General features: G+C 46.1%; 57 protein-coding genes (1 of these 57 running past the window's edge). 23 read left to right on the top strand and 34 right to left on the bottom strand.

The window, feature by feature from the left end; translation table 11 throughout:
• From atpA to rpmH, 16 genes are all read right to left on the bottom strand, one after another.
• Positions 1-642: the beginning of a F0F1 ATP synthase subunit alpha gene (gene atpA / locus KV201_RS17680; RefSeq protein ID WP_006083843.1), read on the bottom strand. 900 nt of this gene lie to the left of the window's left edge; only the first 642 of its 1,542 coding nucleotides appear in the window; its start codon is at positions 640-642; its stop codon lies beyond the left edge, outside the window.
• Between the two features lie 14 nt (positions 643-656).
• Complete coding sequence (gene atpH / locus KV201_RS17675) at positions 657-1,190, bottom strand: F0F1 ATP synthase subunit delta (RefSeq protein WP_006083842.1); 534 nt, start codon at positions 1,188-1,190, stop codon at positions 657-659.
• 15 nt (positions 1,191-1,205) lie between these two features.
• Positions 1,206-1,676 (bottom strand): F0F1 ATP synthase subunit B, encoded by a 471-nt coding sequence (gene atpF, locus KV201_RS17670; RefSeq protein WP_006083841.1) that lies wholly within the window; start codon positions 1,674-1,676, stop codon positions 1,206-1,208.
• 37 nt (positions 1,677-1,713) lie between these two features.
• Entirely contained in the window at positions 1,714-1,965 is a 252-nt protein-coding gene (atpE, locus tag KV201_RS17665) for a F0F1 ATP synthase subunit C (RefSeq protein ID WP_006083840.1), read from the bottom strand.
• Positions 1,966-2,029: 64 nt separating this feature from the next.
• Entirely contained in the window at positions 2,030-2,824 is a 795-nt protein-coding gene (gene atpB, locus KV201_RS17660; RefSeq protein WP_006083839.1) for a F0F1 ATP synthase subunit A, read from the bottom strand.
• 12 nt (positions 2,825-2,836) lie between these two features.
• Positions 2,837-3,220, bottom strand: coding sequence for an ATP synthase subunit I (locus tag KV201_RS17655; protein ID WP_006084764.1), 384 nt, complete (start codon positions 3,218-3,220; stop codon positions 2,837-2,839).
• Positions 3,221-3,445: 225 nt separating this feature from the next.
• Positions 3,446-4,324 carry a ParB/RepB/Spo0J family partition protein gene (locus KV201_RS17650; RefSeq protein ID WP_006084765.1) on the bottom strand — a complete coding sequence of 293 codons (879 nt, stop codon included), beginning with the start codon at positions 4,322-4,324 and terminating at the stop codon, positions 3,446-3,448.
• Positions 4,325-4,333: 9 nt separating this feature from the next.
• The gene (locus tag KV201_RS17645) at positions 4,334-5,122 is read right to left on the bottom strand and encodes a ParA family protein (RefSeq protein ID WP_006083836.1); all 789 of its coding nucleotides are present in this window, start codon (positions 5,120-5,122) and stop codon (positions 4,334-4,336) included.
• Between the two features lie 73 nt (positions 5,123-5,195).
• Positions 5,196-5,816: a 16S rRNA (guanine(527)-N(7))-methyltransferase RsmG gene (gene rsmG, locus KV201_RS17640; RefSeq protein WP_006083835.1), complete on the bottom strand. Its 621-nt coding sequence runs from the start codon at positions 5,814-5,816 to the stop codon at positions 5,196-5,198.
• Between the two features lie 117 nt (positions 5,817-5,933).
• Positions 5,934-7,823 (bottom strand): tRNA uridine-5-carboxymethylaminomethyl(34) synthesis enzyme MnmG, encoded by a 1,890-nt coding sequence (mnmG, locus tag KV201_RS17635; RefSeq protein ID WP_226060071.1) that lies wholly within the window; start codon positions 7,821-7,823, stop codon positions 5,934-5,936.
• Between the two features lie 439 nt (positions 7,824-8,262).
• The gene (mioC, locus tag KV201_RS17630; RefSeq protein ID WP_006083832.1) at positions 8,263-8,703 is read right to left on the bottom strand and encodes an FMN-binding protein MioC; all 441 of its coding nucleotides are present in this window, start codon (positions 8,701-8,703) and stop codon (positions 8,263-8,265) included.
• A gap of 266 nt (positions 8,704-8,969) precedes the next feature.
• Positions 8,970-10,331: a tRNA uridine-5-carboxymethylaminomethyl(34) synthesis GTPase MnmE gene (mnmE, locus tag KV201_RS17625; RefSeq protein ID WP_012588973.1), complete on the bottom strand. Its 1,362-nt coding sequence runs from the start codon at positions 10,329-10,331 to the stop codon at positions 8,970-8,972.
• Positions 10,332-10,458: 127 nt separating this feature from the next.
• On the bottom strand, positions 10,459-12,084 hold the full coding sequence (yidC, locus tag KV201_RS17620; RefSeq protein ID WP_226060070.1) for a membrane protein insertase YidC: 1,626 nt from the start codon (positions 12,082-12,084) through the stop codon (positions 10,459-10,461).
• 3 nt (positions 12,085-12,087) lie between these two features.
• Positions 12,088-12,342 carry a membrane protein insertion efficiency factor YidD gene (yidD, locus tag KV201_RS17615; RefSeq protein ID WP_006083829.1) on the bottom strand — a complete coding sequence of 85 codons (255 nt, stop codon included), beginning with the start codon at positions 12,340-12,342 and terminating at the stop codon, positions 12,088-12,090.
• Positions 12,309-12,665 carry a ribonuclease P protein component gene (gene rnpA, locus KV201_RS17610; RefSeq protein ID WP_006083828.1) on the bottom strand — a complete coding sequence of 119 codons (357 nt, stop codon included), beginning with the start codon at positions 12,663-12,665 and terminating at the stop codon, positions 12,309-12,311. The genes yidD and rnpA overlap by 34 nt, the downstream gene beginning before the upstream one ends.
• Positions 12,666-12,680: 15 nt before the next feature.
• On the bottom strand, positions 12,681-12,818 hold the full coding sequence (gene rpmH, locus KV201_RS17605; protein ID WP_006083827.1) for a 50S ribosomal protein L34: 138 nt from the start codon (positions 12,816-12,818) through the stop codon (positions 12,681-12,683).
• 446 nt (positions 12,819-13,264) lie between these two features.
• On the opposite strand from rpmH, the gene dnaA reads away from it, so the two are divergent.
• The 4 genes from dnaA to gyrB all read left to right on the top strand — a co-directional run bounded on the left by dnaA (position 13,265) and on the right by gyrB (position 19,491).
• Positions 13,265-14,653 carry a chromosomal replication initiator protein DnaA gene (gene dnaA / locus KV201_RS17600; RefSeq protein WP_006083826.1) on the top strand — a complete coding sequence of 463 codons (1,389 nt, stop codon included), beginning with the start codon at positions 13,265-13,267 and terminating at the stop codon, positions 14,651-14,653.
• A gap of 19 nt (positions 14,654-14,672) precedes the next feature.
• Entirely contained in the window at positions 14,673-15,773 is a 1,101-nt protein-coding gene (dnaN, locus tag KV201_RS17595; RefSeq protein ID WP_006083825.1) for a DNA polymerase III subunit beta, read from the top strand.
• A 201-nt stretch (positions 15,774-15,974) separates the two neighbouring features.
• On the top strand, positions 15,975-17,057 hold the full coding sequence (gene recF / locus KV201_RS17590) for a DNA replication/repair protein RecF (protein WP_011845334.1): 1,083 nt from the start codon (positions 15,975-15,977) through the stop codon (positions 17,055-17,057).
• 16 nt (positions 17,058-17,073) lie between these two features.
• The gene (gene gyrB, locus KV201_RS17585; RefSeq protein ID WP_226060069.1) at positions 17,074-19,491 is read left to right on the top strand and encodes a DNA topoisomerase (ATP-hydrolyzing) subunit B; all 2,418 of its coding nucleotides are present in this window, start codon (positions 17,074-17,076) and stop codon (positions 19,489-19,491) included.
• Positions 19,492-19,576: 85 nt separating this feature from the next.
• Here gyrB and KV201_RS17580 read toward each other — a convergent pair whose 3' ends face one another.
• On the bottom strand, positions 19,577-20,239 hold the full coding sequence (locus KV201_RS17580) for a glutathione S-transferase family protein (protein WP_226060068.1): 663 nt from the start codon (positions 20,237-20,239) through the stop codon (positions 19,577-19,579).
• A 240-nt stretch (positions 20,240-20,479) separates the two neighbouring features.
• Between KV201_RS17580 and KV201_RS17575 the strand changes: the two genes are divergently transcribed.
• From KV201_RS17575 to KV201_RS17560, 4 genes are read left to right on the top strand one after another with little or no spacing between them, the layout of a single operon-like run.
• Entirely contained in the window at positions 20,480-20,782 is a 303-nt protein-coding gene (locus tag KV201_RS17575) for a cytochrome C (protein ID WP_226060067.1), read from the top strand.
• Between the two features lies 1 nt (position 20,783).
• Positions 20,784-22,010 carry a sulfite oxidase gene (locus tag KV201_RS17570; protein WP_226060066.1) on the top strand — a complete coding sequence of 409 codons (1,227 nt, stop codon included), beginning with the start codon at positions 20,784-20,786 and terminating at the stop codon, positions 22,008-22,010.
• Positions 22,010-22,393, top strand: coding sequence for a cytochrome C (locus KV201_RS17565; protein ID WP_226060065.1), 384 nt, complete (start codon positions 22,010-22,012; stop codon positions 22,391-22,393). Before KV201_RS17570 ends, KV201_RS17565 begins: the two co-directional genes overlap by 1 nt.
• A complete protein-coding gene (locus KV201_RS17560; protein ID WP_226060064.1) occupies positions 22,390-22,725 on the top strand; it encodes a c-type cytochrome in 336 nt (111 codons plus the stop codon). The genes KV201_RS17565 and KV201_RS17560 overlap by 4 nt, the downstream gene beginning before the upstream one ends.
• Positions 22,726-22,815: 90 nt before the next feature.
• Here KV201_RS17560 and KV201_RS17555 read toward each other — a convergent pair whose 3' ends face one another.
• Entirely contained in the window at positions 22,816-23,736 is a 921-nt protein-coding gene (locus KV201_RS17555; RefSeq protein WP_226060063.1) for a biotin-dependent carboxyltransferase family protein, read from the bottom strand.
• A gap of 332 nt (positions 23,737-24,068) precedes the next feature.
• On the opposite strand from KV201_RS17555, the gene KV201_RS17550 reads away from it, so the two are divergent.
• Positions 24,069-25,109, top strand: coding sequence for an HDOD domain-containing protein (locus tag KV201_RS17550; protein WP_006084779.1), 1,041 nt, complete (start codon positions 24,069-24,071; stop codon positions 25,107-25,109).
• Between the two features lie 87 nt (positions 25,110-25,196).
• On the opposite strand, the gene glyS is transcribed toward KV201_RS17550, so the two are convergent.
• Together glyS and glyQ are read right to left on the bottom strand one after the other, a co-directional pair.
• The gene (gene glyS, locus KV201_RS17545; RefSeq protein WP_226060062.1) at positions 25,197-27,266 is read right to left on the bottom strand and encodes a glycine--tRNA ligase subunit beta; all 2,070 of its coding nucleotides are present in this window, start codon (positions 27,264-27,266) and stop codon (positions 25,197-25,199) included.
• A 10-nt stretch (positions 27,267-27,276) separates the two neighbouring features.
• Positions 27,277-28,182: a glycine--tRNA ligase subunit alpha gene (gene glyQ / locus KV201_RS17540; RefSeq protein WP_006083814.1), complete on the bottom strand. Its 906-nt coding sequence runs from the start codon at positions 28,180-28,182 to the stop codon at positions 27,277-27,279.
• A gap of 117 nt (positions 28,183-28,299) precedes the next feature.
• Between glyQ and KV201_RS17535 the strand changes: the two genes are divergently transcribed.
• Positions 28,300-28,902 (top strand): DNA-3-methyladenine glycosylase I, encoded by a 603-nt coding sequence (locus KV201_RS17535; RefSeq protein WP_226060061.1) that lies wholly within the window; start codon positions 28,300-28,302, stop codon positions 28,900-28,902.
• A gap of 196 nt (positions 28,903-29,098) precedes the next feature.
• Here the strand turns inward: KV201_RS17535 and KV201_RS17530 are convergent, their stop codons facing one another.
• From KV201_RS17530 to fadB, 6 genes are all read right to left on the bottom strand, one after another.
• Positions 29,099-32,287, bottom strand: coding sequence for an amidohydrolase family protein (locus KV201_RS17530; protein WP_226060060.1), 3,189 nt, complete (start codon positions 32,285-32,287; stop codon positions 29,099-29,101).
• 261 nt (positions 32,288-32,548) lie between these two features.
• The gene (locus KV201_RS17525) at positions 32,549-32,995 is read right to left on the bottom strand and encodes an MOSC domain-containing protein (RefSeq protein WP_226060059.1); all 447 of its coding nucleotides are present in this window, start codon (positions 32,993-32,995) and stop codon (positions 32,549-32,551) included.
• A gap of 47 nt (positions 32,996-33,042) precedes the next feature.
• Complete coding sequence (gene tusA / locus KV201_RS17520; protein ID WP_006083810.1) at positions 33,043-33,288, bottom strand: sulfurtransferase TusA; 246 nt, start codon at positions 33,286-33,288, stop codon at positions 33,043-33,045.
• A 170-nt stretch (positions 33,289-33,458) separates the two neighbouring features.
• Positions 33,459-34,622, bottom strand: coding sequence for a diguanylate cyclase (locus tag KV201_RS17515; protein WP_006083809.1), 1,164 nt, complete (start codon positions 34,620-34,622; stop codon positions 33,459-33,461).
• Between the two features lie 242 nt (positions 34,623-34,864).
• On the bottom strand, positions 34,865-36,028 hold the full coding sequence (gene fadA / locus KV201_RS17510) for an acetyl-CoA C-acyltransferase FadA (protein ID WP_226060058.1): 1,164 nt from the start codon (positions 36,026-36,028) through the stop codon (positions 34,865-34,867).
• Between the two features lie 22 nt (positions 36,029-36,050).
• Positions 36,051-38,201 (bottom strand): fatty acid oxidation complex subunit alpha FadB, encoded by a 2,151-nt coding sequence (fadB, locus tag KV201_RS17505; protein WP_063883865.1) that lies wholly within the window; start codon positions 38,199-38,201, stop codon positions 36,051-36,053.
• A 490-nt stretch (positions 38,202-38,691) separates the two neighbouring features.
• Between fadB and pepQ the strand changes: the two genes are divergently transcribed.
• The 4 genes from pepQ (at position 38,692) to hemG (KV201_RS17485) (ending at position 42,718) form a co-directional block, all read left to right on the top strand.
• Positions 38,692-40,014 carry a Xaa-Pro dipeptidase gene (gene pepQ / locus KV201_RS17500; RefSeq protein WP_226060057.1) on the top strand — a complete coding sequence of 441 codons (1,323 nt, stop codon included), beginning with the start codon at positions 38,692-38,694 and terminating at the stop codon, positions 40,012-40,014.
• 27 nt (positions 40,015-40,041) lie between these two features.
• On the top strand, positions 40,042-40,656 hold the full coding sequence (locus KV201_RS17495) for a YigZ family protein (RefSeq protein ID WP_063883867.1): 615 nt from the start codon (positions 40,042-40,044) through the stop codon (positions 40,654-40,656).
• 77 nt (positions 40,657-40,733) lie between these two features.
• Complete coding sequence (locus KV201_RS17490; RefSeq protein WP_226060056.1) at positions 40,734-42,191, top strand: TrkH family potassium uptake protein; 1,458 nt, start codon at positions 40,734-40,736, stop codon at positions 42,189-42,191.
• Positions 42,192-42,193: 2 nt separating this feature from the next.
• Positions 42,194-42,718: a menaquinone-dependent protoporphyrinogen IX dehydrogenase gene (hemG, locus tag KV201_RS17485; RefSeq protein ID WP_226060055.1), complete on the top strand. Its 525-nt coding sequence runs from the start codon at positions 42,194-42,196 to the stop codon at positions 42,716-42,718.
• Positions 42,719-42,781: 63 nt separating this feature from the next.
• Here the strand turns inward: hemG (KV201_RS17485) and KV201_RS17480 are convergent, their stop codons facing one another.
• Positions 42,782-43,090, bottom strand: a complete 309-nt coding sequence (locus tag KV201_RS17480; protein WP_006083802.1) for a metalloregulator ArsR/SmtB family transcription factor — start codon at positions 43,088-43,090, stop codon at positions 42,782-42,784.
• A 200-nt stretch (positions 43,091-43,290) separates the two neighbouring features.
• Between KV201_RS17480 and hemG (KV201_RS17475) the strand changes: the two genes are divergently transcribed.
• Positions 43,291-43,842 carry a menaquinone-dependent protoporphyrinogen IX dehydrogenase gene (gene hemG, locus KV201_RS17475; protein WP_006083801.1) on the top strand — a complete coding sequence of 184 codons (552 nt, stop codon included), beginning with the start codon at positions 43,291-43,293 and terminating at the stop codon, positions 43,840-43,842.
• A 70-nt stretch (positions 43,843-43,912) separates the two neighbouring features.
• Here hemG (KV201_RS17475) and KV201_RS17470 read toward each other — a convergent pair whose 3' ends face one another.
• Genes KV201_RS17470 through def form a run of 5 tightly spaced genes read right to left on the bottom strand, consistent with a single transcriptional unit; the run spans position 43,913 to position 49,566 of the window.
• Positions 43,913-45,355 carry a TrkH family potassium uptake protein gene (locus tag KV201_RS17470; RefSeq protein ID WP_006084792.1) on the bottom strand — a complete coding sequence of 481 codons (1,443 nt, stop codon included), beginning with the start codon at positions 45,353-45,355 and terminating at the stop codon, positions 43,913-43,915.
• Between the two features lie 20 nt (positions 45,356-45,375).
• Positions 45,376-46,785, bottom strand: a complete 1,410-nt coding sequence (gene trkA / locus KV201_RS17465) for a Trk system potassium transporter TrkA (RefSeq protein ID WP_006083799.1) — start codon at positions 46,783-46,785, stop codon at positions 45,376-45,378.
• A gap of 15 nt (positions 46,786-46,800) precedes the next feature.
• Positions 46,801-48,087 carry a 16S rRNA (cytosine(967)-C(5))-methyltransferase RsmB gene (rsmB, locus tag KV201_RS17460; RefSeq protein ID WP_011845352.1) on the bottom strand — a complete coding sequence of 429 codons (1,287 nt, stop codon included), beginning with the start codon at positions 48,085-48,087 and terminating at the stop codon, positions 46,801-46,803.
• 1 nt (position 48,088) lies between these two features.
• Positions 48,089-49,045 (bottom strand): methionyl-tRNA formyltransferase, encoded by a 957-nt coding sequence (fmt, locus tag KV201_RS17455; RefSeq protein WP_107403103.1) that lies wholly within the window; start codon positions 49,043-49,045, stop codon positions 48,089-48,091.
• Between the two features lie 8 nt (positions 49,046-49,053).
• A complete protein-coding gene (gene def, locus KV201_RS17450; protein WP_006084795.1) occupies positions 49,054-49,566 on the bottom strand; it encodes a peptide deformylase in 513 nt (170 codons plus the stop codon).
• 125 nt (positions 49,567-49,691) lie between these two features.
• Here def and KV201_RS17445 point away from each other — a divergent pair, with 125 nt between their 5' ends.
• From KV201_RS17445 to hemF, 6 genes are all read left to right on the top strand, one after another.
• Positions 49,692-50,822 carry a LysM peptidoglycan-binding domain-containing protein gene (locus KV201_RS17445; RefSeq protein ID WP_006083795.1) on the top strand — a complete coding sequence of 377 codons (1,131 nt, stop codon included), beginning with the start codon at positions 49,692-49,694 and terminating at the stop codon, positions 50,820-50,822.
• Between the two features lie 83 nt (positions 50,823-50,905).
• The gene (gene dprA, locus KV201_RS17440; RefSeq protein ID WP_226060054.1) at positions 50,906-51,922 is read left to right on the top strand and encodes a DNA-processing protein DprA; all 1,017 of its coding nucleotides are present in this window, start codon (positions 50,906-50,908) and stop codon (positions 51,920-51,922) included.
• Between the two features lie 2 nt (positions 51,923-51,924).
• A complete protein-coding gene (locus KV201_RS17435) occupies positions 51,925-52,398 on the top strand; it encodes a DUF494 family protein (RefSeq protein ID WP_006083793.1) in 474 nt (157 codons plus the stop codon).
• Between the two features lie 119 nt (positions 52,399-52,517).
• Positions 52,518-53,081, top strand: a complete 564-nt coding sequence (locus KV201_RS17430; RefSeq protein ID WP_226060053.1) for a type I DNA topoisomerase — start codon at positions 52,518-52,520, stop codon at positions 53,079-53,081.
• Between the two features lie 126 nt (positions 53,082-53,207).
• Positions 53,208-53,774 (top strand): L-threonylcarbamoyladenylate synthase, encoded by a 567-nt coding sequence (locus tag KV201_RS17425; protein WP_226060052.1) that lies wholly within the window; start codon positions 53,208-53,210, stop codon positions 53,772-53,774.
• Positions 53,775-53,799: 25 nt separating this feature from the next.
• The gene (gene hemF / locus KV201_RS17420) at positions 53,800-54,708 is read left to right on the top strand and encodes an oxygen-dependent coproporphyrinogen oxidase (RefSeq protein WP_226060051.1); all 909 of its coding nucleotides are present in this window, start codon (positions 53,800-53,802) and stop codon (positions 54,706-54,708) included.
• 34 nt (positions 54,709-54,742) lie between these two features.
• Here hemF and KV201_RS17415 read toward each other — a convergent pair whose 3' ends face one another.
• Entirely contained in the window at positions 54,743-55,180 is a 438-nt protein-coding gene (locus KV201_RS17415; protein WP_006083789.1) for a group II truncated hemoglobin, read from the bottom strand.
• A gap of 153 nt (positions 55,181-55,333) precedes the next feature.
• Between KV201_RS17415 and aroE the strand changes: the two genes are divergently transcribed.
• Both aroE and KV201_RS17405 read left to right on the top strand, forming a co-directional pair.
• Entirely contained in the window at positions 55,334-56,182 is an 849-nt protein-coding gene (gene aroE / locus KV201_RS17410; protein WP_226060050.1) for a shikimate dehydrogenase, read from the top strand.
• Between the two features lie 5 nt (positions 56,183-56,187).
• A complete protein-coding gene (locus KV201_RS17405) occupies positions 56,188-56,463 on the top strand; it encodes a DUF1488 domain-containing protein (RefSeq protein WP_226060049.1) in 276 nt (91 codons plus the stop codon).
• A 133-nt stretch (positions 56,464-56,596) separates the two neighbouring features.
• Here the strand turns inward: KV201_RS17405 and KV201_RS17400 are convergent, their stop codons facing one another.
• Complete coding sequence (locus KV201_RS17400; RefSeq protein ID WP_011982003.1) at positions 56,597-57,145, bottom strand: gamma carbonic anhydrase family protein; 549 nt, start codon at positions 57,143-57,145, stop codon at positions 56,597-56,599.
• Positions 57,146-57,671 lie beyond the last annotated feature (526 nt).

Genomic DNA, 57,671 nt, shown 5'->3' with positions numbered 1-57,671 from the left:
TTCTTCTAGCTTGCGCACTACGTTAGCGATAGTAGAAGCCTTTTGGCCAATCGCAACGTACACACATTTAATGCCAGAATTTTTCTGGTTGATAATTGCGTCGATCGCCATAGCTGTTTTACCAGTTTGACGGTCGCCAATGATCAATTCACGTTGACCACGACCGATAGGGATCATGGCATCAACGGCTTTATAACCAGTTTGAACTGGTTGATCAACAGACTGACGTTCAATAACACCTGGTGCGATAACTTCAATTGGCGAGTAACCATCGTTATCGATAGGTCCTTTTCCGTCAATTGGCTCACCTAGAGTGTTAACAACGCGGCCAAGAAGACCGCGGCCAACTGGAACTTCCAGAATACGGCCAGTCGTTTTCACTTTTACGCCTTCTGCTAAATCAGCATAAGGACCCATTACTACGGCACCGACAGAATCACGTTCAAGGTTCAACGCGATTGCAAAACGGTTACCAGGCAGTTCGATCATCTCACCTTGCATCACATCGGCTAGGCCGTGGATGCGGATGATGCCGTCACTTACCGCAACGATAGTACCTTCGTTACGAGATTCGCTAACGACTTCGAACTGCTCGATCCGCTGCTTAATCAGATCGCTGATTTCAGTGGAATTCAGTTGCATGCTCAAACTCCCAATTACGACTGCAGCTTATCAGACAGACGCGATAACTTACCGCGGACCGAGCCATCGATGACTAGGTCTCCTGTCTTAATGATTACACCGGCGATGAGCGCGGCGTCAGTGCTGCAATTCAGCTTAACTTTGCGTGCGAGACGTTTCTCTAAAGAAATACTAATCTGCTGTTGTTGTTCAGAGCTCAGCTCAGTTGCAGAAACCACATCGGCTTCCACTTCTTTTGCCCACTCATTACGGTATTCAGTAAATAACTGAGATACAGCAGGTAGTACCTTTAAGCGACCGTTTTCAGCCATTACCTTTATCAGGTTCTGACCTTGCACATTGACTTGCTCACCACACACACTAATAAAGAGTGCTGCGAGCTTAGTGCTGGCTAAAGAGCCAGCTAACAGTGGTTGCATGGTTTCGTTTTCACTCACCAATGCGGCAAACGTAAGCATTTCTGCCCATGAATCCACTGCATCTTGTTCAATAGCAAAGTCAAAAGCTGCCTTTGCGTAAGGGCGAGCGATGGTGGTTAATTCAGCCATAACTCAACTCCCTTATCAAATTTCAGCGACTAGTTTATTAACTATGTCACTGTGGGCGGCTGGATCAATAGAACGCTCAAGGATCTTCTCAGCACCCATGATGGCAAGAGTAGCAACCTGCTTACGCAGATCCTCTTTGACGCGATTACGTTCAGCTTCAATTTCTGCTTTACCCTGAGCGATGATTTTAGCACGCTCAGCGTCTGCTTCGGTTTTGGCTTCTTCAACTATTTGAGCTTTACGCTTGTTAGCTTGCTCAATAATTTCATTAGCCGTTACCTTGGCTTCTTTTAGTTGGTCAGTCGCTTTCGCTTGTGCCAACTCCAGGTCTTTTACCGCACGATCAGCATCAGCTAGACCGTCAGCAATCCTTTTTTGGCGCTCTTCGATGGCATTCATCAAAGGGGGCCATACAAACTTCATGCAAAACCACACGAAGATGATAAAGGCGACCGTCTGACCGATTAGGGTAGCGTTGAAATTCACAACAGCCTCCTATTTAGAGTTAAGACAGAAGCGTTTTTTACAGCATTGCACCCAGTGGGTTGGTAAATAGCATGAATAATGCGATACCAACACCGATCATAGTTACGGCGTCAAGAAGACCCGCTACGATGAACATTTTAACTTGTAGCATAGGAGCCATTTCTGGTTGACGCGCAGCGCCTTCCAAGAACTTGCCGCCTAATAAGCCGAAACCGATTGCAGTACCAAGAGCACCCATACCAATCAGCAGAGCAACAGCGATAGCTGTCATGCCTAAAATCGTTTCCATCTGTATCTCCAGTATCTAAATCTATATTAGTTGATGATTTAGTTTAAAATTTCTTCAGCAATCCTTAATGATCTTCATGCGCCATGCTTAAATAAACAATGGTCAACATCATGAAGATAAACGCTTGCAGTGTGATAACCAAAATGTGGAATATTAACCAACCCAGTTGCAGAGTCACACCTAGGGTAGATAATAACAAGTTGGTACCATACATCAGCGCAATAAGGATGAAGATCAACTCACCTGCGTACAAGTTACCAAAGAGTCGCAATGCCAATGAAATTGGTTTTGCTATCAAAGTAACAGTCTCTAATAGGAGGTTGACGGGTATCATTGCCTTATGGTTAAAGGGCTGTAGTGTCAGTTCTTTAACAAACCCAGACACACCTTTGACCTTAATGCTGTAGAAAATAATCAGCAAGAACACACCGATAGCTAAGCTAAAGGTAATGTTAACGTCAGTCGTCGGAACCGCTTTAAGATATGGAATACCCATTAAACTTGCTGCGTGAGGCAGCCAATCAACAGGGATCATATCCATGAAGTTCATCATGAATACCCATACAAAAATGGTCAGAGCTAAAGGTGCGATCAGAGCATTGCGACCATGAAAACTTTCTTTCACGCTGTTATTTACGAACTCAACGATCATCTCAACAAAACATTGCAGTTTGCCAGGAACACCGGAAGTCGCTTTTTTACCAACGCTGCGGAAAATCCACAGGAACAGAACACCAAGACCAACCGAAAAGAACAACGAATCAATGTGCCATGTCCAAAAGCCTTCACCAACACTTAAGTTGGTAAGGTGATGTTGGATATAGCCCTGCGGTGTTAACGCTTCACCAGTTGCAGCCATGATTCATCCCACTTAACTTTGCTTGAAGTATAAAGGAGCTGTCCAATGCACGATTAACGTCAGCACATAACAAACAAAAAGCGGCATAAAAGCGACCTTAAGATTGATAAATACAAACGAAAACATTGCGATGGTTAACAGCAACTTTACCGCTTCCCCCCAGTAAAAAGCCTTTATGACTTTTGCAGCTGAACTTGCTCCCGTGTGGGAGAAAGCGAGGGTTGCGAATACAAAATTAGGGAGCACAGCGATTGAACCACCTGCTAAAGCAGAATAGCCAAACTGAACTCCCCACACGGCGAAAAAGAGAATTGAAGCACCCCCAGCGACCGCCGCCTGCATCATCACCAATTTATAGGCTGACCACCGGCCACGACGCGCTAAAACCTTACTCAATTCATCCTCTCCGCATTCATACTTTTTGTTTCGATGACCGGATGACAAATACCCGTATTTATGTCGATGCACAAAAAGCTTGCGAAAGTATACCTTTTCACGCCTTCATTGCAACTTTGAGATAAGGAAAAACAACACTTTTAACGTGATCTAGCGCCAAACGAGTTAAAATGTAAGATTAGCATCTGTCACAAATTTACATTAAAAACTGTTAATCTACAGACATTAATGAATTTTACTAAGAATTCCGTCTAATTCAGCCAGATTCTGATAGTTAATTACAATTTTACCTGTGCCCTTACTACTATGAGCGATAGAAACCTTGGCACCTAATCTTTCAATTAACTGCTGCTCTAAACGACAAACATCTTGATCTTTAGTCGTAGTTTCGGCTTGTTTAGGCGGATTTAAGGTTTGATTAATTAATCGTTCAGTTTCGCGAACGGTTAATTCCTTAGCGGCCACTAATCTCGCAAGATTTGTTTGTTCTTCTCCCTCAATTGCTAACAAAGCGCGAGCATGACCCATATCGATGTCGCCATACTCGAGTAGACGTTTTACCGGCTCATTTAGGCCGTTTAAACGTAACAAGTTAGATACACTCGCTCTGGATTTTCCCACAACATCGGCAACTTGTTGGTGAGTCAGTTCAAATTCTTGCATTAAACGTTGTAATGCAATGGCTTCTTCCATGGCATTTAAATCTTCACGCTGGATGTTTTCAATCAAAGCGATAGCAACAGCGGCCTCATCGGGCACTTGTTTGACTATGCAGGGGATTTTATTTAAGCCAGCAAGTTGAGAAGCACGCCAGCGACGTTCGCCCGCAATGATCTCATACATGTCGTTTGCCACTTGTCTTACAACGATGGGCTGAATAATGCCTTGGTTGCGGATAGAATGCGCCAGTTCTTCCAACGCTTCGGGGGACATGTCTTTACGAGGTTGATACTTACCCGGTTGTAATAGGTCTAAATCGAGATGGATAAGCTCTTCTTTTTTATCGACAACATTAGCTTCGTCAGTGTGTTTTTTACTGGCGGCATGGCTGTTACTCAGTAGGGCATCTAACCCTTTGCCTAATCCTCTTTTCTTTAACGTCATGGTGATCCTTTACGCTTGCTTAGCCTGAGTTTGTTGTTCTGAACGACGGATCATTTCACCCGCAAGCGCTAGATACGCCTTGGCGCCGGCACTCGATTTATCGTAATACATAGCAGGCGCACCAAAACTTGGCGCCTCAGCCAGCCTGACATTACGTGGGATCACAGTACGATATACCTTGTCACCAAAATGCTGTTTTAGCTGATCGGACACATCATTAGACAAACGATTACGCGGATCGTACATAGTGCGTAAAATGCCTTCAATGCCAAGCCCTGGGTTAACCATAGCGGCAAGTTTAGTGATGGTATCAATCAGCGCCGTTAAGCCTTCTAGGGCATAGTATTCGCACTGCATAGGCACGAGCACAGAGTCAGCCGCTGACATAGCGTTCACAGTCAACATGTTCAATGAAGGAGGGCAGTCGATAAAGATATAATCATATTGATCTTTTATCGGTGCGAGCGCGTTACGCAAACGGATCTCACGCGCAAAAAACTCCATCAGTTTGATCTCTGCCGCTGTGACATCGCCATTACTGGCGATCAGATCATACTTACCCGCAGTGTTTTTAATGACGATCTCGTCGAAGGTTTTTTCTTCGACCAATAATTCGTAGGCCGTATTTTCGACCTCGTATTTATCGACACCACTACCCATAGTGGCATTACCTTGGGGATCGAGATCGATCAATAATACTTTACGTTTTGTTGCTGCTAACGAAGCGGCGAGGTTAACGCAAGTAGTTGTTTTTCCTACGCCACCTTTCTGGTTAGCCACGGCAATCACTTTACCCACAATATCACCCTGTATGTAAATGCTGGTTTATTGCCCTTACTTAAAAATGATTTATTCATCACTTTCAAGCCTGTTATTCTTTGATTATTTTCAATAAATGTCTTTGTTCATCGAGTTTAGGCACCTTAAGCTCGATGACTTCTTTCACTGCAAATCCACTTGGAATATGTTGCATCTCTTCATCATTTAACTGGCCTTTAAGGGCATAAAACTGCCCATGCTCGGCGGGTAAATGATGGCACCAAGTCAGCATATCTTGGATTGAAGCAAATGCACGACTTAATACGCCGTCGAATTTTTGCTCAGGTTGATAAGCTTCTACGCGGCTTTCAACTGAGCTGATGTTATGAATGCCTAATTCAAAGGACACTTGTTTTTGAAAACGAATGCGTTTACCTAAGCTGTCCAATAACACAAATTGTTTATCGGGATTCATAATCGCTAACGGGATCCCTGGTAAACCGGGTCCAGTGCCCACATCGATAAAACGTTCACCTTGTAGATGTTTTGAAACCACTAAGCTGTCCATGATATGACGGATCAACATGGCTTCGGGATCTCTCACCGATGTCAGGTTATAGGCTTTATTCCATTTGTTGAGCATGCCAACAAAATCAATTAGTTGTTTTTTTTGCTCGGCGGTTGCGGGCAAATTAATTTCGGCTAAATAAGCCTCTAACTGGGCAGATAACACTGAGCAACCTCAAAAAAGATACGATTATGAACGCGAAGGCTATTATGAAGCCCGAAAACGATGAAGGGAAGCCTGAATGCTTCCCTTCTATGACCTAAGCAGCGATTAAGCGAGCTTTTACGCACTCTTACGTAATAAGCCACGCTTTTTGAGGTGAACCAACAAAATTGAAATAGCCGCAGGGGTAATACCAGAGATCCGTGACGCTTGGCCTATGGTTTCTGGTTTGTGGTTATTTAACTTAGCAATCACTTCGTTCGACAAGCCCGGTACTTCTTTGTAATCGAGCGTCAAAGGTAAACCTGTGTTCTCATTACGCACGGCTTTGTTGATCTCTTCCTGCTGTCGTTGAATATAACCAGAGTACTTCACTTGGATCTGAACTTGTTCAGCTGCTTGTGGATCTTCAAGCCCAGGACCAAAACCTTCAATCTGCATTAACTTGCTGTAATCCATTTCTGGACGACGCAGTAATTCTTCAAATGACGCTTCGCGAGAGATCGGCGTATTCAAATGTGGGTTTAACGCATGGATCAAAGGCGAATTTGGATGTACCCATTGGCCACGTAGCCTTTGCAGTTCAAGTTCAATGGATTCTAACTTCTCACTAAATGCTGCCCAGCGAGCGTCGTCGACTAAACCGAGTTCGCGACCTTTGGCCGTTAAGCGAATGTCGGCGTTATCTTCACGGAGTAACAAACGGTATTCGGCACGGCTAGTAAACATGCGGTACGGTTCTTTGGTACCCAGAGTCGACAGATCGTCAACCAGTACCCCAAGATACGCTTCGTCACGGCGTGGACACCAAGCTTCTTTGCCTTGCACTTGCAGCGACGCATTCATGCCCGCTAATAAACCTTGAGCACCGGCTTCTTCATAACCGGTTGTGCCGTTTATTTGGCCAGCGAAGAATAACCCATTGATCGCTTTGGTTTCTAATGAGTTTTTCAGATCCCTTGGATCGAAATAATCATATTCGATCGCATAACCTGGGCGCATAATTTCTGCGTTTTCCATGCCCTTGATCGAACGTACTAAATTCAGCTGTACATCGAAAGGTAAGCTGGTCGAGATCCCGTTAGGGTAGATCTCTTTGGTATTTAACCCTTCAGGTTCGATAAAGATCTGATGCGAAGATTTATCCGCAAAGCGGTGGATCTTGTCTTCAATCGATGGGCAGTAACGTGGGCCAATACCCTCGATTACGCCTGAATACATTGGGCTTCTATCTAAACCACCACGAATAATTTCATGGGTTTTTTCATTGGTATGAGTGATCCAGCAAGAAATCTGCTTTGGATGATGACTGACATCGCCCATAAACGACATCACAGGTAACGGAGAATCACCTTTTTGTTCAGCCATTTGAGAAAAATCGATCGTGTTTGCATCGATACGTGGCGGGGTACCAGTTTTTAAACGGCCCACACGGATCGGTAATTCACGTAAACGATTGGCTAAGGCAATGGCTGGTGGATCGCCTGCACGGCCACCGCTGTAGTTTTCTAACCCTATGTGGATTTTGCCGCTTAAGAATGTGCCTGTTGTTAACACAACGGCTGGAGATTCAAAGGCTAATCCCATTTGAGTCACTACGCCAACGACTTGATGATTTTCAACAATTAAGTCATCAACGGCTTGTTGGAAAATACGTAAGTTAGGTTGGTTTTGTAATATGTTTTGGATTTTTTGACGATACAGCGCACGGTCAGCTTGTGCACGTGTCGCTCGTACTGCTGGGCCTTTGCTTGAATTCAAGGTTCTAAATTGGATCCCTGCATAATCGGTTGCGATCGCCATTGCACCGCCTAAGGCGTCAATTTCTTTCACTAGGTGGCCTTTGCCTATGCCACCGATCGCTGGATTACATGACATTTGTCCTAACGTATCGATATTGTGCGTTAGTAATAATGTTTTTGATCCCATTCTTGCTGCTGCCAACGCGGCTTCAGTTCCGGCATGACCACCACCAACAACAATAACATCAAACCGTTCATGAAAATGCATGCCACTACCTTCAATTGCTAAGAGACTCAGTACGAGCCGAGTATTTTAGCATTTGCTTTGCCCTAGGTGAATGATCATTTTACGCTGTTCGATCGAGATGATCCGGACTAATAGATCTTAAGATCTTTATATAGATCTTCTTATTATGTTTACTATTAGGATCGCGTTTTTCTGTGCATAACCCAAATTCAGTATATAAATCATTAATTAGCGCGATCTTGATCCTGTGATCTGATCGCGATCTAACGCCATTAAACATGGGGATAGATCGCATACTTATCCACAGGGTGGATCATTAAGCAGATCGGAGTGTGAATAGTACAGAGGTTGATCAGATCTAAATAATAGCTTATCCACATGTTTATACTTTAAATAAGTAAATTGTGGATAAATAGAATCTAAACTGTACATAGATCGCGACCTTATCCCATATGCGATCTTAAATCTCCTGTTGCCATTGTGCTAACCATGCAAGGGCTGGGTCTTCTGGCACGGGATCAAGCTGTACATCGATCTGGATCTTATCCACAAAGGCTTTAGCATCGCAGTCTTGAATGGCTGAAATTAATTTTTCAGGGCCTTGGCAAAAGGTGTCGTAACTTGAGTCGCCAATTGCACATAAGGCAAAGTTCACTTGGCTGAGATCCGGTTTTTGCTCGGTAATTTCATTGAAAAAGGGCTGGATATTATCTGGAAGATCACCTGCGCCGTGGGTAGATGACACGATAATCCACAGTGCATGGGTGTCGATTTCACACAGAGTTGGGGTTAAATGCACTTGAACTTGGTGCCCTTGATCCGTTAATTGCGCCATCATTTCGTCGGCGACATACTCTGCACTGCCCAATGTTGTGCCGACTATTACTTCAATCTTTGCCATTTATGACGATACCTTTTATGGATAATCTCGCTGAAATACACTCGTTTACTGCCTTTTTGGGGCTGTATTCGGGCGCTAATACGGCTTCATCATAAGGTAAAACCTGGCTTGTCTCTATGAGATGCTGTGTAAATCTGGGATTTATACGGGTATAGCGAGAGGAGTTTAGGGAGGAATATAAGCAAGAATACGAGGTTTTAGTTAAAAGAAAGGCTTGTTGAGCACAACAAGCCTTTGCTAGAAAAGCAGTTCACATGGCGAGAACATTACTTCCCGATACAGAAAGAGCTGAAAATCTTGCCTAGTAAATCGTCAGAAGTGAAGCGGCCAGTGATCTCTGATAGTGCTAATTGGCACATACGTAGCTCTTCCGCCAGCAGCTCTCCTGCAAGGTAAACCTCTAACTGCTCTTTACCCAATTGCAGGTGTCCTGCGGCTAATTCAAGGGCTTCTAAGTGACGACGACGGGCGATAAAGCCACCTTCGAGATTACTCTGATAACCCATAAGTGACTTCAAGTGTTGCTTTAATTCTTCAACACCTAAGCCTGTTTTTGCCGAGATCCGGTAGACGCTATAACCTTGTTCTTCGGTCATCATTAAGTCTTCGCCCGTGAGATCGGCTTTATTACGGATCACTGTTACACCTAAATTGGAGGGCAGGCGATCGACAAAGTCAGGCCAAATCGCATGGGGATCGACGGCGGCGGTTGTCGTGCCGTCCACCATAAATAGCACGCGATCGGCGCTATTTATCTCATTCCATGCGCGTTCAATGCCAATTTGTTCTACCGTATCTGTGGTATCACGCAGGCCTGCGGTATCAATAATGTGCAGCGGCATACCATCTAAATGGATATGTTCACGTAATACGTCGCGTGTTGTACCGGCAATTTCAGTCACAATGGCCGACTCTTTACCCGCTAACGCATTCAGTAAGCTTGATTTTCCGGCATTGGGACGACCGGCAATCACCACTTTCATCCCTTCACGAATAATAGAACCTTGCTTGGCACTGGCTTGCACTAGGTCAAGTTTGTCGATGATTTTATAGAGTGCATTAGCAATTTTGCCATCACTTAAAAAGTCGACTTCTTCATCGGGGAAATCAATTGCGGCTTCAACGTATAAACGCAGGTTAGTGACTTGGTCCACCAGCTCGTGGACTTCCTTAGAAAATTCACCTTGTAGTGATTGCAGCGCGCTTTTAGCGGCTTGCTCACTGGTGGCATCGATAAGGTCGGCAATGGCTTCGGCTTGGGTTAAGTCGAGTTTATCGTTCATAAAGGCTTGTTCGCTGAACTCGCCTGGTTTTGCTATACGAATACCACCGACTTCCATTACACGTTTGATCAGCATGTCGAGGACAATTTGGCCGCCGTGGCCTTGAAGTTCCAAGACATCTTCGCCAGTAAAGGAATTCGGTCCTTTAAAAAACAGCGCTATGCCTTGGTCTATTACTTGGCCCGATGCACTTTTAAAATCGCAATAATCGGCATATCGGGTTTTAGGAAGATGACCTAATACGGCCATAGCGACATCACTGGCCTTGTCGCCTGAAATTCGAATGATGCCAACGCCGCCACGTCCGGGCGCGGTGGCTTGAGCCACGATAGTGTCAGTTGTCACGGAAATACCCACCAAACTAATATCTACTAAATTATGTAAAGGAAAAGGCGGCCAATTAAGCCGCCTTTTAGTGTCATTCGTTCACATTAATCTGTAACGATGCGCTAGAGTCTTGCAAATCTTAGGCTTATTTTAAGCCTTTTTTCGCCAGACCTGCATAAATAATCTTCTGTTGCGTGATAGCAACTATGTTACCTACTAACCAGTACAGTACTAGACCCGCTGGGAACCAGAGGAAGAATACGGTAAAGATCACTGGCATCCACTGCATCATTTTCACTTGCATTGGGTCCATAGTCGGTGCAATAGGTTGCATCTTCTGCATCACAAACATAGATACGCCCATCAGCAAAGGTAATATGTAGTAAGGATCTTGTACCGATAAATCGTGGATCCACAACATAAAGGGTGCGTGACGTAATTCGAAACTTTCTAACAATACCCAGTACAAGGCAATGAAGATTGGCATCTGTAAAATAATAGGTAAACAGCCACCCATAGGGTTAACTTTTTCTTTCTTATACAGTTCCATCATGGCCTGGCCCATCTTTTGACGGTCATCACCAAAGCGTTCTTTCAAGTCAGTCAGTTTAGGTTGCAGGTTACGCATCTTCGCCATTGAGGTGTACTGCGCTTTTGTCAGCGGGAACAGTAAACCACGAACGGTTAAGGTGATCAGAATAATAGCCATACCCCAGTTACCGACGAATGACTGATAGAACATCAATAGCCAGTGAATAGGTACAGCTAACCACCATAGGAAGCCGTAATCGACCACTAGGTTTAAGGTATCAGAGATGGCTGACAGTGCTTTTTGATCCTTAGGACCAACGTAGAACTGTGAGCTAATTTCTTGAGTCGCACCTGGTGCAATATCATATACCGCGCCGCGGAAACCAATATTGGCTAAACCGCCCGCACTGACACTAGAGAAAATTGTGTTGCTGTCGGTAGCCGGTGGGATCCAAGCTGAAACAAAGTAATGTTGTAGCATGGCAGCCCAACCGCCCAACGTCGCTTGGTTCAGGTTGCTTTTCGCCATGTCATCAAATTTGTATTTCTCATAACGCACATCTTGCGTAGAGAATGCGCCACCACGGTAGGTAGGCATAACCATGCTGCTTTCAGACGGTTTAATCGTTTGTTTAATTTGACCGTACATCTGAACTTGCAGCGGAGCCGCTGAAGTGTTGTTGATTTTATAGTCAACATCGACGTTGAACTTACCGCGATGGAATACAAACACTTTAGTGTATGTCACGCCATTGTCGGCTACATAAGTTAACGGCACTTCTAAAGTGTCTTTACCTTCAGCTAAGGTATATTCAGTCGCTGCAGTGCTAAATGCGGCACGGCCTTTGGCGCTACTGTCGATACCATCGCGACCTATAAGACCGCTCTGGGCTATATAAGTGAAATCTTTCGTTTGCTCAAGCAACACGAAGGGTTGATCTTTATCCTGTTCCATCTTGTGTGAAACTAACGCAGCAAAAACAATGTCGCCACCGATTGGATTAATTTGAACATCCAACTGGTCGGTTTTCACGGTAATCAGTTTGCTGGTTGCTGTCACTGCTGCAGGAACACCTGTATCAGCTTCTGGAACATCGGCACTGTGTGAGTTTGCCGCGTTCGCCACTAAGGACGATTCGGTTGCAACTGGTTTAGGAGCTTTGTCTGCTTGCCACTGTTGCCACAGCAAAAAGCTGACAAACAGTAGTCCTATGAGCAATATATTGCGTTGAGATTCCATAGCCTATTTATTACACCTGTCATTTTTAGGGGGGACGGGATCACTACCGCCGGGATGTAAAGGGTGACATTTTAATATGCGTTTCAATGCAAACCAACAACCTTTCGCGGTTCCATGCACTTTTATTGCTTCAATAGCGTAGTGAGAGCAGGTGGGATTGAAACGGCATCGAGGGCCCAGTATAGGGCTTATGAATACTTGATAGCCACGAATTAACGTGGTCGCTAGCCATTGTAGCGGCGACTGAGTTTGCGCCATAGCTTTTCTATCAATTTGTTGATTTCAGCGTTTTCCATTTCCATCACGCCATTTCTGACAAGCACAACAATATCAAGATGAGGAATGTCGTGTTGATTTAAGCGAAAACTATCTCTGATCACACGCTTAATACGGTTACGTTGATTGGCGCGTTTTACAAAGCGTTTGGCAACAGTAAGGCCCATACGCGGATGTTGTTCCGTGTTAGGAATAGCGAGCAAGGTAATTTCAGCAGAAGATGCTTTGATGGGATTGGAAAATACAGATTTAAATTGCGCGGGAGTTAACAAACGTAACTCCCGCGAAAAGGTATAGCTAGTCAACTAGTTACCCACTTATTAAGCAGATAAACGAGCGCGACCTTTCGCACGACGACGTGCAAGCACCTTACGGCCGCCTACAGTAGCCATACGAGCGCGGAAGCCGTGAGAACGCTTGCGCTTCAGGTTGCTAGGTTGAAAAGTACGTTTACTCATGATGGCAATCCGTCTTTGTTAATTAGTGAACATATCCTTATCTCTAGGATAGAGGTAAGGGCAAAAAAGAGGCCGAATTGTAATCACAATACTTAGTCACGTCAACAACGAAAGTAAGTAAGTGCTTTATTTCTGCCAGCGTATCCTTTGATCAATCCCCAGAATACACCATAAGATGTGGATAACTCTGTGTACGGACACTACATATAGTAGTGCAGGGGATCTTCGAGCCGATCGAAGGGGCGCCATTATAGATCAATGTGGATCGCTTAATAAAGCAGGATTTGCGGATAGTGCAGAATAAAAGGATCGTTTTAGATCTTTGATGATCGAGGATATCCACACAGAATGATCTCGCTGGGGATAAATATTTTTTAAGGATAGCGATCCTTGAGATCTCGCTATAGAATACACCTCTTTTTTGATGATCTTTTGGGGATAACTAAGTGGCTGTTTCACTTTGGCAACAATGTATCGGACGATTGCAAGATGAGCTTTCTGCTCAGCAGTTCAGTATGTGGATCAGACCGTTACAAGCCGAAATGGATGGAGATACTCTGGTGCTTTATGCGCCCAACCGCTTCGTGCTTGATTGGGTCAGAGATAAGTACATCAATATCATTAATCAGTTCTTTACTGAGCAGATGGGCAGCGATGCACCTAAATTGCGTTTCGATATTGGTAGTCGTCCTTCGGCGAAAAAGCCAAGTGTGCCAGCACCTATAGCGCCAACTCGTGTAGCAAATACCCAAACTAAAGCGACAGTAGGCACGACGTTTAACGTCCAAGCCGAGCCGATGGCGAACGCGAATCACCGCAGTAACATCAATCCTAGCTACCAGTTTGATAACTTCGTAGAAGGTAAGTCGAACCAATTAGGTAAGGCTGCGGCGTTGCAAGTGGCTGAAAATCCAGGTGGTGCTTATAACCCATTATTCTTATATGGCGGAACAGGTCTAGGTAAGACTCACTTGTTGCACGCTGTCGGTAACGGGATCATTAAAAATAATCCGAATGCCAAAGTGGTTTACATGCATTCCGAGCGTTTTGTCCAAGACATGGTTAAAGCGCTGCAAAACAATGCGATCGAAGAATTTAAACGTTACTACCGTAGCGTCGATGCTTTGTTTATCGATGATATTCAATTTTTTGCCAATAAAGACAGATCCCAAGAAGAATTCTTCCATACCTTCAACGCCTTGCTTGAGGGTAATCACCAAATTATTTTGACTTCAGATCGTTATCCAAAAGAGATCGACGGTGTTGAAGACAGATTGAAATCGCGTTTTGGTTGGGGTTTAACTGTGGCGATTGAGCCACCAGAGTTAGAAACCCGCGTGGCGATTTTGATGCGTAAAGCCCAAGAGAGTGGCATTAACTTGCCCGATGAAGTGGCTTTCTTTATTGCTAAACGTTTACGTTCAAACGTGCGTGAGCTAGAAGGGGCGTTAAACCGCGTTATTGCGAATGCTAACTTCACTGGCCGCCCAATTACCATTGATTTTGTTCGTGAAGCTTTACGTGACCTCTTGGCACTTCAAGAAAAATTAGTCACTATAGACAATATTCAGAAAACCGTAGCTGAATACTACAAGATCAAGATGGCTGATATGTTGTCTAAGCGCCGTTCACGCAGTGTCGCGCGGCCTAGACAAGTGGCAATGGCGTTATCCAAAGAATTAACTAACCAAAGCTTGCCGGAAATTGGTGATGCTTTTGGTGGTCGAGATCACACCACAGTGTTGCATGCCTGTCGTAAGATTGCTCAGCTACGGGAAGAGAGCCACGACATTAAAGAAGATTATGCTAATTTGATTAGAACCTTATCTTCTTAAAACAAGGAATTTGGACACTATGAAATTCTCAATTGATAGGGATGCCCTATTAAAGCCGTTGCAATTGGTGTGTGGTGCGGTAGAAAGACGCCATAATTTGCCCATTTTGTCTAACCTCCTTGTAGAAGTGAGTGGTCACTCACTTAAGCTGACCGGAACAGATTTAGAAGTCGAACTCGTGGGCCAAGTTGTGGTTCACGGTGATATCGAAGAAGGTCGTACTACGGTTCCGGCTAAAAAGCTGCTCGATATTGTTAAGTCTTTGCCAGAACAAAGCGAACTGAAAGTCGAACAACAAGATAACAAATGGTTGCTGCGTTCAGGCCGTAGCCGTTTTTCCTTAGCTACTCTGCCCGCAGAAGAATATCCCAACGTTGAAGCCTTCCAAGCTGAGATTGAATTTAGCTTGAAGCAGGGCGTGTTGAAGTCGATTATCGACTCAACGCAATTTTCTATGGCTAACCAAGATGTGCGTTATTACCTCAACGGTTTATTGTTTGAAACTGAAGGTAATGTGTTGCGCGCTATTGCGACCGACGGCCACCGTTTAGCCTTAAGTCACCGCACGATTGAAGCACAATTACCTGAAAAACAAGTCATTGTTCCACGCAAAGGCGTAATGGAAATGGCGCGTTTATTGGAGTCGGACGATCTCGATATCGCGATTGCCATTGGTGATAATGCCATTCGTGCCACTACGGCTAACACTGTATTTACCAGTAAATTAGTCGATGGCCGCTTCCCTGATTATCGCCGTGTATTGCCAAAGGGCGGTGATAAAATTGTGATTGCGAGTCGTAATCACCTGAAGCAAGCGCTGACCCGCGCATCGATTTTATCGAACGAAAAATTCCGTGGTGTGCGTATTCAACTCGAAAATGGTCTGCTTAAGATCACCGCTAACAATCCTGAACAGGAAGAAGCGGAAGAGATCATCGATGTGGAATACAACAACCAAGCCTTAGAAATTGGTTTTAACGTCAGTTATTTACTCGACGTGCTCAACAACCTTAAGTCCGATGATGTGCGTATCACGCTCATTGATGGTAACTCCAGCGCCTTAATCGAAAACCATTTGGAAGAAGATTCCATGTATGTGGTTATGCCGATGCGCTTATAAACCATCGATTTTTACGTTTCCCGTGTTTGTACCTCTGTCTTCGATGTCTATGCCGCTTAACGGCGGCATAGTGTTTAATACGCAGCATTGGCCATTCCTTCACTCATTTACCGATAGCCTTAGCCTGTGGCAGCGATTGAGTTGCCTGTTAAGTGCTATGAATCCTTGCCTTCGCCGTTTACGCGGCTTAATGAGTAATGCATGAGCCTGACCCGTCTCAATATCGAAGCGTTTCGCAACATTCAGTCCGCACAGTTAATCCCCGCACCTGGGATTAACTTGATTTATGGCCAAAATGGCAGCGGCAAAACCAGTATTCTTGAGGCGATTTATTTCCTCGGTATGGGACGTTCGTTTCGCAGCCATTTATCCCAACGAGTGATTAATAACGACGACGATAAGTTAACACTCTTTGCGACCTTAAATTTAGCGCGCGGTGACAGCAAAATCGGTTTGCGCCGATTTCGTAGTGGTGAGACCGAAGTGAGAATCGACGGCGAAAAAGTCAAACGTCTGTCGACATTAGCTGAAACCTTACCTATTCAAGTGATCACGCCTGAAAGCTTTTCTTTACTGTTTGAAGGCCCAAAATCCCGCCGACAATTTATCGATTGGGGCGCATTTCATGCTGACCCACAGTTTTATGGTGCTTGGACGAATGTTCGCCGCGTTCTTAAGCAAAGAAATCAATTGCTTAGGAATGGCTCGGCCTACAGTAATATTCAATTTTGGGACCAAGAATTTGTGCGTTATGCCGAGCAGGTTACTGAAATACGAAACCATTATGTAGACTCGTTAAATGAGCTACTTAAGGGTATAATCGGGGAGTTTTTACCGAGTGTAGATGTGAAGGTTTCATTTACCCGCGGCTGGGATAGTAAAACGGATTTTGCAGAACTACTCGAAAACCAATATTCCAGAGATTTGGCCACAGGTCATACCGTCAGCGGTCCCCATAAAGCTGACCTTAGACTTCGTGTAGGCACTTTGCCGGCGCAGGATGCCCTGTCCCGTGGTCAATTAAAATTATTAGTCTGTGCACTGCGTATTGCACAGGGAAAGTTGCTCAAACAACAAATAGATAAACACAGTATTTATCTTGTGGATGATCTTCCGTCCGAGTTGGATGCACAGCATAGGCAGCTATTGCTTAAGCAGTTAACGGATACCGGAGCACAAGTTTTTGTGACCGCCATCGATCCTGCTGCAATAGTCGATTCGTTACACACGCCTCCCAGTAGGATGTTTCATGTGGAACAGGGACGTGTAACGGTAATTGAATAACCATTGAGAGAATAATATGTCAGAGAATAGTTACGATTCTTCGAGTATTAAGGTCCTTAAGGGCCTTGATGCAGTACGTAAGAGACCTGGGATGTATATTGGTGACACCGACGACGGTACGGGTCTACATCATATGGTGTTCGAAGTAGTCGATAACTCTATCGATGAAGCCTTAGCCGGCCACTGCAGCGATATTACCATTACTATCCATGTCGATGGTTCGGTTTCTGTTAAGGATGACGGCCGTGGTATTCCGGTCTCTATCCATGAGGAAGAAGGCGTATCGGCAGCAGAAGTTATCATGACGGTATTGCATGCCGGCGGTAAGTTCGACGATAACTCCTATAAAGTGTCTGGCGGTCTCCACGGTGTGGGTGTATCGGTTGTAAACGCTTTATCTAAAAAGCTGCAAATGACTATTCGTCGTGCAGGCAAAGTGTACGAGCAGTTTTATACTCACGGTGTGCCTGATGCGCCAATCAAAGAGATTGGTGATGCGACTAAAACCGGTACCGAAATCCGTTTTTGGCCAAGTGAAGATACCTTTAGCGATGTTGAGTTTCACTTTGAAATTTTGGCAAAGCGCGTGCGCGAACTGTCATTCCTTAACTCAGGCGTAGGTATTCGTCTGGTTGATGAACGTGACAACAAGAATGAATTCTTTAAATACGAAGGCGGTATTAGCGCATTCGTAGATTATTTGAACCGTAATAAAACCCCCGTCAACAAAGACGTATTCCACTTTATGCAAGAGCGTGAAGATGGTATTACCGTTGAAGTGGCTATGCAGTGGAATGACGGTTATCAAGAAAATATTTTCTGTTTTACCAACAACATTCCACAGCGTGATGGTGGTACTCACTTAGTCGGTTTCCGTAGTGCGTTGACACGTAACCTCAACAGCTACATGGAAAACGAAGGCTATAACAAGAAAGGCAAAACTAGCGCGACTGGCGACGATGCCCGTGAAGGTTTGACTGCCGTTATCTCTGTTAAAGTGCCTGATCCTAAGTTCAGCTCGCAAACCAAAGACAAACTGGTTTCTAGTGAAGTGAAAACCGCGGTTGAACAAACCATGGGTGAGAAGCTGAACGATTATCTGCTGGAAAACCCAGCCGATGCTAAGTTGATTGTCGGTAAGATTGTCGATGCAGCCCGTGCCCGTGAAGCGGCGCGTAAAGCCCGTGAAATGACCCGTCGTAAAGGCGCACTCGATTTAGGTGGTTTGCCAGGTAAGCTGGCCGATTGCCAAGAAAAAGATCCCGGTCTTTCAGAAATTTACATAGTGGAAGGTGACTCTGCTGGCGGTAGCGCTAAGCAGGGACGTAACCGTAAGAACCAAGCGATTCTGCCACTGAAAGGTAAAATTCTAAACGTTGAGAAAGCCCGCTTCGATAAGATGTTGTCTTCTCAAGAAGTGGCCACACTGATCACCGCACTCGGCTGTGGTATTGGTCGCGACGAATATAACCCAGATAAAACTCGTTATCACAACATCATCATCATGACGGATGCTGACGTCGACGGCTCGCACATTCGTACTTTGCTGTTGACCTTCTTCTTCCGTCAAATGCCTGAATTGATTGAACGTGGTTATGTGTATATTGCTCAGCCACCACTATTTAAAGTGAAAAAGGGCAAGCAAGAACAGTATTTGAAAGACGAGCCAGCATTGACTCAATATCTCACGACTCAAGCATTGGATGGCACTGTTGTGTACCCAACGCAAGGTGCGATTGGTATGTCAGGTGAGCCGTTAGAGCGTTTAGTGACTCAGTATCGTGAAGTGGAAGCCATTGTTGCTCGTTTAGAGCAGCGCTATCCAACGCATATTACTAACCGTATGCTTTACCACCCAATGATCACCAACGAGATGTTGGCCGATGAAGGCAAGATGAAAGAGTGGATCGATGCCTTTATCCATGAGCTGGTGGAAATGGAAAGCAGCGGCGTACTGTATTCTGCTGAGCCGATTCTCGATCCTGAGCGTAAAGTGTATCTGCCTAAGATCACCATTCGTAAACACGGTATCGATACTAACTATCTGTTTACTTATGACTTCTTCCAATCAAGCGACTATCAACGTATCGGTAAGTTAGGTGCGGCGTTAGATGGCATGATTGAAGAAGGCGGCTATGTACAACGCGGCGAACGTGTTAAAGAAGTCGGTAGCTTCCTTGAAGCGCTAGATTGGACGATTTCTGAAGCCAAACGCGGCTTATACATTCAACGTTATAAAGGATTGGGTGAGATGAACCCTGAGCAATTGTGGGAAACTACAATGGATCCTGAATCACGTCGTATGTTGCAAGTCACGATTGATGACGCCGTGGGTGCCGATCAGTTGTTCACTTGTTTGATGGGTGATCAAGTTGAACCTCGCCGTGAGTTTATCGAAGCGAACGCATTGAACGTGGCTAACTTAGACGTGTAGTGCTAGATGCGCAATGCGTGTTAGTACGTGAATGATTAAGGGAAAGCCAAGGCTTTCCCTTTTTTATTTCTATGATTTATCTCTTCTATCGATCAATACCCGCTTCATCAGCTGCAACAATTTCAGTCTCAGCTTTAGCCGCACTCATCCACGCCTGCATTTCCGGACAGCTGATCACATGCTGCATATAGGCACTGCTTGCCTGCGAGACTTCAACACCGTAGGTGAGAAAGCGCATGACCACAGGCGCAAACATCATGTCGGCAATCGACCATTGGCCAAATAACCAAGTACCTTCCGCATGTGATGGGGCGAACTCGGCCATTTGTGCTGACCAAATCGCATCGATGCGCTCAATGTCTTTGCGGACCGCATCAGTGAGCTCAACATAACGGCTCGCGCGTATGTTCATTGGTAGAGCGTTACGCACGGCATTAAAGCCAGAATGCATTTCACTGGCAATCGATCTAGCCTTGGCTTTTTGTTTAGGATCTTGCGGCCATGCACTACCGGCAAGATAGGTGTCGTTGAGGTATTCGCAAATCGAGAGTGAATCCCATACCGTGATATCGCCATCGACTAATGTCGGTACTTTTAACGTCGGCGAAATGATTTTTAGTTGCTGATAAAAGCTGTCGGTATCGAGTTGCAGTAATACTTCGTTGAACTGCACGCCAGATTTCGCGGCCATTAACCAAGCCCGCAGTGACCAGCTAGAGTAGTTTTTATTGCCAATATAAAGATCCATTGTTTGTCCTTGAGTGAAATGCCGAGTGTTTCTGCAAAGCTACTATATGGGCTCATTTCACCTATGACTAATGAATATTTTACCCTTTCTACATCCGCTAATACGCGTCATTTCTCTTGAGCTTTCGAATCACTTTTATTGAATTTAAACCACTCACCGCATTGGGATAATTTAAGCATATCTTAATTACTTCGTTCGATGGAACTCGTCGGGATGAAGACTAACTGATGAGAACTGTGGATGTGGCTGCGAGTGATCTATCCGGCGAGCGTGCTGATATTAATGTTACCAGCTGTGGTAAACGCCGATGAGGCTAATAAGTTATTGAACATGTGTAAGGCCTGCCATGGCGAGTCTGGCGTGAGTCGTTTTGAGCATATTCCTAACATTGGATGGCAAAACTCGGATTACCTGTTGAAGCAGCTTCGAGCCTTTAAGACGGGAAATCGCCAAGATCCCACTATGACTAAAGTCGCCCAATTGTTGAGCGAGGCTGATATGCAGCAGATGGCGGATTACTTTTACCTCGGAAAGGGCAAATAACATGGATCTTAATCGTCGGATTTTTATTAAAGGAGCGGTAGCGACGTCTGTGTTATCAGCTTTACCCGTTAAGTGGGTATTTGCCGATCTGCTTCCCGCAGCCGTCACTCCTCTGGATATATCAGCATTAACTTGGACTAAGGCAGAGGAGTTGCCGAGTTATTTCAAAGTATTAAACACTCATCCACTGAATGCGTTTCCACCGGAGCATAAACTTGCTCCTGCTGTGACGCCAGCAGATGCCTCATTTATCCGTTGGAATGGCATAGTGCCTGATTTTAAGGCGCTTGATGCTAAGACTTGGACTTTTAAAGTGGATGGCGAGTCCGTTGCTACCCCGAAAACCTACACAATCGATGAGCTAAAGCGCCGCTTTAAGCATTACACATTACAGTTACTGATTGAATGTGGTGGCAATAGCCGTTCAGGCTTCTTTCCTAGTACGAAAGGCAATCAATGGAATAATGCTGGGGTATTTTGCTCCGAGTGGACGGGTGTCTTGGTGAGCGACGTGCTTAAGGATTGCGGTATTAAAGCCGATGCTATTTACACGGGTCATCACGGTGTTGATCGGCATTTGAGCGGTAAAGGTGAGGCTATTTCACGCGGTGTGCCAATAAAGGCGGCGCTCGAAGAGCTTGGACTCATTGCATGGTCGATGAACGGTGAGGGCATTCCTTATCTACATGGATATCCCTTGCGTATTGTGTTTGGTGGCCGGCCGGGATCCGTTTCGCAAAAAGCCGCGACGGGGATCAGTGTGCGCAATAAAGTGCATGATGGACATAAAATGGAAGCGCCAGCATATCAACTCCCTAAGTATCCCATAGCGCCAGGTGAGTCCGTTGACAATAAGGACTACCGAATCATTGAAGAAATGATAGTGAAGTCCTTGATTACCGAGCCTCAATCCGGAACCGAATTAGCTGTGGGTCAGAAGATAGCCATCGCAGGCCATGCTTGGGCGGGATTGCGGGAAGTCGTTAAAGTGGAAGTGAGTTATGACTATGGAACCCGCTGGTTTACCGCTGAGTTAGAAAAACCTAAAAACGTAGCGGCATGGCAGCAGTGGAAGATTGAATTGCAATTACCGTCTCAGGGATATTATGAAATCTGGGCCAAAGCGACCGATAGTGATGGTGATAGTCAGCCTGTCGTACAACCGCAATGGAATCCTAAGGGATATATGTTTAATGGTTGCCATCGTATTGCCGTTAGAGTGGTCTAATGAGAGTACTGAACAAGCTATTTATTTTTCTTGGGCTAGTGGCATCCAGTATTTCGCTAGCCGCTGAGTATCCAGTGGACCCTAAATCGGGTTTGATCATGGCTCCTGGCTGGGAGTTAGTGAATTATCAGTGTAATGCTTGCCATACCAGCATGATAGTCGTGCAAAATCATGGCGATAAAGCCTTTTGGAAAGAGACTCTGCAGTGGATGGTAGACACTCAAGGCCTGTGGGACTTGTCGGATACTTGGGAGCCAACCTTGAGTTATCTAAGCACTTATTATGGCCAAGTTGAAATGGATATGGCGCTTTTTAGGCGTCTTCCCTTAGAACCTCGCCTGCAGCCTCCGCTCGTTAATTCTGTCTCTAAGGAAACTGAATGAAAGCTCTTATCATAAGCTTTATTGCCTTATGTGGCTTATCCGCAGAGGTCTTTGGAGCGGTTTATCAAGCAGATAGTGAACGTGGTCTGGCGTTGGCTACGGCTCAGTGTGAGTCGTGTCATGGTAATGCAGTGATCGCTATGGCCAAGCAATTCCCAAACTTGAAGGGACAGAAAATCGCTTATCTCAATAAACAGCTCGTCGATTTTAAAGTAGGTTTACGACTCGATCCTTTGATGCAAGCACAGGTCAGCGCGTTAAGCTCTGAGCAATTGCAAGATGTGGCACTATTTTATAGCCAGCAAGTTACACCGAACCTAAGTGCGAATTAGCATTATTACGGTGGCTATTTAAATTAAGTCGAATGCGGCTTGCTAGGAATGCGGGGGTGAGTTTCTTGGCCGCGATGATGAAGCGGTTCGTTAACCTAGGCTACGCTGTAAGCGATAGAAGTAGTCATGCCATTCTGCTTGCGCCGTTGCGGCTTGTTCATCGTCGACTAATTCGAATTTAACTGTTTGCCCTGGGCGAGTTTGGGCAAGCTTCCAAAGATCGGCTTCAATAATCAAGGCTATTTGCGGATGACTGCTGGTGGTCTGCGCATCGGCAAGTAACACGAGTGGTTGCCCTGAAGCGGAGACTTGAACCACTCCGGGCGTGACTGTGTGTGATTGTACTGGGAATGGCTTCGCCAATGTTAACGTATCACCTTTGAGTATTGCACTCGCACGATCACTTTCAGCTGAAAGTTGCCACTGTGTTTGCCAGAATGTTTGCTGAGATTTCAACGAGAAGGCTTGAGTGTGCTTGGTCGCGAGTGCGCGAATATGCCCATCCCAACTTTTTTGAATTGCGCCAACTTGCCTTCTTAGTGGATGAGCTAAACCTAAGGTCAGGCGATCGCCCGCTTCTAATGCGCGGCCATGAAATCCACCTATACCTGAGGTTAAATCGGTAGCGGCAGAATTCATCACTAGCGGTACTTTAACGCCGCCATCAACGGCAATATAAGCACGCATGCCTTTATTTCCCCCTCTAAGACTGAGTTTTTGCCCTGCCTTAATGGAGTAACGCCAGCCGCAAACTATGGGCTTATTGTCTATACGAGCATCGAAATCGGCACCGGTTAAGGCAATCCAAGCGTCGCGTTTAAACAAAAAAATCGATTGGCCGAAGGTCAATTCTAATACGGGTGTGTTATCTGGGTTTGATAATAGGCGGTTTGCTAAACACAGGGCAGGTCTATCTAAGGCGCCAGCTTGGGTTACACCTAAATGTCGGTATCCCATGCGTCCGAGATCTTGAACTGTGGTTAGTGCACCCGCTTTTATTACCTCGATCATCAAATATTCCGTCGTTAGCTGGCGAGTATGTCGTGAATGACTTAAAGGGAGACGAAATACGTATCACTTTATGAAGGGTGGACATATTGTCAGCTAAATGATGCCGGAATGTAAGTTTTTTGAGGTTTCAAGTTGTAACCAAGATTGTCTTTATAAAGGCAGCAATAGCGGGATTGTAGACGTCAGAAATGAATTGAATATGTTACACTTAAGCAAGCCATTAGCATGTCTGCAACGTGTTTATATATAGCTTTAGCGGATCAAAATGGATTTATGATGGGCAATATTTAACTGACTTTTTAACAATTATTTATAATGAAGGTTGATGCTTCTTGATTAAATCACTTTTTAATAAGCTCTTTAATATTCGCGATACAGCGACGGTTGAGAGACCCAAAAGTTTTTCAACAACTGACTTAGGTAAGTCGCTTGAACCTGCGCGAAAGCCAGCTAAACCTCTCGAAGACATTAGTGTGGTATCTGTGGATTTAGCCGCACTCTTTTATAGTTTGTTGTTTCCGACACGGGTTAAGGACACTGGCGGTGTAGCTAATAATCTTGAACGTCGAGTCATGGCGGAGATAGAGCAGGCCTTGGCATCGCCACAAGTGATCGCCGAAAAAGTGCTAAAGCTGCCGTCAAAGGTATTGGAGCTAGATCGTAAGCTGGCCGATCCTCAGTTTGATATTAAGGATCTATTAGCGCTTATTGAGCGAGATCCTTTACTGAGTATTGAGGTACTTAAGCTATGTAATTCCCCTGCGTTTAAACGTAGCGATAGGGATATCACCAGTTTGCAGCAGGCTTTGGTACAGCTTGGTCGTGAACAGTTGAGAAAGTTTGTTACCACTTGTCTAGTGCGTGAAATGTTGGATATTAAGCCAATTTATTTTCGTCGTTTCGGCGCTGAAATTTGGCGCCATTCGATGCAGGTTGCCTTTCTCGCCAGTGAGTTAAGCGATGAAGATCAAGATACGGCTTTTTTATTGGGTTTACTGCATGATGTCGGCAAGCTAGCCATTTTCAAAATGCTACTCGATGCGTTTGTGCAGGCGGAGCCTGGAGAACAGCCTAATTCTGGGTTATTTAGACAAGTGATGACGACGAAATCGTTAACCTTAAGTTCATTGCTCGCTAAGTATTGGCAGCTACCCAATACCTTTGAAACAGAATTAGACAAGCTCGCCAGTGTGAACTCGCGCCCTCAAGCTGGGCTCGCCGCGGTGGTATGGCGGGCGAATGTGATCAGCGAGATTTCTATGCTGCATCAAGCAGGGCAATTGTCTCCTGAAATATTGGCGAATTTACTGCAGCAAGTTAACTTAGATCAAACTCAATTTGATGGCTTACATCAAAAACTGACGCAGTTCTGATTGGGCAGCTTATGAAATCAGGACAATAAAAAACGCGCTATTTAGCGCGTTTTTTATAAAGCGATAATTTAAAAAACGTTAGTATCGTTATTGCAGTAGTGATATATCCGCGACGTGCAGGAACTGCTCACGTAGATTATTCAACAATGCTAAACGATTGTTTTTCAAAGCTTCATCATCGGCCATTACCATCACATCTTCGAAGAACTGATCCACGCTTTCACGTAGGCCAGCTAACAAGGTTAAGGCTTGTTGGTAATCGGCATTGGCAAACAAAGGTGCCAGCAGTGGTTGCAGCTCGTTCAACTTGGCCGCTAATGCTTGTTCTGCGGCTTCGGTTAACAGACTCGCATTGATCGTTGTCGGTAAAGCACCTTCAACCTTAGCCAGAATGTTCGATACACGTTTGTTCGCTGCCGCAAGTGCGCTAGAAGCTTCTAGGCTTCTAAAGTGTGATACCGCATTGATACGGCTATCAAAATCAGCTGGGCGTGTTGGGCGACGTGCTAGCACGGCTAAGATCACATCAACACCAATACCTTTATCTTGATACCAAGCACGGAAACGAGCCATTAAGAATTCAAGCACTTCCTCTGCTGCGTTTGCGTTGCTTAAGTTAGTACCGTGGAGTTCCTGAGCCTTAGCAATCAGGGTTACTAAATCCAGTGGCAGTTTGTTCTCAACGATAATACGTAGCACGCCAATTGCTGCGCGGCGTAGGGCAAAGGGATCGGCTGCGCCTTTAGGCGCTTGGCCAATACCAAAGATACCGACTAAAGTATCGAGCTTATCTGCTAATGCGACAGCGCAAGATACGCCAGCACTTGGCACTGTATCGCCAGAGAACTTAGGCTTGTATTGTTCTTCCATCGCAACTGCAACGGCTTCGGTTTCACCATCGAGGCGGGCGTAATGCATGCCCATAGTGCCTTGAGTATCAGTAAATTCCATCACCATATTGGTCATCAAATCGGTTTTAGATAACAAACCTGCACGGGCTGCATCAACCGCATTCGCGCCAGTTTGCTCGGCAATAAAGGCGGCTAGGGCAGAGATACGATTTACTTTGTCTTTTAATGTACCCAGCTGCTGTTGGAACAAGACTGTTTCTAAGCTAGGTAAGCGTGATTCCAGCGTGTGTTTTTTATCGGTATTAAAGAAGAATTCGGCGTCGGCAAGACGTGGACGAACGACTTTCTCGTTACCAGAGATAATTTGCGCAGGATCTTTAGATTCTATGTTGGTCACAAAGATAAAGTTTGGCAGTAACTTGCCCGCGTCATCAAAGACTGGGAAGTATTTTTGATCGCCCTTCATGGTGTAGACCAAAGCTTCAGACGGTACACTTAAGAATTTTTCTTCGAAGCTGGCGGTCAATACCACTGGCCATTCAACCAAAGAGGCGACTTCTTCAAGTAGGCTATCTTCGATATCGGCTGTACCACCAATCTTAGCGGCGGCTTTTTCGGCATCGGCTTTGATCAATGCTTTACGGCTTTCGTAATCGGCGATGACTTTGCCTTTTTCTTTCAGGTCGGCAAGGTAGTGATCAGCATGGGTTAATTCAAACTGCTTGAGTCCCATAAAGCGATGACCGCGAACAGTGCGTGCCGATTTGATACCCAGCAATTCCCCTTCAATCAACTCACTGCCTAACAACATAGTCGCGGTGTGCACAGGGCGAATAAATTGGGTTTTATTATTACCCCAACGCATTGGCTTAGGAATGGGTAATTTATCGAGTGCACGTTGAGCCATAGCAGCGATCAAACTTTTCGTTTCGACGCCTTCAACTTTAGCGTTATGGACTAACCATTCGCCTTTATCTGTCACTAAACGTTCGGCTTGTTCAACAGTAATACCATTCCCACGTGCCCAACCTTCGGCGGCTTTAGTCGGTTTGCCTTCAGCATCGAAGGCTGAACTCACGGCGGGGCCGCGTTTTTCAACCACTTTGTCGGCTTGTGCAAGGGCAAGTTCAGTGACGTTAATCGCCAGACGACGTGGCGCTGCGTACCAAACGGCAGAGCTAAATGCTAAATCGGCTTTGCTGAGTTCTTCGGTAAAGTTAGCTAAAAAGGATTCAGCCAGTTTACGCAGTGACTTAGGTGGTAACTCTTCTGTGCCTAACTCTATGAGTAAGTTTTCAAAATTCATGTTTTTACCTCTACTTACACATTGGGAAGCCAAGCGCTTCGCGTGCCTGATAATAAGATTCAGCGACCGCTTTCGCCATAGTGCGAACGCGTAAGATGTAGCGTTGGCGCTCGGTCACTGAAATGGCATGGCGGGCATCGAGTAAGTTGAAGGCGTGCGAGGCTTTCATCACTTGCTCGTAAGCGGGCAGAGGTAAAGGTTTTTCCAGTGACAATAAATGCTGACACATTTTTTCGCACTGATCGAACAGGGTGAACATAAAGTCCACATCGGCGTGTTCGAAGTTATAGGTCGATTGCTCGACTTCGTTTTGATGGAACACATCGCCATAGGTGATGCGACCCAGTGGACCATCGGTCCAAACGAGATCATAAACGCTATCAACACCTTGGATATACATAGCCAGACGTTCTAGGCCATAGGTGATTTCACCTGTGACTGGGCTGCATTCGATGCCGCCAACCTGTTGGAAGTAAGTAAACTGAGTTACTTCCATACCGTTTAGCCAGATTTCCCAGCCTAAGCCCCAAGCACCTAGTGTTGGTGATTCCCAGTTATCTTCTACAAAGCGGATATCGTGGATTTGAGTATCGATACCAAGCGCTTGCAGTGAGCCTAAATACAGCTCTTGAATATTGTCAGGTGAAGGCTTCAACACGACTTGGAATTGGTAGTAGTGCTGCAGACGGTTAGGGTTTTCACCGTAACGACCGTCCGTAGGGCGGCGCGATGGCTGCACATAGGCACTGCTCATAGGTTCTGGCCCTAAAGAACGTAGGAAAGTTTGTGGGTGGAATGTTCCAGCGCCGACTTCCATATCTAGAGGTTGAACGATTGCACAGCCTTGCTGTGCCCAATATTCCTGCAGGGTAAGAATGAAACCCTGAAATGTTTTTACGTCGTGTTTTGTCGTCATGTCTACTTGTCTACTGCCGTCAGCCTGAATAGAAAATGGGTTCGATTATACCTTGTAGATATCTGCTTATGTAGGTTATTTTTTACCTTCTTAATTAAAACAATAAGGTTATATACCATGGAAGAGATCCGTTGTGGCTGGGTAAGTGATGATCCCTTGTATCGTGAGTATCATGACAAAGTGTGGGGGCGGCCGGTTTATGATCCTAAGGAGCTGTTTGCTAAGTTGTGTTTAGATGGTCAACAGGCCGGATTATCGTGGATTACGATCCTGAAGAAACAACAAAACTATGAGCAGGCCTTTGCCAATTTTGAACCAGAAGTGATTGCTGGCTTTGATGAGGCGAAAGTGGAGGAACTTATGTTGAATCCCGGCATAGTGCGCAATCGCTTGAAGGTGAACTCTATCATCAAGAATGCCAAAGGATATTTGGCCTATACTGCCGATGGGAAGGATTTCTCTGCATTCTTATGGAGCTTTGTTGGGGGTAAGCCCATAGTGAATCAGTTTACTGCTATGTCGCAGGTTCCAGCACAAACGCCAGAATCTGAAGCCATGTCAAAAGCGTTAAAGAAGCTTGGATTTAATTTCGTCGGCCCAACAATTTGTTATGCCTTTATGCAGGCGGTGGGTATGGTGAATGACCACCTTGTAGAGTGTATTTCCTATCAGGCCTGTGTTGATTCCTGTGCCAGTCAGCATAACTGCGAACATCAGTAATCGCTCATCTTGCTGATGTAGGACAGTACTCATAGCAATATTCGAGTTCTTGTCCATATGCACAATAAACAATGCACAAAATGTAAAAAAGCATGTTCCACGTGGAACATGCTTTTATCTTCATTGGTGATATCTGGTTAAACCAAATAATTAAAACAGGAAAGCAACTCTCCCATTCTAGCCTTGAGGATAGAGTTTAGATTTTCTCAAAGAAAAATGGCTTACGTTTTTCCTTATCCCCATTAAGCTCATTCATCGTCTCAGCATTAAAAAGCTTACCGTTGACCATGGTATAAGTGACTTTATCTGTGACGCGTATGTCGGTTAATGGATCACCATCAATAACGATTAAGTCTGCGAGCTTACCTGCTTTAATCGAGCCTAGCTGTTGTTCCATACCAAAGGTCGTCGCCGGATTAATGGTGGCCGTTTTCAATACCTCCATATTGCTCATGCCGCCTTGGGCGAACATCCACATTTCCCAATGTGCCGCTAAACCTTCACGCTGACCGTGGGCGCCAATATTTGGGTGGACTCCTAACTTATTGAGCTCGTTAGCGACTTTTGCAACATTGAAATGATTATAGTGGCCATCTGGAGCATGCGGGCGTCGCATTGATCTCGCCTGTAATATATCGGCGGGGACATACATTGACAGGCGTGGATGCGCCCACACATCGGTTTTGTCGTACCAGTAGTTTTCGCCTGAAATACCGCCATAGGCGACCACTAAGGTTGGGGTGTAACCGACTTTAGTTTGGCTCCAGAATTGTTTGATGTCGTTATAAATCGCTGCCACTGGTAGAGAGTGCTCAACCGTTGTATGGCCATCGGCGACCATAGTGAGATTGTGTTGCAGCAAACTGCCACCCTCAGGCACGACCATCATTTCGAGTTCACGAGCAGCAGCGATGACTTGCTGCCGCTGATTGCGTCGCGGTTGGTTGTAGCTTTTTACGCTAAACGCCCCGACTTTTTTCAGACGTTCAAGATGAAACTTGGCATCATCGAGGGAGTCTATGTGCGATGTGTAGCCAGGCGCATTGGCACCATACAATATGGTACCAGTAGAGAAAATACGTGGGCCAACTATGTGTCCTGCTTTTTGCTGTTCAGAAGCTGCAAAAATTTCTGTCGTGTCATTCGAGGGATCGTGAATAGTGGTGACACCCAAGGAAAGGCCAGAATACAGCGCCCAGTTCTGTTGTGGCACAATTTCATCATCTGCTTGCGGTCCATGGGCGTGGGCATCGAATAGCCCTGGCATGATCGATTTTCCTTTGATGTCGATGATCTGTGCATCTTTTGGAATCGCGATATTGGCATCACCTACGGCCACAATATGATTGTCTTTGACTATGACCACGCCATTATTGATGACTTGGTCATTTTCCATTGTAATCACTTTGCCACCGATGAAGGCGATTGTTCCACGTGGAACATCGGCCTTTTCGGTAAAGCCTAAATTGATAATACTTGGATGAGCCTTTTCTTCTTTATTAAGATATTGAGTATCAACCTTGGCTTGATAAAGTTCAGGGCCAAGCGTCCAATACAGTTGGTTGCTTTTACTGTTCCAACTGATACTTTCACCCGCACGGACACTCAATTGACTTACGGGTAAATTGTTGGCATTGGGGCCAATCTCAACGGTTTCACCGTGTTTAGCAAAAGGAGTCACCCAAACCTTAAAGCGTTCAGCGAAGGCGAGTTGCTCACCATCGGGTGAAACCCTAAATTCAGTCGCATGTTTACTACTGTAATGAACTCGCTTATCGAAGCCATCTAAGTTGATAGATGATAACTGTGGCGTTTCATCTTCGCCGCTATTCATAAAAAAGACACGATCGGCATTGGCACCGAATTGAGCTTGGTAGGCATCGGCACTGATTTTCTTATTTTGTTTGCCTTTGATATCGACTTTATATAGTCCAGGCTCCTGCGACCAAGTTCTTGGTGTGAGGTTACCGCCTTGGGTTTTACGATACACCACAAGTTCACCATCGGGTGAAAAGGTGGGTTCTACGTACTTTCCTGGTTCAGATGTTAGCTGCTTAGGTTTGCCACCTTTGGCACTAATGACTTGCACTGTTCCTTGTTCTTGGTCATTCCAAGTAGTGAAAACAATATTTTTGCCATCGCGGGACCATTGTGGATACAGTTCTTCAATTCCATTATTGAGTTCAGTTAAGCGCGACATTTTTCCATCGGGTAATGATTTTAACCAAATCTTACCCAGCGCTTCGAAGGCCACTTTACTGCCATCGGGAGAGACCTGCGCCATACGTAGCATTTTGACATCGAAAACATCTTTATCTATATCTTGCTTAAAGCGCACTGAGGGTTGTACTGCTAACTCAGTTTTTACGCTAAAGGGGATATCTGTGAGTGTTTTGCTGGCAACATTCAGGCGGTTAATTTTTCCCTTCGCCCAGAAGAAAATATCCTTGTTATCTTGAGTCCACGCCATTGTCGGGTAGACGCCATGAATCGCCCAAGTCTCTTGCATATCACGGTCTAGTTCGCCAAACAGTTTAGTGGTTTCACCAGACTTGAGGTCGAGCAGGTAGAGTGACGAATTAAAATCATCGCGCTTTATATAGGCGAGCTTAGTGCCATCAGGACTTGGTGTTGGTCGAATTGCACCACCGGTACCTTCAATCAAAATTTCAATGTCACCGGTTTGGGTATCATAACGTTTGATTTTGTAGATACCGTTAACTGAGTCCTTTGAATAGTGGAATGTTTTGCCTGGCGTATCATCTTGGCTAAAGTAGATATAACGGCCATCGGGCGAGTACGCGGGTTCGCCTAAATCTTTCTGATCATTTGGGCGTTCAGTTAGTTTGACGCCTTCGCCGCCCGCTACGTGGTATAGCCACAATTCACCCGCACCTAAACTGCGGCTGGCGGTAAAATGCTTACGTGCAACAAGATACTGAGAGTCAGGGCTCCAAGCGGGACTGTTTAGCAGCCTGAATGTTTCTTGGGTGACAGTTCGTGGATTGCTGCCATCGGCATCCATGATCCAAATGTTGTCGCCGCCATCGCCATCCGAGGTAAATGCGATATGTTTACCATCTGGGCTATAGACGGGCTGCATCTGCCAAGCAATACCTTGGGCTAATGGCTTAGCTTCACCGCCTGATACAGGGATTTGATAAATGTCGCCGAGTAAGTCGAAGACGACATGCTTGCCATCTGGACTGACACTAAGGTTCATCCAAGTACCTTCATTAACATCAATTTTGACTTGCTCTAAGGGAGCATTTGCTGGAGCGTTAACATTCCATTCGGCCTCCTTCGTTTCTGCTGCGTTAACGGCGAGGGTATTCATCCCTAGAGCGAGGGCGATATAAAGCGGAGTAAGTTTAGATTTCAACATGTCACTTCCTGTTATCGTTCTTATGGACTGCTTGAGTGGTATTAATATTAAGATGAACTTTTGTTAATACTCAGTCTAGTTATCGCATAAATAGATAAGAAGGAACACGTAAATACTGTTTCAATTGATGACCGAGCGAGGGATAAGTATGGCTATATGGAATGAGAGCTGGCGCAGCAGAAATAGAACCAAGTCACTTGGTTCTATTTACTGAGGAGTATGGATAATTAACTAAGAGTGGTCGACTAGCTGGGAATAAAATTAGCTTGGATTAACCAGAGTGATCTCATCACCTAAGTGGATCATGGCATCATTTAATACTCGGCAGGTTACACCACCTCGCCAATCTGGCGTGAGCGCGGCTTCTAAACCGACATGTGCTATTTCCATTTTTTTACAGGGGTCGGTTTCACCCGTTATTTCGAGTCGCAAATCACCGATCTGTAAATGTTTACCAACATCGGCACTGCTAAATACGAGATCATCAACGAGCAGATTTGCTCTGCGAGTCGTCCAAGGTAAATCTGCCTCGATACTATGGCAGGCCTGTTGCCACTGAATTTTAGAAAGCACAGTGACTTGGCGTTTGCCTGGGCGACCAAACACATCTTTCTCTACGCCACTGAGTTGGGTGACATTGGCACAGAGAACTTCATTCATTGGGCCGCGTTTTACAGTTTTATAGGCAATCGCCAGCAGTTTTGGCATAGTTTCTCACATCCTTTGTTTTATGAGTAAGTCGTTAACGATACGACTTAAAGTCCTTTTTTGATCAAATATTGATATGGCGTTTGCGTGGTTTCACTGGCAATTAAGGTGTGATCCATAAACTCACAAAAGCTCGGAATATCGCGCGTCGTCGCAGGGTCATCGGCAATGATCAGCAGTGTCTCGCCAGCAGCCATTTGTCTTACCGTTTTACGAACCATCATTACAGGCTCTGGGCAGCGTAAACCAAGAGCATCGAGTCTATGCTGTGCGGTTGAGAAAGCGTCGTTCATATTACCTCTACTGAACGGTTAAGCAGAATTAGCTAATGTTACTCCAGCCCCCATGATAAACCAAGTTGGCGGTTTCAATTTGTGATCTGGTTTTATTGATGTGTTCTATCAATACGAATGTTAGATATTGAATGTTCCACGTGGAACATGATGACGAATGGGTTTAAAAATTACTCGACGGCTTTATCAACGCTTTGAGATTGAGAGATTGAATGGACATCTGCGGTACTATTCTCAGGTGCTAAATCATTTGCTGCCGCCATAGTTTGTTGCTGCTGTTTAGATGCACGTTTGTAGCTATACATTCGCTGATCGGCTTTATGAATTAAGCTATTGGCTTCTTCGTACTCATAGGGTCCAGTATCAATAATGCCAAAGCTTAAGGAAATATTGTTTAAACTGAGTTTTATTTTTTGATTGAATCGAGTGATGAAATTATCCCGAGCTTGTTCTTCACGGCAGTTAGGCATAATGATACAGAACTCATCTCCACCATATCGAAAGCAATGGTCCTCGGCCCGAGTGATTTCTTTAATCGCTTTTGCTACAGCACGGAGTACTTCATCCCCAGATCTATGGCCTTGGGTGTCGTTGAATGACTTAAAATCATCTACGTCTAAGTAGATCACGCTGACGGGTTCGGCACGCCTTTGGGCAGCCCTGAGTATGCGCGTTGCCGTTTCTTGTAAATGCCTAACGTTGAGCAGGCCTGTTAAGGGATCGGTTTGCGACAGTTCTTCTAACTGCTGTGTCCGCTCTTTGACTTTGCTTTCCATGCTTTGGGCATATTTTTCGGCTTTATCCTTAGCGTTCTCAATTTCGGATACTAAGCTGCGAATATAAGTATCGAATACCAGCGTGACATCAAACAGCACCAGTTTATCAATCGCGACTCGAATACATTCGCCTTGATGTGTATCTTGCACTGAACAGTTGATCACGGCGTAGATAAGCTCTTTTAGTGTGTGTACCGCAGACAGGTAAAGCTTAGGCTCAACACCAATGCGTTTATGGACTAACCCAATCCGCAGGCGATTGTTTACGTACTCAAGATCATAAACACCATTAAATAAATCAAGCACATATCTTCTCTGTGCGGTACGTAAGCGGGCAAGGGTGTCTGAGTCTCCGATCAGCAGCGCAATTTCTGAAACGCTGGTTTGTAAGCCATAAAAGTCATCGACGATTTTATCTATATTTTCTTCAATGATGGGCTTAAAGGATTGCAGGGCCTTTACGTCCGCCCCAGTAAAAGAGAAGAGCGCCTTACGAGACTCGATCTCCAGCTCAGTAATCCGCATTTGTTCGAAAAGGGTCTGTTCCGTTTGTAGCATCAGGCATTCCTCTTATAAAACAACGAATTGCATCCTTGCACTACACTGCCTAGATTTGGCTGATGATTGCTTGCCTGTTGTCGTCCACAATAGCCAGTGATGCCCTTGTAGTTAAGTTGATAACGGACTGATTTTCAAATGAACAGCAGAAGAAATGAGAAATATTAATATTTACGCTGGCAGAAAATTTGGCATAAAAAAGCCGGAACAAGTTCCGGCTTTGAAATTATTCTAGTAACGAATTAAACGCGTTCGAATACAGTGGCGATACCTTGGCCTAAACCAATACACATGGTCGCTAACCCTAAGGTCGCGTCTTTGTCTTCCATTAAGTTGATCAGCGTCGTAGAGATACGAGCGCCTGAACAACCCAGTGGGTGACCTAGTGCAATCGCGCCACCGTTGAGGTTTATTTTGTCATCAACCACATCTGCTAAGCCTAAATCTTTCACACAAGGTAAAGACTGAGCAGCAAACGCTTCGTTAAGTTCAATCACATCTAAATCGGCAACGGTAATACCGGCACGAGCCAGTGCTTTTTGCGTGGCTGGCACTGGGCCGTAACCCATGATAGCCGCGTCACAACCTGCAACCGCCATAGAGCGAATACGTGCACGAATCGGCAAGCCAAGTGCGCGCGCTTTAGATTCTTCCATGATCAACATGGCTGAAGCGCCATCAGACAGTGCAGAAGAAGTACCAGCAGTCACAGTACCGTTTACTGGATCAAACACGGGGCGCAGTGCAGCCAAAGATTCCATGGTAGTTTCTGGGCGGATCACTTCGTCTTGCAGGACTTTAATTAAGGCACCATTAGCATCGTAACCTTCAATGCCATAGATTTCTTTGGCAAAGCGGCCTTCAATCGTCGCTGCATAAGCACGTTGGTGTGAACGTACCGCAAACGCATCTTGCTGTTCACGGGTAATACCGTGCAGTTTACCCAGCATTTCAGCCGTTAAACCCATCATGCCAGAGGCTTTTGCCACGTTGTTAGCAAGACCTGGGTGGAAGTCGACACCATGGCTCATTGGCACGTGGCCCATGTGTTCTACGCCACCAATAATAAAGGTGTCGCCCATGCCAGTCATAATCGCACGCGCAGCTTGATGGATAGCATCCATTGATGAACCACATAGGCGGTTAACCGTCACAGCGCCAGCAGTCTTTGGAATGCCCGCTAATAGCGAAGCGTTACGGGCGATGTTGAAGCCTTGCTCTAGGGTTTGTTGCACACAACCCCAAATCACGTCTTCAATCAGGTTTGGGTCGAGTTGCGGGTTACGCAGCAACAGACCTTTCATTAGTTCGGCAGACAGAGTTTCTGCACGCACATTACGAAATACGCCAGCCTTTGAGCGGCCCATCGGAGTACGGATGCAGTCTACGATAACAGCTTGTTTCATGATTAAATTCCTTTCCCGCTAATTAGGCTTGGTAGTAGCTACCGTTATTGGCTGCTAATGTGCGCATCGCATCTGTGACTTGATACAGACCGCCCAAGTGAGCATATTTGTCTGCTAAGGCCACAAAATTTGCGACACCCATGGTATCCAAGTAACGGAACACGCCGCCTCTGAATGGCGGGAAACCTAAGCCATAAACTAGGCCCATATCCGCTTCGGCAGGCGATGCGACAATACCTTCTTCTAAACAGCGCACGGTTTCGATGATCATAGGGATCATAGTACGGGCAATAATGTCATCGGCTTCAAAGGCTTTTAACTCGCCAAAGGCATCTTTCAATAGGCCGTAGCTCGTTGGATCGACATCTTTCTTCGGCTTGCCACGGCTATCGACTGAATAGACATAGAAACCTTTACCATTTTTCTGGCCAAGACGTTTGTTCTCAAACATCACATCAATCGCGTCAGTGCCTGATTTACCCATGCGATCAGGGAAACCTTCAGCCATAACAGCTTGGGCGTGGTGACCTGTGTCTAAACCGACTACGTCGAGCAGGTAAGCTGGACCCATTGGCCAACCGAATTGTTTTTCCATCACTTTGTCGATTGCAGCAAAGTCGCCACCTTCGGCAAGTAAGCCGTTAAAGCCTGCAAAGTAAGGGAAGAGTACGCGGTTAACGAAGAAGCCTGGGCAATCATTAACAACGATTGGGGTCTTGCCCATTTTGCTGGCATAAGCCACAACAGAGGCGATGGTTTCTTCAGAGCTATGCTCGCCACGGATAACTTCGACCAAAGGCATTTTGTGCACTGGATTGAAGAAATGCATACCGCAGAAACGTTCAGGTTTCTTCATGCTCTTAGCGAGCAAGTTGATTGAAATCGTTGAAGTGTTTGAGGCGATAATTGCATCTTCACTCACATAACCTTCAACTTCGGCTAAAACCTGTGCTTTGATTTTTGGATGTTCAACAACGGCTTCAACGACAACATCACTGTGTTTAATCGCGGCATAATCTAACGAAGGCGTAATGTTGTTCAGCACTTTGGCCATTTTTTCTGGCGTTGAACGGCCACGGGCGACTTGGGCAGACAGCAGTTTAGCGGCTTCATTGAGGCCTAAATCTAATGCTGGCTGGGCAATGTCTTTCATGACAATCGGTGTGCCTTTGCTGGCGCTTTGGTAAGCGATGCCGCCGCCCATAATGCCTGCACCTAATACGGCGGCGTTGTTGACTTCTTTCGCTAACTTGCCAGCTTTCTTCGCTTTACCTTTAACAAATTGATCATTAAGGAAAATACCGATAAGTGCCTTAGCTACGTCAGTTTTAGCCAGCTTGATAAAGGCTTGATGTTCGATTTGTAATGCTTCAGCACGACCTTTAGTCGATGCTTGCTCAATCACGCTTACAGCAGCCATTGGTGCAGGGTAGTGTTTACCCGCAACCGCAAACACCATGCCTTTGGCTGTGGTGAATGACATCATAGCTTCAAGTTTTGGCAGTGTTAGTGCAGACAGTTTACGGTTACGACGTGCTTGCCAATCCAGCTTTTCAGCAACAGCATCTTTCAGCATTTGAATCGCAGCAGCTTCTAACGCTTGTGGTGCAACCACGGCATCAACAGCGCCGACTTTCAGTGCATCTTCAGCGCGTTGGTCTTTACCGGTCGTGATCCACTCAAGTGCGTTATCTGCACCAATCACACGTGGCAGACGAACTGTGCCGCCAAAACCTGGGATGATGCCGAGTTTAGTTTCAGGTAAACCGATTTTGGCTGTGGTGTCTGCGATACGGAAATCGGTTGCCAGAATGGTTTCACAGCCGCCACCTAAGGCAAAGCCTTTGATTGCTGATGCAGTTGGGAAAGGCAAGTCTTCGAGTTTGTTGAAGACTGCGTTGGCTTGTTCAACCCAAGAGAGCAATACGGCGTCATCTTGTGCGAACAGGCCTAAAAATTCGGTAATGTCTGCGCCCACAATAAAGGTATCTTTACTTGAGGTCAGCACTAACGCTTTGATATTGGAATCTTGCTTGATGCTGTCTAATGCCGCATCGAGCGAGGCGAGGGTTTCTCTGTCGAATTTGTTCACCGAACCGGGTGCGTTAAAGCACAGCTTGGCAATATTATCCTCGAGTAACTCAACCTGAATTGTAGGACTTTGGTAGATCATTGCTTGCTTCCTTTTGGCTTAAAAGTGATACCCACCATTATGTGTTGGTGCTAGTACGACTCTCTATCTCACAGCAGCTTCGGCCATCATTTGACCAGTTGTGTGCCAGTGTGCTTCGAAATTCGATAAATTACAACACCCAATTTAAACGACTGTTTAATTTCTTGTCGGCTAGAGTGATTTTTCACCTTTGTGATACACTGCACAGAGTGTAGAACACCTAGAATGCGTTAAATCACTTTGCGGATAAATAGGTCTTTGTGGCTGTTTACCTTAGACGTTTAAACGCTGCAGCCATGCTAGGGTTGAACATAACTCTTAAAGATAATCATGACGTTATCGCTTTAATGTTGTTTGTTCAGCGGCCATGTATTTTAGATTGAGTGACAGTTTAGTGTTTTGATTGAATCTGTTGTTCATGATCAGATTAAGAATATGTGAGCAAATTCGGCTCATATTATTAACTTTTATTCATTGCAGGAGATGACAAATGGATCAGTTGGCTCATCACTATCGTGCCCATATTGCCGAGTTAAACCGTCGAGTCGCAGAGATTTTGTCTCGAGAAGCCTTGTCTGGTTTAGTGATCCATTCGGGTCAGCCGCATCGGATGTTTTTGGATGATATCAATTATCCCTTTAAGGCAAACCCGCACTTCAAGGCATGGTTGCCTGTGTTGGATAATCCGAATTGTTGGTTAGTAGTCAACGGCCGTGATAAGCCGCAGCTGATTTTTTATCGTCCTGTGGATTTTTGGCACAAAGTGTCTGATGTGCCTGATATGTTTTGGACTGAGTATTTCGATATTAAGCTGCTGACCAAGGCTGATAAGGTCGCTGAGTTTTTACCGACAGATATCGCTAATTGGGCCTATTTAGGTGAGCATTTAGATGTGGCCGAAGTGCTTGGTTTTACCAGTCGTAATCCCGATGCTGTGATGAGTTATCTGCATTACCATAGAACCACTAAAACCGAATATGAGCTGGAATGTATGCGCCGCGCGAATCAAATTGCGGTGCAGGGACATTTGGCGGCTAAAAATGCCTTTTATAATGGTGCGAGCGAGTTCGAAATCCAGCAGCACTATTTATCTGCCGTAGGCCAGAGTGAGAATGAAGTGCCCTATGGCAATATCATTGCCCTTAACCAAAATGCGGCGATTTTGCATTACACCGCACTTGAACACCAAAGCCCTGCGAAACGTTTGTCATTTCTTATCGATGCGGGCGCGAGTTACTTTGGCTATGCCTCTGATATCACCAGAACCTACGCATTCGAGAAGAATCGTTTCGATGAATTGATTACTGCGATGAACAAGGCGCAGCTAGAGCTTATCGACATGATGCGTCCGGGTGTGCGTTATCCCGATTTACACTTGGCCACCCATGCTAAAGTCGCGCAAATGCTATTGGATTTTGATTTAGCCACAGGTGATGCCCAAGGTTTGGTCGATCAAGGCATAACCAGTGCTTTCTTCCCACATGGCTTAGGCCACATGTTAGGCCTACAAGTACATGATGTTGGTGGCTTCTCCCACGATGAACGCGGTACTCATATCGCGGCGCCAGAGGCCCATCCATTCCTACGTTGCACCCGCATTTTAGCGCCAAACCAAGTGCTGACCATGGAACCCGGGTTATACATTATCGATACTCTGCTCAATGAGCTTAAACAAGATAGTCGTGGCCAACAGATCAACTGGCAAACGGTTGATGAGTTAAGACCTTTTGGCGGTATTCGCATCGAAGATAACGTCATAGTGCATCAAGATAGAAACGAGAACATGACCCGTGAACTCGGCTTGGCTGATTGATCATAGGGTAAAGATTAGGGCGGATGTGTGCTCGAAAGTTATAGTGTTCCCTGTGAAGATATCGTGGTCGAAGAAGAGATAAAGCATAGCCGCTTTATCTCTTTTCTGTTTCATTGCGATAGCTTTGATAAATTTAAGTTAGTACTCACTGACATAAAGCGTGACTATCCCGGCGCAAGCCATTATTGCTCAGCTTTTGTGGCTGGCGCACCGGATGATAGCGTCTTGATTGGTTCGAGTGATGACGGCGAACCTGCCGGCAGTGCTGGTCGCCCTATGTTAGCTGTGTTGCAAGGGGCGAATATCGGCGAAGTGGGCGCTGTTGTTGTGCGTTATTATGGCGGTACTAAGCTAGGCGTAGGTGGACTGGTTCGGGCTTATACGTCGGGCTTAAGGCAAGGTTTGGTTCAATTGCCGACGCGACTAAAACAGTTACGTTATCCCGCCAAGTTGCATTGTGATTATGCGCAGCTGCGCGATGTTGAGCATCTATTACAGCAAGTCGATGCCGTGATTATCGACAAGCAATTTGCCGAAGCGGTCGATATTGTGTTCGAGATAGGCAGGCAGCAACAGGCATTACTGTGTGAGTCGCTGGCGACGCTCAGTCAGGGAAGTTTGAGGCCTGAGTTTGAGCTGTGATGCCTGCGTAAATTATGCCAAAATAGCCCAAATGCTGAAAATACCTTTGCAGCCAATGGAATGATTGAACTCGCTTAATGCAATATAAAACCATAATACGAATCATAGGCCTGCTGATTGGTTTATTTTCAATCACTATGCTGCCACCAGCACTGATCGCTGTTTGGTATAACGATGGCGGCGGTACGGCGTTTATGCAGGCATTTTTTGTCAGCCTATTTATTGGTTTCTGGCTCTGGTATCCCAATCGCCACTGTAAAGAAGAATTGCGTACCCGAGAGGGTTTCTTGATTGTGGTCCTGTTCTGGACCGTACTGGGTTCTATCGGTGCTTTACCGTTTATCTTCTCGAGTCAACCCGACCTCAGCTGGACCGATAGTTTCTTCGAATCTTTCTCTGCGTTAACCACCACCGGAGCCACAGTGATTGTCGGGCTCGACTTCTTACCTAAAGCCATTCTGTTTTATCGCCATATGCTGCAATGGCTCGGCGGTATGGGGATTATTGTGCTCGCCGTGGCGATTTTACCTGTGCTTGGCGTAGGGGGAATGCAGCTCTATCGCGCTGAAATTCCGGGCCCAGTGAAAGACAGTAAGATGACCCCGCGGATCGCCGAAACCGCTAAGGCACTGTGGTATATCTATTTATTGTTAACTATTTCCTGTGCGACCGCCTATTGGATGGCGGGCATGAGTGTGTTCGATGCGGTTTGCCATTCATTTTCAACTATCGCTATTGGCGGTTTTTCGACCCACGATGCTAGCATGGGGTATTTCGATAGTTCAGTGATTAACCTTATTTGTGTATTCTTTTTAATCGTTTCTGCGGTTAACTTTAGCGTGCATTTTGCGGCATTTTCGCGGCGAGGAATTAACGTTAGAGTGTATTTTAAAGATGCCGAATTTAAGATGCTGGTGGCGATTCAACTTATTCTTACCGCGATTTGTTTCCTCACGCTTTATCATTCGGGCATTTATGATTCGCCGGAAGAAACCTTAGATCATGCCTTATTTCAGGCGGTTTCCGTGGCCACTACCGCAGGGTTTGGTACTGAAAGCTTCCACATGTGGCCGCTGTTTTTACCTATTCTATTGATATTTTCGAGCTTTATCGGTGGCTGTGGTGGCTCAACGGCGGGCGGGATTAAAGTGATTCGGGTCATTTTGCTGCTGTTACAGGGCTCGCGTGAATTAAAGCGACTGGTTCATCCTAAGGCGATGTTCTCTATCCGTATAGGTTCTAAAGCCTTGCCCGATCGCGTTGTCGATGCCGTGTGGGGATTCTTCTCTGCCTATGCGCTGGTGTTTGTGATCTGTATGCTTGCACTCATGGCGATGGGATTAGATGATATTACCGCCTTTAGTGCCACCGCGGCTTGCTTAAACAACCTAGGCCCAGGCTTAGGCGCGGTAGCCAGTAACTACGCCAGTATTGGCGATGGCGCCAAATGGGTATTGGTCGCGGCTATGCTGTTTGGTCGCCTCGAAGTATTTACCTTACTGATTTTGTTTACGCCAACTTTTTGGAAGAATTAATCATGCAGACGTTAATAATCTATTCGACGATTGATGGCCAAACATTGGCAATTTGCCAAAAAATGAAGACGATTGCAGAGCAGGCGGGAGAGCAGGTTGCTCTGGTCACATTAGCGCAGGCTGAAGCGTTGAGCTTAGCTGATTTTGATAAAGTGCTGATCGGCGCCAGTATTCGTTATGGTAAACATAGACCTGAACTTTACCAGTTTGTGAACCGCCACCATGCGGTACTCGATACTAAGATTAATGGCTTTTTTACCGTTAACGTCGTGGCGCGCAAACCCTTAAAGAATACGCCTGAAACCAATCCTTATATGCAAAAGTTTCTGCAGCTTTCACTGTGGCAACCTCAGCAGTTAGAAGTGTTTGCGGGCAAGATTGATTATCCTAAATACGGTTTCTTCGATCGCACTATGATACGTTTCATTATGTGGATGACTAAAGGGCCAACCGATATCACAGGCACCTTTGAGTTTACCGATTGGGAAAAAGTCGACGCCTTCGGTAACCGCTTTAGCCAACACTAAAAACCATTAAGCCCTAATCACTTGCAAGCGATTAGGGCTTAAATTTAAGCTAGCTTTACCGTGTTACACTGCGCAGTAGCGGCTATGCAGAATCGAAATCACTTGGGTGACTTGTTCGTTCTTGAGCTTGTAGTAAACAATTTGCGAGCTCTTACGGGTATCCACCAGATCTTCAGCGCGTAATACGGCTAAATGCTGGGATAGTGCCGACTGGCTTAATGGCACAGTGGCATTGAGTTCAGTTACGCTCAACTCTTTGTCTAGTAATAGGCATAAAATCATTAGGCGATAAGGGTTCGCTATGGCCTTAAGCCATTTAGCCGCACTTTCCGCATTAGTTACCATTGCAGCTACATCTATGTCATTTTGCATAAGGTCACTCACTTCATCGCTTTTGATTAGATAATTCTAATTGAACACCTGTGTTTACGCAATCATACTGCTCAGCCATGCAGATCTCAATTTTTGCATCTCAGAATATGAGATACGGCTGATTTGTGATCCTATCAGAGGTTTATTTAACGTAATCTTGCCACAATGGTGACATTAACTCAGTGGATCGGTAATTCCCTATGACACGCGTTCTCGTACTTTATTTTACCCGTGGTGGCCACACAGCCAAGATTGCCAATGCAATTGCCGACCAATTAACCTTTCGTGGCGCTAAGGTCGACCTTGTCGATATCAACAGTGCTGCCGCGACTTGTATCAATTGGCCCGATTACGAGGTCGTCGCCTTAGGTGCCTGTGTACTCTATGGCACCTATGATAAAAGTGTGTTCAAGTTTATCGAGCAGCATGCAGAGGCTTTGGGTGCATTGCCAAACAGTTTCTTCTGCGTCAACGTGGTAGCGAGAAATCCAGAAAAACGTATTCCTGAGAATAATAAATATCTGCAAAAGTTCATCGCCTTATCGCCGTGGACGCCAGCCGATCTTAAAATTATTGCGGGGAAAGTGGATTATCCTTCATGGCCTTGGTACGACAGGTGGATGATCCAGTTGATCATGAAAATGACCAAAGGTCCAACCGATCCTAAGTCGGTTATCGACTACACCGACTGGGCAGATGTGAAGGTCTATGCCGATCATCTGCTTGAATTAGTCGACGTTACCGCTATTTAGGACGGGTCAGGCTTAATAGAAAAGGCGCTTAACAAGTTAAGCGCCTTTTTAGTATCCAAGCTCTACTGAATTAATACTTCCAGAAACTCGGGTGGAATAACACTGCTACGGTCAGAATTTCTAAACGACCTAGGAGCATGCCGAGTGACAACGCCCATTTCGCCACATCGGGCAGGGTTGAGAAGTTACCCGCAGGGCCAATAATCGGCCCTAAGCCAGGACCTACGTTCGTGACCGCCGTGATAGCGCCAGTGAAACTGGTCATAGGGTCGAGCCCTGTGAGCACTAAAATTACCGACAAGCCAACAATCACCATTACAAACAACAGCACGAAAGTGATCAGCGAGCGCACGATATCTTCACTGATGATGCGATTGTTGTAGCGTTCCCTAAAGATACCGTTTGGATGACATTGCTGTTTCAATTGCTCGCGCATAATGGCGCCAGCGATTTGAAAGCGGAAGATTTTAATCCCGCCTGAAGTTGAGCCAGAGCAGCTACCGACAAACATTAAGAACATAAAGGCGATGTTGGCAAAGGCGCCCCAAGCACCGTAATCCGTTAAGCCATAACCTGTAGTGGTCACCACAGAAACTACGTTAAAGCTGGATAAACGCAGCGCATCGAGGAGTTCAATGTCGCGGGTTTGCCACAGCCAAAAGCCAATAGAACAAGACACGAAAGTCAGGAAAAACAAGAAGCCTTTGACCTGAGCATCGTTCCAAATGCGCAGATCCCTTTGCTGTATGGTGTGCACAAACATGAGTAGCGGTAAGCCACCGGCCGCCATAAAGAACACGCCAACCCAGTGAGCCGAGTGGGAGAACGCGGCCATTGAGCTATCTGATGTTGAGTAGCCGCCAGTCGATAGGGTGGTCATGGCATGGTTGATGGCTTGAAACCAAGTCATTCCCGCCAGATGATAGGCAACGCAGCAGGCAACAGTCAGCAAAATATAAATAAAGAATAAGTACTTAGCCATGCTCTGGGTGCGTGGTACGGCTTTATCGCTCCAATCCGAAGATTCAGTGCGGAACAGCCGCATACCACCGACGTTCAAGAAGGGCAGAATGGCCACCGCCATCACAATAAAGCCAATCCCGCCAAGCCACTGCAATAAAGAGCGCCAGATTAAAATGCTGTGATCCATGGTATCCAACCCCGAGAGCACAGTAGAACCTGTGGTCGTGATGCCGGACATAGTCTCAAAGAAGGCGTCGGTATAGCCAATCCCGTGATATAGGGTAAAGGGCATGGCCGCAAACAGGCTCACGATCAACCACGTCAAGCTGGTCAACAGGAACATATCGCGGATATTGAGGTTAATAGTCTTGCTCTGGCCATTGTGTAAACACAAGCTGGCACTAATGCCTGTCACTAACGCCGACAGCATGAAAGAGCCCACGGTTTCCTCGGCATTGAACACGGCGAGGAGCAGTGGTATCAACATGAAGGCTGTCAGCATGGACAAAAACAGCCCTAAAATAAACAATAGTGGTCTAAAGTTCAGCATAAGTTGGCTTACTTAGGTTCTTAGAAGAAGAAAGCACTTGGTTGGAAAAGCTTCTCGACTTCGCCGACAAACTTTTTATTCACTAGGAATAAGATCACGTGATCCCCTTGTTCTATCACGGTTTTGTCGTGAGCCATTAATACTTCGTCGTTGCGGACAATAGCACCAATGGTGGTTCCCGGTGGCAACTTAATATCGCCAATGGCTTTGCCAACCACTTTAGACGTGCTGGCATCCCCGTGGGCAATCGCTTCAATTGCCTCGGCGGCGCCGCGACGTAGGGAGTAAACGTTACAGATATCACCCTGACGGATATGGGTTAACAGTGCCGAAATGGTGGCTTGCTGGGGTGAGATAGCAATGTCGATATTAGCTTCTTGGACGATATCCACATAGGCTTCGCGCTGGATCAGCACCATGACTTTTTTCGCGCCCATACGTTTTGCTAGCAATGCCGACATAATATTGGCTTCATCGTCATTGGTCACCGCAATAAATACGTCGGTTTGATCTATGTGTTCTTCGAGCAGTAATTCTTGATCCGAAGCGTCACCGCAGAACACGGTAGTATTTTCCAGTTGCTCCGATAAGGCTTCAGCCCGCTCATACTTATGCTCAATCAGTTTAACTGAGTGGGTGCGCTCGAGGCGTTTGGCTAAACCTAAGCCTATGTTACCGCCACCGGCGATCATAATATTGCGGTATGAGTTATCGAGCTTTTGCATTTCGCTCATAACAGCGCGAATGTGGCGACTGTCGGCGACGAAGAAGACTTCATCATCGGCTTCGATAATCGTGGTACCGCGAGGCATGATAGGGCGGCCTTGGCGGAAAATCGCCGCAACTCGGGTATCAATATTCGGCATGTGTTCGCGCAGTGCCGCTAACGCATTCCCCACCAGTGGGCCGCCATAATAGGCACGAACGGCCACTAGGCTTAGCCGTCCTTCGGCAAATTCGAGTACTTGTAGCGCGCCGGGATATTCAACAAGTCGCTGAATGTAAGCGGTCACTAACTGTTCAGGGGCGATTAATTCATCGATCACGAAGCCACCACGGGGGCGACCGTCGCTATTTTTGGTTTCACTGTCGATAAAGAGTTTATCGCGCATCGCAAGATAAGGTTCTGAACGAATACGGGCAATTTTTGTTGGCGTGCCGAAAAGGGTGTAAGCAATCTGACAGGCGGCCATGTTGCATTCATCGCTATTGGTTACCGCGATCAGCATGTCGGCATCTTCTGCGCCCGCTTCTCTGAGCACATCAGGGTGGGCTGCATGGCCCGCCACAACGCGAAGGTCATATTTATCTTGCAGGGCGCGTAGTCTGGATTTGTCATGATCGACTATGGTGATGTCATTATTCTCACCTACCAAATTCTCGGCCAAGGTTCCCCCGACTTGACCCGCACCTAATATGATAATTTTCATGGCCTTGCTTACTTCCTAATCGGTCGCTTTTAATAAACGGGCGTAATAGAACCCATCCATATTGTCTTGTCCTGGCGTGATTTGCCAACCTATATCCTGTGGCGAATTTTGCTGGGAGAGTGTGTCTAGCTTAGCATCTGCCGTTCTCTCTAAAAACGCACTGATCTGGTCGCGGTTTTCCTGCGGTAAAATCGAGCAAGTAGCATAAAGAAGCGTGCCACCGGGTTTGAGCCACTTCCAGCAATGATCGAGAATTTGCTGTTGTAGTTCAGCCAGTTCTTCGATGTCATGGTTTTTGCGTAACCATTTAATATCGGGATGGCGGCGGATCACTCCCGTGGCCGAGCATGGCGCGTCCAGTAAGATACGATCAAATTGTCCACCTTGCCACCATGAGTCAATATTGGCCGCATCGCCATGGATAAGCTCCGCTTTTAATGACAAGCGGTCAAGGTTCTGTTGCACGCGCTCGAGGCGTTTGGCATCAAAGTCGACGGCAACCAGTTTGATGCTTGGCTCAAGTTCGAGTAGATGACAGCTTTTGCCACCGGGCGCCGCGCAGGCATCGAGGATTAACTCATTCGCTTGTGGCGCCAGTAATGTCGCCGCCCATTGCGCCGCGCCATCTTGCACTGATGCCGCGCCTTCATGGAAGCGTGGCAGTGTGGCAACATCCTTTGGATGCGCCAAGAGAATGGCATCGGCACTGCTGCCTTCGCTCGCTTCAATCTCGAGTTCGGCTAAGGCGGCGAGGTATTCGGCACGGCTCTGGGATAAGCGATTATTACGCAGCCACATAGGTGGGCGTTCATGGCTTTGTTGAATGATGTCTTGCCACTGCTCGGGATAGGCTTCTTTCAAGCGCTTAATCAACCAAGCGGGCGTGTTGTAGCTTAAGGTATCTGACTCAGTACTCAGCGGCGAAAGCTGGCGCTGAATGTTGCGCAGTACGCCATTAACGACCTTAACCATGCCTTCAAATTTTAACTGGCGACAGGCTTCGGCGGTTTCTGAAATCGCGGCGTGGCTTGGAATGCGAGTGAAGTAAAGTTGATAGCAACCTATGATCAGCAGCTGGTGGATAATCCTTTGCTTACCTTTGAGTGGTTTTGCTAGGCATTCACTGATGCGTTTCTCTATTTGCGGCAAAGTGCGCATCACGCCATAGCAGAGCTCGGCGAGTAGGGCTTTATCTTTGCCGCTGGCAAGGTGCTTTTGTTGATCGGGTAATGCCACTGAGAGTGACACGCCTTTTTCTAATACTTCGAAGATGGCTTTCGCAGCCAGCGCGCGCAAGTTCATACTATTGTGCCTCGTTTGCGAGGCGAGTATTCGGGCTAAACCATTCACCTCGAGCATTGAGAATATCGGCAACATTGAGCGGCTTTTTCCCCGGCAGCTGCATACTCAGCAGGGTTAATACGCCGTCGGCGGTGGCGACTTCTATGCCTTTTTTGCTGGCGCTGATAATAGTGCCCGGAGCGGCTGTGCTGGTGGTTTCGCTAACTTGGGTCTGCCACACTTTAATGGTATTGCCTTGGTGCTCAAAATAACTCACTGGCCAAGGATTAAAGGCACGGACTTCTTGCCAGAGTTGCTTGGCAGATTTATTCCAATCGAGTCTGGCTTCTTCTTTACTGAGTTTTTCTGCGTAGTTCGCTAAGGCTTCATCTTGTTTTTCTGCGGCTAAGGTGCCGTTTGCTAAACCCTCGAGGGCTTGCAATAGAGCAACAGGACCTTGTTCCGCCAGTTTCTCGTAAAGGCTGGCTGAGGTGTCGCTATCTTCAATCGGCAGAGTGGTTTTCAGTAGCATATCGCCGGTATCTAAACCCACATCCATCTGCATAACGGTCACGCCGGTTTCTTTGTCGCCGGCCCAAAGCGCGCGTTGGATCGGTGCGGCACCACGCCAGCGTGGCAAAATAGAACCGTGAACGTTAATACAACCTAGACGCGGCGTATCTAATACGACTTTTGGCAGGATCAGACCGTAGGCAACTACCACCATAATATCGGCATTCAGCGCGGCAAGTTCTTGTTGCGCGGGTTCTTTACGTAATGAACCGGGTTGATACACAGGAATATTGTTGGCGACGGCGAGTTCTTTTACTGGGCTGGCGGTCAGTTTCTTGCCGCGGCCAGCGGGTCTATCGGGCTGAGTGTAAACGCCAATCACATTGTGGTGTGAGTTCAGCAGTGCTTGTAAGTGGCGAGCGGCAAAATCCGGTGTTCCGGCAAAGATGATGTTGAGTGGTTTCAAATCTGATCCTATGCTTCTTTGGCGTCCAATCGGGCCGCTTTTTCAAGTTTTTGTTTGATCCGCTGACGTTTTAGCGGCGACAGATAATCGACAAACAATTTGCCTTTGAGGTGATCCATTTCGTGTTGAATACAGATAGCAAAAAGCTCATCGGCCTCAACAATAAATTCGTTGCCGTGCCTGTCTAAGGCTTTTACCGTAACAAATTCGGCGCGATCGACTTTGGCATAAATGCCCGGCACCGACAGACAACCTTCTTCATTGCAGAAGTCGCCGCTGCTGGCGATAATTTCGGGATTAATAAACACTTTAGGTCGTTCGACTTCATCTTGTAAGTCCATGACAATAAGTTGTTTATGGTAATCCACTTGGGTCGCGGCCAGACCGATACCTTTTTCTTGGTACATGGTTTCGAACATATCATCAATTTGAGTTTGCAGCTCGGCATTAAACTCTGTGATGGGTGTGGCTTGTGTCCGCAATCTTTCGTCAGGAAATTGTAATACTTTTAATTGTGCCATACATAAACTCTTAACAAGTCTGTCAAATCTCTGCCAGTTAGTTATACTGACTGATGCTAATGGGTTAATTTTAATCTTTAGTGCCTATCAATAACAGTAAAAGCTCAAACTAAGAGCCAAACAACATGGAAATACCCATGAAACGGTTAATTTTACTCGCGTTAATGACATTCAATTGCACGTTTGTTGCCGCCGATACCCTTACGCTGAAAGCGGGGCATCCTGAGTCATATGTGGTGAAAAAGGGCGATACTCTTTGGGATATCTCCGCAGCGTTTCTAAATGATCCATGGAAATGGCCACGTCTTTGGGATGTAAACCCACAGATTGCCAATCCCCATCTTATTTATCCTGGCGATCAACTCACACTCGTGTTTGTCGATGGTCAGCCTCGGCTTGTGCGCAACGGCGACATGGTCGACAGTGCTAAACCCCATGTGAAGAAGAGTCCTGAAGGACGGATTATTGCTAAGAGCAATGCAATTCCTGCCGTCGACTTGGCTTTGATTGAACAGTATTTAGTGCAGAATCGCGTTGTCGCAACCGACTGGCTTGCCGAGCAACCTATGGTATTGGCAGGCGAAAGCCCATCGCGTCACCATATTGTGGGTGATGTGATTTATATCGATGCTGAACTGCCGATTAATCAAAAGTACGGTGTTTACGAACGTGGTCGTGAGTTTTTCAATAAAGCGTCAGGCGAAGCGATAGGACAAGAAGCCATTTTAGCCTCAACTGGGCAAGTGGTTGAGTCTGGTAAGGTTTCAAAAATTAAGTTGTTAACCAGCTTTCGTGAAACTAAAGCGGGTTTCAGAGTCATGCCGATGGAAAGTGATTCCTTGATGTCAGCTTACTTTACGCCAAAACCGGCAGAGTTAAAGACGCCAGCCGTCGTGCTTGCTATCGAATCAAAGATGCGTGAAGCGGGTAAGTTGGATGTGGTGTACTTAGATAAAGGCACCCAGGATGGGGTTGAGCCCGGAGTCGTGTTTTCTATTTACCGTGATGGTGAAGTCATCGTCATCAACAATGATGGTATGCCAGTGCCTGCCACTGAGCGCACCGCCTACGATAACCTGATGGCATCTGTCTCATCGGATCGCGCTATTCAAATGCCAGATATCTATCATGGTAAATTGTTGGTTTTCAAAGTATTCGACAAAGCGAGCTTGGGTTTGATTGTCTCCACCGAGCGGCCTGTGCGTGTCGACGATAAGTTAATTGCCCCTGAGTCTTTAGCCTTAAGAGGTCAGTAATATCTGAACATTTGGTCGATTGGTTAGTTGTTTGCGCTGTATCTGGGCTGGGACCCGCTCGGATCCAACAATTATTAACGCACATGGAAGTGGACGACCTCAGACAAAGGTTAGAGCACGAGAGAGAAGCGCTACCTTTATCTGACCATCTGCTCCATAGTCTCGCTATTGATTATCAAAAAGTCGATGTCGCCCTCGAATGGCAGCAGCAAGCCGCTGACCATCATCTTGTTTGTTTCTCCGAACCGCTTTATCCGCCGTTATTAAAACAACTCTCAGATCCGCCCGCCGTCCTGTTCGTTAAAGGTTGTTTGGAGGCGTTAGCCCTTCCGTATCTTGCGATTGTTGGCAGTCGTAATGCTTCACCAGGCGGATTGCAGGTCGCTTATCAGCTGGCTGCAGAGATGTCCTCAATGGGATTTGGTATCTGTAGCGGCATGGCGATGGGAATTGATGGCGCTGCCCATAAAGCCTGTGTTGAACATCAAGGGCGAACTGTTGCTGTGCTCGGGACTGGCATTGAGACTGTTTATCCACGAAAACATCGGCAGCTTTATCATGATATTCAGCAACAAGGCTGTATACTTAGCGAGTTTTGGCCAGATGTCGGTCCCTTTGCGGGGAATTTCCCGAAACGAAATCGGATTATTAGCGGTCTTTCTTTAGGGACACTTGTGGTTGAAGCCTGTCGTAAAAGCGGTTCTTTAATCACAGCGAGGTTGGCGATGGAGCAAGGGCGTGAGGTGTTTGCCGTTCCGGGCTCAATCTTGGGTGGTTACCATCAAGGCTGTCATGATTTATTACGTGATGGGGCAAAACTTGTGGAAACAGCCGCCGATATAGTGGAGGAGTTGGCAAGTTTAACCGCTTACCACCTTGAAGAATTGAAGTTATGCCACCATATACAGCAAGGCGAGATTTGTAATTTGCCATTTTCGTCTCTGTTAGCTAGTGTAGGTTATGAAACTACATCCATTGATGCAGTAGTTGAACATAGTGGGAAAACGATAGATCTGGTGTTAGAACAAATGCTTGAACTTGAGTTGCAAGGTTGGGTGATTGCAGTACCCGGTGGTTACGTCAGAGTAAAGAGGAGCTAGCCATGTTTGATATCCTCATGTATCTATTTGAAAACTATGTTCACAGTGAAGTTGAACTACTAGTTGATGAAGACGAGTTAACCAAGGAACTCACTCGTGCCGGATTTCATCAATCCGAGATTTTAAAAGCGTTAACTTGGTTAGAGCGCTTAGCAGAATTACAAGAAGGGGATAAACCTTATCTTTGTAATCACGATCAGCATTCGTTTCGTATCTATACAAAGGACGAAATGGACAAGCTGGATGTGGAATCCCGCGGTTTCTTGCTGTTTTTAGAGCAAGTTAAAGTGCTGAATGTCGAAACCCGTGAAATGGTGATCGATAGAGTCATGGAGTTGGATGAGCCAACTCTGATTTTAGAAGATCTCAAATGGGTTATCTTAATGGTGTTGTTTAACGCTCCTGGTCATGAGTCCGCTTATGAGCAAATGGAAGATTTAATCTTCGAACAGCCCGAAGGCCGACTACATTCTTAATCGTTGTGAAAGATGAATTATGAGAGAAAGGAGGCTAAGACCTCCTTTTTTGATGCCATAAATTCCTTGATGGCACTGCGCTTGATATCCTAATGCGCTACGACAGGTGGTGAATGATTATGTCTAAGATTGATGAACAATTATTTAGTGCCCACGAACACGCACTGGAAAAAGAATACGAACTTTGCCCTGAATGTGGCAGCGAGTTATCGGTCAAACACAGTAAGCACGGCGGTTTTATTGGCTGTAATAATTACCCTAGCTGTAATTACACTCGTCCCTTAGTGCAGCACGAATCCATTGAAACTCAAGTGATTGAAGGTTCTGTATGTCCTGAATGCGGCCACGAACTGGCGGTAAAGTCTGGTCGATTTGGGATCTTTATCGGTTGCACTCAATACCCTAGCTGCATGCATATTGAAAAACAGGATCAAGCGAGCGACAAGCCTGATATCCCTTGCCCAGAATGTAAAACGGGTAAACTGGAGCACAGAACGAGTCGCTTCGGAAAGAGTTTTTATGCCTGTAGCGCTTACCCTAAGTGCAAGTTTATTGTGAATTATCCTCCGGTTGCTGAAGATTGCCCAAGTTGTGGTTTTGGGATCTTAGTCGAGCGTAAAGGTGCGGCGGGGATGCGTTTAGAATGTCCGCAAAAAACCTGCAAGTACAAGCGCCCCTTGTAGCGAGGCCATTGCATAATATTTGTTGCCTTAGTGCGGCTTGAGTATAATCCCCAACCGACCGTTAGATGGGGCGGCGAAGATTCGGGTAATGACAAAAACTGATAAGACGCATAAGGTGATTTGATAATGTTGCAGCTACACCCATCCGATATAAAAGACATCATTCTTGACGGTGGCGTTATTGCTTATCCAACCGAGGCGGTTTATGGCCTAGGTTGTGACCCTGATAACGACACTGCTATCCAAAAGTTATTGGCGGTAAAACAGCGCCCATGGCAGAAAGGACTGATCTTAGTCGCCAGTGATTTTCAGCAGCTTTTAGCCTATGTTGATGAATCGCAATTGACGGCTGAGCAGCTTGAATTTGCATTTTCCAAGTGGCCGGGGCCTTTTACCTTTGTCATGCCAATCAAAGCACATGTTTCAAAATACCTCTGTGGCGAATTTGACTCTATCGCAGTGCGAGTGTCGGCCCATGCTGGAGTACAAGCCCTGTGCCGCGCACTTAATAAACCTTTAGTGTCGACCAGCGCTAACCTTGCGGGTGAAGATCCCGCATTAACTGCCGCTGAAATCCTCGCTGATTTTACCGGTAAAATCGATGCACTGGTATTAGGCGAACTCGGCGAACAACGTCAGCCCTCGACCATTATCGATGCGCGAAGCGGCAAAATTTTACGAAATGGACAATGAGCAAACCAATAATAAGGATAACAAGATGAGTGTGCCTGATGCTGCAGTGGTAAAAGCGTTTTTACTCGATTTACAAAACCGAATTTGTGCCGGTTTACAGGCTCTGGATGGCCAAGCAACGTTTGCCGCCGATTCATGGACCCGCGCCGAAGGCGGTGGTGGCACGAGCCGAGTATTAACCCAAGGTGCAGTATTCGAGCAAGCTGGAGTTAACTTTTCCCATGTGACTGGCGCCGCTATGCCGGCGTCAGCTACGGCGCATCGCCCAGAATTGGCGGGTCGCAGTTTTGAGGCTATGGGTGTGTCTTTAGTGATCCATCCTAACAATCCTTATATCCCGACGACTCACGCCAATGTGCGCTTCTTTATCGCGCAAAAAGAAGGTGCCGATCCTGTGTGGTGGTTTGGCGGTGGTTTTGACTTAACACCTTATTATCCATTTGAAGAAGATGTGCGCGAGTGGCACCAGACGTCTAAGGATATTTGTGCGCCTTTCGGGGATGAGGTTTATCCCAAGTATAAGAAATGGTGCGATGAGTATTTCTTCCTGCCGCATCGTAATGAAACCCGCGGTGTGGGCGGACTGTTTTTTGATGACTTGAATCAAGCAGGATTCGATCAAAGCTTTAGCTTTATGCAAGCCGTGGGCAATGGCTTCTTAACGGCCTATGCGCCGATTGTTGAGCGTCGTAAGGATACTGAGTTCGGTGAGCGTGAGCGTCAGTTCCAACTCTATCGCCGTGGTCGTTATGTTGAGTTCAACTTAGTCTACGACAGAGGCACGCTTTTTGGTCTGCAGACAGGTGGACGTACCGAGTCTATCTTAATGTCGATGCCGCCATTAGTGCGTTGGCAATATGCTTATACACCAGAGGCGGGAAGCCCAGAGGCAGATTTGTACGATAACTACCTCAAACCACGCGACTGGGTTTAGCCGTTAATCATAAAAAGTGGATGCCATATCCACTTTATTGATTACGCATATGATCGGCCAGAGTTGAAATCGCCTCAAAAATGGCGGCTCGATGCTCTGGCTTTTTAATATTCTCTTCAATCGCAAACTTCATACAAAACAGCCATTGATCGCGCATTGCCTCATCAATATCGACATGCATGTGTCGTGCTCGCAATGCCGGATGACCATATTTTTGCTGGTAGAGCTGTGGTCCGCCGAGCCAGCCACTTAAAAATTCGAATAGCTTCTGCTCAGACTCCGCAATGGGCGCCCTATGAATGGCAAGCAGTGTTGTCGTTTCTGCCGAACTTGCCATCTTCTGATAAAAACATTTAGTGATAGCGCGGATCACCTTCTCGCCGCCGATTAAGTCATAGGCGTTAGATTGACTCGGATCGCGATCATCCTGCGGCGGAGTGTGTTTACTAAAAATCTTTTTAAGCCAGTTCATTGGAATAGTCGTTCACTAAAGTAGAGTGTATTGAGCCGATGGCGCATTATAGCGTGAAACCTAGCGTGAAATTTAGTTGAGCATAATTCGTCTTGCGTGGGCTCAAAAGCGCGGTAGACTGCAAAGCCATCGAACCTAAAATTTCATATCGCAATGACAGACAGATACGCAGTGTTTGGCAATCCAATTAGCCACAGTAAATCGCCGTTCATCCATGGACAATTTGCCGCGCCCACCCAAGAGTCATTAACCTATGAAGCCATTCTTGCTCCGGTCGATGGTTTTGAAGCCTCATTGACGGCGTTTTTCAATGCGGGCGGCAAGGGCGCCAATGTGACAGTGCCTTTTAAGGAGCAAGCTTTTGCGCTGTGTGACAGTATCAGCCCCGAAGCCAAACTCGCTGGCGCAGTCAACACCTTAAGTTTATTGGCCGATGGCACTATTCGCGGTGATAACACCGACGGTTTAGGGCTGGTGGCCGATCTCATCGCTAACTTAGTTAGCTTGCAAGATAAGCGCGTGTTACTCATTGGAGCTGGTGGCGCGGCGCGCGGTTGTATTCTGCCGTTATTAAATGCGGAGATTGCACAACTGACCATCAGCAATCGCACCCACACTAAGGCGCAGCTTTTGGTCGATATTTTTACTTCTGTGGATAACGGCGCTTACGCGAGTAAAGTCACCGCCGTAGAAATGAGTGAGCTTGCGGGCGAGTTCGATATCATTATTAATTCAACCTCGGCTAGCCTTGCGGGCGAGTTGCCACCTTTGCCAGCACATATCATCACCACCCAAACCGTTTGTTATGACATGATGTATGGCGCCTCGGTCACCGCGTTTAACCAATGGGCACTCTCCCAAGGTGCGGCGAAAGTCATTGATGGGCTAGGTATGTTAGTCGGACAAGCGGCTAAGAGTTTTACCTTATGGCGAGGTATTGAGCCCGACACCCAAGTGGTGTTGACGCTTTTGCGGGACAAACTAATGGCAGAGCCTAAGTAGGAAGCATGAATCAAAGTATTCTTTTCCCTGATCTGCAATATTGGGACGATGCCCAAGGGCAAATCTGTTTTATGGCGCAATCGCAGGGGATGAACATCAAGTGCTATATCAGTGCTGCTAAATTACGTGAGCTGAATGATTTCTCTGAACAGCCGAGCACCGATGAAGCGGCTGCTATGCTGGCATTATTTGATGCGGTGAGGTTTGATGCCGAAGAAATGGCAGAAGACTTAATCAAAGCTGAAGAGTTTGATGAGTTTGGCGCAGTACGCCTAGGCTAGTTTGATAGCGAGTTTCAGTGGATAGATTTTGAATCAATAAATAGCAAAAGGCGGCAGAGACTGAATGAGTCTCTGCCGCCTTTCTTATATAGCGATACTAAGCGACTAACTATAAGAGATTAGCGCTAAGTGACTAGAGGTTTTGTAATTCAACTAAGTACTCGTTTTTCAGTCTGACATAGTTGTCGGCTGATTCTGGCAAAAAGGCCATTTCGGCAGGTGTTAATGGGCGAGCCTGCTTAGCTGGGCTGCCTACATATAAATAGCCGCTCTGTAATACCTTGCCCGGTGGCACTAAAGAGCCCGCACCTAAGATCACATCATCTTCTAAAATCGCACCGTCGAGAATAATCGCGCCCATGCCCACTAATACTCGGTTACCGACTTTGCAACCGTGAAGCATCGCCTTGTGACCAATAGTCACATCATCACCAATAATCAGTGGATGACCATCGGGACGAGCAGCTGACTTACGTGTCACATGCAATATGCTACCGTCTTGCACGTTCGAGCGCTTACCAATACGAATATGGTTAACATCACCACGCGCCGCCACCATAGGCCAAATACTGGCATCAGTATCTAACGCAATATCGCCAACAAGCACCGAAGCTTCATCTACATACACATTATTGCCTAATTGAGGATGAATACCTTGGTAAGTTCTGAGTGGCCCTGACATAGAAAAGTCCCTAATTGAGTGGTTTTTTGCATTATAAAGGTTAAAAACTAGCTGGTCAGGTCAAATATCCAACGAACAGTGAGAAAATGACAATTATCTTAAAAATAGGGGTTGCGCACTTTCTCAATCTCCCTATAATGCGCATCCACTGACACGGCAGACAGCGTTAAGCAGCCTGATGTGACAGTTCATCAATGAGTTTACTGATTGATGAGTGTTGAGAAAGTTTGCAAAAACTCCTTGACGCGAAACGGGAAATGCGTAAAATACGCAGCCCTAGCCACCTGGAAGCGTTCGGCGCTCAGTGTGGTACTCACGTCCTCTTACGGATAATGAGTTGCTCTTTAACAAGATAAAACAAGAAATCTGTGTGGACACTCACAGGTGTTGAGTTAATCGAAACTGCTTAACCTTAGGGTTGGCAGTCAAAAATTTAAATCAATGTAACAATGAGTGTTCATAGCAATATGTACAGTTTGTTTCAGCCCTTCTTTTATAAGGAGTGCGAGAAACAAAAAATCAGAAT

The organism is Shewanella sp. SR1, assembly GCF_020447145.1.
Lineage (GTDB): Bacteria > Pseudomonadota > Gammaproteobacteria > Enterobacterales > Shewanellaceae > Shewanella > Shewanella baltica.
The sequence above is the reverse complement of the archived record's forward strand: the minus strand, read 5'-3'. Positions and strand labels throughout refer to the sequence as shown.

Excerpts from the sequence above, each read along its gene's own strand:
- atpH (WP_006083842.1), bottom strand. The coding sequence starts at position 1,190 with ATGGCTGAATTAACCACCATCGCTCGCCCTTACGCAAAGGCAGCTTTT.
- atpE (WP_006083840.1), bottom strand. The coding sequence starts at position 1,965 with ATGGAAACGATTTTAGGCATGACAGCTATCGCTGTTGCTCTGCTGATT.
- atpB (WP_006083839.1), bottom strand. The coding sequence starts at position 2,824 with ATGGCTGCAACTGGTGAAGCGTTAACACCGCAGGGCTATATCCAACAT.
- KV201_RS17650 (WP_006084765.1), bottom strand. The coding sequence starts at position 4,324 with ATGACGTTAAAGAAAAGAGGATTAGGCAAAGGGTTAGATGCCCTACTG.
- mnmG (WP_226060071.1), bottom strand. The coding sequence starts at position 7,823 with ATGCATTTTCATGAACGGTTTGATGTTATTGTTGTTGGTGGTGGTCAT.
- mioC (WP_006083832.1), bottom strand. The coding sequence starts at position 8,703 with ATGGCAAAGATTGAAGTAATAGTCGGCACAACATTGGGCAGTGCAGAG.
- yidC (WP_226060070.1), bottom strand. The coding sequence starts at position 12,084 with ATGGAATCTCAACGCAATATATTGCTCATAGGACTACTGTTTGTCAGC.
- yidD (WP_006083829.1), bottom strand. The coding sequence starts at position 12,342 with ATGGCGCAAACTCAGTCGCCGCTACAATGGCTAGCGACCACGTTAATT.
- rpmH (WP_006083827.1), bottom strand. The coding sequence starts at position 12,818 with ATGAGTAAACGTACTTTTCAACCTAGCAACCTGAAGCGCAAGCGTTCT.
- dnaN (WP_006083825.1), top strand. The coding sequence starts at position 14,673 with ATGAAATTCTCAATTGATAGGGATGCCCTATTAAAGCCGTTGCAATTG.
- recF (WP_011845334.1), top strand. The coding sequence starts at position 15,975 with ATGAGCCTGACCCGTCTCAATATCGAAGCGTTTCGCAACATTCAGTCC.
- gyrB (WP_226060069.1), top strand. The coding sequence starts at position 17,074 with ATGTCAGAGAATAGTTACGATTCTTCGAGTATTAAGGTCCTTAAGGGC.
- KV201_RS17580 (WP_226060068.1), bottom strand. The coding sequence starts at position 20,239 with ATGGATCTTTATATTGGCAATAAAAACTACTCTAGCTGGTCACTGCGG.
- KV201_RS17575 (WP_226060067.1), top strand. The coding sequence starts at position 20,480 with ATGTGGCTGCGAGTGATCTATCCGGCGAGCGTGCTGATATTAATGTTA.
- KV201_RS17570 (WP_226060066.1), top strand. The coding sequence starts at position 20,784 with ATGGATCTTAATCGTCGGATTTTTATTAAAGGAGCGGTAGCGACGTCT.
- KV201_RS17565 (WP_226060065.1), top strand. The coding sequence starts at position 22,010 with ATGAGAGTACTGAACAAGCTATTTATTTTTCTTGGGCTAGTGGCATCC.
- KV201_RS17560 (WP_226060064.1), top strand. The coding sequence starts at position 22,390 with ATGAAAGCTCTTATCATAAGCTTTATTGCCTTATGTGGCTTATCCGCA.
- KV201_RS17555 (WP_226060063.1), bottom strand. The coding sequence starts at position 23,736 with ATGATCGAGGTAATAAAAGCGGGTGCACTAACCACAGTTCAAGATCTC.
- glyS (WP_226060062.1), bottom strand. The coding sequence starts at position 27,266 with ATGAATTTTGAAAACTTACTCATAGAGTTAGGCACAGAAGAGTTACCA.
- glyQ (WP_006083814.1), bottom strand. The coding sequence starts at position 28,182 with ATGACGACAAAACACGACGTAAAAACATTTCAGGGTTTCATTCTTACC.
- KV201_RS17535 (WP_226060061.1), top strand. The coding sequence starts at position 28,300 with ATGGAAGAGATCCGTTGTGGCTGGGTAAGTGATGATCCCTTGTATCGT.
- KV201_RS17530 (WP_226060060.1), bottom strand. The coding sequence starts at position 32,287 with ATGTTGAAATCTAAACTTACTCCGCTTTATATCGCCCTCGCTCTAGGG.
- KV201_RS17525 (WP_226060059.1), bottom strand. The coding sequence starts at position 32,995 with ATGCCAAAACTGCTGGCGATTGCCTATAAAACTGTAAAACGCGGCCCA.
- tusA (WP_006083810.1), bottom strand. The coding sequence starts at position 33,288 with ATGAACGACGCTTTCTCAACCGCACAGCATAGACTCGATGCTCTTGGT.
- KV201_RS17515 (WP_006083809.1), bottom strand. The coding sequence starts at position 34,622 with ATGCTACAAACGGAACAGACCCTTTTCGAACAAATGCGGATTACTGAG.
- fadA (WP_226060058.1), bottom strand. The coding sequence starts at position 36,028 with ATGAAACAAGCTGTTATCGTAGACTGCATCCGTACTCCGATGGGCCGC.
- fadB (WP_063883865.1), bottom strand. The coding sequence starts at position 38,201 with ATGATCTACCAAAGTCCTACAATTCAGGTTGAGTTACTCGAGGATAAT.
- pepQ (WP_226060057.1), top strand. The coding sequence starts at position 38,692 with ATGGATCAGTTGGCTCATCACTATCGTGCCCATATTGCCGAGTTAAAC.
- KV201_RS17490 (WP_226060056.1), top strand. The coding sequence starts at position 40,734 with ATGCAATATAAAACCATAATACGAATCATAGGCCTGCTGATTGGTTTA.
- hemG (WP_226060055.1), top strand. The coding sequence starts at position 42,194 with ATGCAGACGTTAATAATCTATTCGACGATTGATGGCCAAACATTGGCA.
- KV201_RS17480 (WP_006083802.1), bottom strand. The coding sequence starts at position 43,090 with ATGCAAAATGACATAGATGTAGCTGCAATGGTAACTAATGCGGAAAGT.
- hemG (WP_006083801.1), top strand. The coding sequence starts at position 43,291 with ATGACACGCGTTCTCGTACTTTATTTTACCCGTGGTGGCCACACAGCC.
- KV201_RS17470 (WP_006084792.1), bottom strand. The coding sequence starts at position 45,355 with ATGCTGAACTTTAGACCACTATTGTTTATTTTAGGGCTGTTTTTGTCC.
- trkA (WP_006083799.1), bottom strand. The coding sequence starts at position 46,785 with ATGAAAATTATCATATTAGGTGCGGGTCAAGTCGGGGGAACCTTGGCC.
- rsmB (WP_011845352.1), bottom strand. The coding sequence starts at position 48,087 with ATGAACTTGCGCGCGCTGGCTGCGAAAGCCATCTTCGAAGTATTAGAA.
- def (WP_006084795.1), bottom strand. The coding sequence starts at position 49,566 with ATGGCACAATTAAAAGTATTACAATTTCCTGACGAAAGATTGCGGACA.
- KV201_RS17445 (WP_006083795.1), top strand. The coding sequence starts at position 49,692 with ATGGAAATACCCATGAAACGGTTAATTTTACTCGCGTTAATGACATTC.
- dprA (WP_226060054.1), top strand. The coding sequence starts at position 50,906 with ATGGAAGTGGACGACCTCAGACAAAGGTTAGAGCACGAGAGAGAAGCG.
- KV201_RS17435 (WP_006083793.1), top strand. The coding sequence starts at position 51,925 with ATGTTTGATATCCTCATGTATCTATTTGAAAACTATGTTCACAGTGAA.
- KV201_RS17430 (WP_226060053.1), top strand. The coding sequence starts at position 52,518 with ATGTCTAAGATTGATGAACAATTATTTAGTGCCCACGAACACGCACTG.
- KV201_RS17425 (WP_226060052.1), top strand. The coding sequence starts at position 53,208 with ATGTTGCAGCTACACCCATCCGATATAAAAGACATCATTCTTGACGGT.
- hemF (WP_226060051.1), top strand. The coding sequence starts at position 53,800 with ATGAGTGTGCCTGATGCTGCAGTGGTAAAAGCGTTTTTACTCGATTTA.
- KV201_RS17415 (WP_006083789.1), bottom strand. The coding sequence starts at position 55,180 with ATGAACTGGCTTAAAAAGATTTTTAGTAAACACACTCCGCCGCAGGAT.
- aroE (WP_226060050.1), top strand. The coding sequence starts at position 55,334 with ATGACAGACAGATACGCAGTGTTTGGCAATCCAATTAGCCACAGTAAA.
- KV201_RS17405 (WP_226060049.1), top strand. The coding sequence starts at position 56,188 with ATGAATCAAAGTATTCTTTTCCCTGATCTGCAATATTGGGACGATGCC.
- KV201_RS17400 (WP_011982003.1), bottom strand. The coding sequence starts at position 57,145 with ATGTCAGGGCCACTCAGAACTTACCAAGGTATTCATCCTCAATTAGGC.